The sequence below is a fragment of the Roseiarcus fermentans genome (assembly GCF_003315135.1).
GTDB classification, from domain to species: Bacteria; Pseudomonadota; Alphaproteobacteria; order Rhizobiales; family Beijerinckiaceae; genus Roseiarcus; species Roseiarcus fermentans.
Map to the genome: position 1 here is coordinate 346,323 of NZ_QNRK01000001.1, position 48,544 is coordinate 394,866.

Below are 48,544 nucleotides of genomic sequence, written 5' to 3' on the forward strand. Positions count from 1 at the left end.
CGGCAAAACCGACTGGCGTCAGCGACGCGCTACCGCGACACGATGACCGCGCAGGGCAGGCATCCCTTCGGAACCACGAGGTCCCGAACGGCGAAACCGCCGTCGTTGACAAACAAGTCCTTGTACAAACAATTGTAATATAAGATGGTTCGTTTCCTGTCGCCGTCCAGGTCGGGAAGCGCCTTCACGGCGCCCATGAACCTGAACGTTGCTCTTTCATTGAAAGGATTGAACAGCATAAAGATCGTGGCGTCTTCCGGGAGAAGTTCGCAAGCGTCGCCAGTCAAGATTTGGACGTTCTTGTACCGCTTGAGTCTTTTCGCTGCCGCAGCGGCGATCTCCGGATCAATTTCTATCCCGTAAATCCTGTTGCGACCGTATCGATGTAGCCACCAGTTGATCACCCGTCCCTTGCCACAGCCGACATCGACGAGGACGTCCTTGTCCGTGACGACGACGCCGGCAAATAAAATCGGCAAGACATCGTAGGAACTGGAAACCGACGGATAGGCGTCGGGAAACCGGGGCGCGGTCATTCCATGGAGAAGCCCGCCGTATCGCAGGTCCATCGTCGCATTGCGAACGTGGGACAACAGTTTCAACAAGGCGCCGCGCACTGCCGTTCGCCTCCTCGCGGGTTCGTGGGGACAATATCGGCATGACGCCGTGCGAATCCATATTATCCTTGTAAACTATGTTTGTCAAGGACGCCTGTTCGGCTGAAGTTCGGTCGGCCTGCGGAACTCGGGCTCGAAACCGACCGGACACACATGCACAGGGTCAAGCGGGGTCGCGTCGTGTTCGCCGCGGCCGGCCCGGCGAAGGCGCGCGTCGGCCCGCTCCGTCGCTTCCCTGAACGCGTTGCCGATGACAAGATCCCGGGCGAACGGATAAGGTGCCCGAGGCGCCTCCGGAGGAAATGGCTCGATGACCACGCGTCTGTCGCTGCACGTGCCGGAGCCGACCGTGCGGCCGGGGGGAAAGCCCGACTTCAGCCACGTCGACGTGCCCGAGGCGGGCGAGGCGCCGCGGCCGCCGATCGACGTGCCCCCAGGCGAAATCCGCGACTTCGCCTATTCGATGATCCGCGTCCTCGACGATTCCGGCGAGGCCGTCGGCGACTGGGCGGGCGAACTGACCTCCGAGCAGTTGCGCACGGGCCTGCGCGACATGATGCTGACGCGCGCCTTCGACGCCCGCATGCTCATGTCGCAACGCCAGGGCAAGACGTCGTTCTACATCGCCTCGCTCGGCGAGGAGGCGGTCGCCTGCGCCCATCGCAAGGCGCTTGCGCCGGGCGACATGTGCTTTCCGACCTACCGCCAGCAGGGTCTCCTGATCGCCTACGGCTGGCCGCTGGTCGACATGATGAACTCGATCTTCTCCAACGCGAAGGACCGCCTGCGCGGCCGCCAGCTTCCCGGCCTCTATTCCGCCAGGGAGGCCGGGTTCTTCACCGTGTCCGGCAATCTCGGCACGCAATATCCGCAGGCCGTCGGCTGGGCCATGGCCTCCGCCATCCGCGGCGACGACAAGATCGCCTCGGCGTGGATCGGCGACGGCTCGACCGCCGAGACCGATTTCCACTCGGCGCTGGTGTTCGCCTCGGTCTACCGCCCGCCGGTCATTCTCAACATCGTCAACAACCAGTGGGCGATTTCCTCCTACCAGGGGATCGCCGGCGGCGAGAGCGCCAAATTCGCCGCCCGCGCCCATGGGTTCGGCATCGCTTCGCTGCGGGTCGACGGCAACGACTACCTCGCCGTCTACGCCGCTTCGAAATGGGCCGCGGACCGGGCGCGCGCCGATCTCGGGCCGACGCTGATCGAATGGGTGACCTACCGCGCCGGCGCCCACTCGACCTCCGACGACCCGTCGAAATACCGGCCCAAGGACGAGCAGGCCGCCTGGCCGCTCGGCGATCCGATCGCGCGCCTGAAGGCCCACCTGATCCGCATCGGCGCCTGGAGCGAGGAGCGCATGCGGCAGATGCAGGCGGAAGTCGACGCCGAGGTGCTGGAGGCGGCCAAGCAGGCGGAGGCGCACGGCACGCTGCACGACGGGCCCAAGCCCAGCACCGCCTCGATGTTCGAGGACGTGTACAAGGAGATGCCGCGCCACCTGCGCGAACAGCGCCAGCAACTGGGGTATTAGACGATGGCGCGCCTGTCGATGGTCGAGGCGATCCGCGACGCCATGGACTGCAAGATGGCCGAGGACGAGCGCGTCGTGGTGTTCGGCGAGGACGTCGGCTATTTCGGCGGCGTGTTCCGCTGCACCGAGGGGCTGCAGCGCAAATACGGCAAGCAGCGGTGCTTCGACGCGCCGATCAACGAATCCGGCATCGTCGCGGTCGCGATCGGCATGGGCGCCTACGGCCTGAGGCCGGTGGCGGAGATCCAGTTCGCCGACTACGTCTATCCCGGCTACGACCAGATCGTGTCGGAGGCGGCGCGCCTGCGCTTCCGTTCGGGGGGCGAGTTCTTCGCGCCGATCGTCATCCGCATGCCGTGCGGCGGCGGCATCTACGGCGGCCAGACCCACAGCCAGAGTCCCGAGGCCCTGTTCACCCACGTGAGCGGCCTCAAGACGGTCATTCCGTCCAACCCCTACGACGCCAAGGGCCTGCTGATCGCCGCGATCGAGGATGACGATCCGGTGATCTTCCTCGAGCCGAAACGGCTCTACAACGGCCCCTTTTCCGGCCATCCCGAGCAGCCCGCGGTCCCCTGGGCGAAGCACCCGCTGAGCGAGGTTCCGGAGGGCCGCTACGCCGTGCCGCTCGGCAAGGCGGCGGTGCGGCGCGAGGGCAAGGGCGTCACCGTGCTCTGCTACGGCACGATGGTGCACGTCGCGGAGGCGGCCGCCGAGGAGACGGGCGTGGACGCGGAGATCGTCGACCTGCGCAGCCTCGTGCCGCTCGACGTCGACGCGATCGTCGCCTCGGTGGAGAAGACCGGGCGCTGCGTCATCGTGCACGAGGCGACGCTGAGCAGTGGGTTCGGCGCCGAACTCGCCGCGCAGGTGATGGAGCGCTGCTTCTATGCGCTCGAGGCGCCGGTCGAGCGCGTCGCCGGCTGGGACACGCCCTATCCGCATGCCGAGGAGTGGGACTATTTCCCCGGTCCCGCGCGCGTCGGCCGCGCCCTTCTCAAGGCGATGGAGGCCTGAGACATGGGCCTGCGCACGATCAAGATGCCCGACATCGGCGAAGGCGTGGCCGAGGCCGAGATCGTCGAGTGGCATGTCGGGGTCGGCGACCTGGTCCAGGAGGATCAGCCGGTCGCTGCGGTCATGACGGACAAGGCGACCGTCGAGATCCCGACACCGGTCGCGGGCCAGGTGGTCGCGCTCGGCGGCGCGGTCGGCGACGTGCTGCCGGTCGGCTCGGAGCTGATCCGCATCGATGCGCCGGGCCTGCCCGACTCGAGCCCCGCCCCGCCGCCGAAAGGCGTCGCCAAAGCCGCGGCCGGCGCCCGCGACGCCCGCCCGGCGGAGGCGGTGGCAGCGGCGGCCTCCCGCCCGGCCGCCGACGAGGAGCCGGCCGCGCGGTCGGACAGGACCGCGCCGTCGCCTCCCGCGGCGGCGCGCGCTGCGCCTCGCGGCGCGCCGCGCCCGCCGGGCGAGAAGCCGCTCGCCTCGCCCGCCGTGCGCCTAAAGGCGCGCGAGGCCGGCGTCGACCTGCGCTTCGTGCCCGGAACCGGACCGGCCGGCCGCGTCACCCACGACGACCTCGACGCCTTCATCGCCCATCCGCCTGACGCGCCGGGGAAAGGCGGCGGGCGCGCGCGCAACATGGCCGTCGAGACCGTGAAGATCGTCGGCATGCGCCGCCGCATCGCCCAGGCCATGGCCGAGTCGTCGCGCAGGGTCGCCCACTTCTCCTACGTCGAGGAGGTCGACGTCACCGCGCTCGAGGAGCTGCGCGCCGCGCTGAACGCCCGCGCCACGGCAGAGCGGCCGCGGCTGACGGTGCTGCCGTTCCTGATGCTGGCGATCGTCAAGGCGGTCGCGGACTTCCCCGAGGTCAATGCGCATTTCGACGACGACAACGACCTGCTCACCACCTACGGCGCCGTGCATCTCGGGATCGCGACCCAGACGCCGGCCGGGCTGATGGTCCCGGTGGTGCGCCACGTCGAGACGCTCGGCCTCAACGAGGCATCGCGGGAAATGCGCCGGGTGAGCGAGGCGGCGCGCCATGGAACCGCGCTGCGCGAGGAGCTGACCGGCTCGACCATCACGCTGACCTCGCTCGGAGCGCTCGGCGGGATCGTCTCGACGCCGATCGTCAACCGGCCCGAGGTGGCGATCGTCGGCGTCAACCGGATCGTGGTGAAGCCGATCTGGCGCGACGGCGCCTTCACGCCCCGCAAGACCATGAATTTGTCGTCGTCCTTCGATCACCGGGTGATCGACGGCCACGGCGCGGCCAGTTTCATCCAGCGTGTCCGCGCGCTCGTCGAAGCGCCGGCGTCGCTGTTCATCGAGGATTAGAGCGAGGTTCGTCGAGGTGATTCGCACGTCCGACCCTCATCCGGCGCTTCGCGTCGCATTCCCCCGAGGGGGAAGGGCAACGGCGAGAGGCGCGAAAGGCGAGGCATGCCATGAGCGAGCTTAGCTGCAAGGTCCTGATCATCGGTGGCGGGCCCGGCGGCTATGTCGCGGCGATCCGCGCGGGCGAACTCGGGCTCGACACGGTGCTGGTCGAGGACGGCCGCTTCGGCGGAACCTGCCTGCACGTCGGCTGCATTCCCTCGAAGGCGATCATCCACGCAGCCGACGCCGTCCATGCGCTGGCCGAGCCCGCGGCGCTCGCCGCCATCGGCGTCGCGCTCGCGCCGCCGGTTCTCGATTACGCCAAGACGGTCGCCTGGAAGGACGCGATCGTGGCGCGGCTCTCGACCGGGGTCGGCCGGCTGCTCGACAAGGCGAAAGTGCGCACGATCCGCGGCCGCGCCGCCCTCGTCGACGGCAAGACGGCGATCGCCCATTCCGACACCGGCGACCAGCGCATTTCTTGCGAGCATCTCGTCATCGCCACCGGTTCCGAACCGTTCAAGCTCGCCGCGCTGCCGTTCGGCGGCGACATTCTGTCCTCGACCGAAGCGCTGGCGCTGACACGCGTGCCGGGCCGGCTCGCCGTGGTCGGCGCCGGCTACATCGGCATGGAGCTCGGCACGGCCTTCGCCAAGCTCGGCGCGAAGGTCACGATCGTCGAAGCGCTGCCGAGAATCCTGCCGCTCTACGACGAGGAGCTCTCGCTGCCCGTCGCCCGCCGCGCCGCCGACCTCGGCGTCGACGTCCGCTGCGGCGCGCGGGCGCTCCGCTTCGGCGAGGGCGCGCTTCATCTCGCCGACGCGGACGGAGAGGAGAGCGCCGTCGCCGCCGACAAGGTGCTGGTCGCGGTCGGACGGCGTCCGCGCACCGCAGGCTTCGGGCTCGAACGGCTCGACCTGACCATGGCGGGACCGTTCGTCCGCATCGACGAAAGGTGCGCGACCTCGATGCGCAACGTGTGGGCGGTCGGCGACGTGACCGGCGAGCCGATGCTCGCCCATCGCGCCATGGCGCAGGGCGAGATGGTCGCCGAGATCATTGCGGGCAGGAAGTGCGCCTTCGACCATCGCGCCATTCCATCCGTCTGCTTCACCGATCCGGAGATCGTCGCTGTCGGTCTCTCGCCGGAGGCGGCGCGCGCGGCCCACGGCGAGATCGTCACCGGGCTTTTTCCCTTCCGCGCCAACGGCCGCGCGATGACCAAACAGGACGACGAGGGATTCGTGCGCATCGTGGCGCGCAACGACAACCACGTCGTGCTCGGCGTCCAGGCCGTCGGCGCCGGCGTCTCGGAACTGTCGTCGGGATTCGCGCTCGCGATCGAGATGGGCGCGCGGCTCGAGGATGTGGCCGGCACGATCCACGCCCACCCGACTCAGGGTGAGGCGTTTCACGAAGCCGCGCTGAAGGCGCTGGGCCACCCGCTGCATATCTGAGCGGCGCCTGGCCCGCCCGACGCCTCGACGCGCTCCAGCTCCAGCCGGAGGGGGAGTGTCGCTGGAAGCGGCCGTCGTATGTCGTATATTGACGCCTGTCGCGACGATGGAGCGCGTTCCCTTGGCGATCGCCCGGCAGTAATCAACGTGCGCGGGGATTTCCATGCCGCAGGGCGCGGCGGCGGCGCGGATGCCTGCGTCGCTGCGCTCCTCGCAATGGCGGCGTCGGAGGAAGCGTCCGTCTCGGGCGACGGTCCCTTTTATTCCTGTTTGCGAAAGCGGAAGACGTGACGGCGTATCGCCTCCTCGATCCCGACGAAATCGCTCTTCGTCTCGAAGCCCGGCTCGGGCCGCTGCACGCAAAACTCCGTCTCGGCATGGAGCGCGAGCACGAGGCGCAGGCGTTCGGGCAGGGCCTGAGTTTCCTGCACATCGAGAACATGCCGGTGATGCAGGCGATCATCGAGGTCGCGCTGCGCGTCACCGGAACCTACCGACTCGGCCTGGCGAATGCCGGCAAGGTGGAGCTGCGGCGCAACGTCGTGCGCCTCGCCCGCCTGCCGGACGCGTTCGACGGCTTCACGATTCTGCATCTGAGCGACCTGCATGCGGACCTGAGCGCTCCGGCCATGCGCCGCGCCGCCGAACTGGCGCGCGACCTCGATTACGATCTCTGCGTGCTGACGGGCGACTATCGCGGCGCCGCCCACGGCGATTGCCGCCCCAGCCTCGAAGCGGTCGCCGTCCTCCGCCAGGCGCTGCGCGGCGACCTTTACGCGGTCCTCGGCAATCACGATTCGATCGCCATGGTTCCCGACCTCGAGGCGCTCGGCATCCGGGTTCTTCTCAACGAATGCGCGGTCGTCGAGCGCGGGAACGCCTCGATCTGGCTCGCCGGGGTCGATGACGCGCATTTCTACCGCGCCGACAACCTCGAGAAGGCCGCGGCGGACATTCCCCAGGAGTGCGTCTCGGTGCTGCTCTCGCACACGCCGGAAATCTACCGGCAGGCCGCGCACGCGGGTTTCGACCTGATGCTGAGCGGCCACACCCACGGCGGGCAGATCTGCCTGCCCGGCGGCGTTCCCATCCTGCTCGAAGCCAAGCTGCCGCGCGCTTTCGCCGCCGGCGCCTGGCGGCACGCGAGCATGGCGGGCTACACCTCAGTGGGGGCGGGGTCCTGCGTCGTTCCGGTGCGCTTCAACAATCGGCCGGAGATCACCTTGCATCGGCTGGCGTGCGGCGGGCCCGCGTAGGCCGGCCGGCGCTTCGCACACCATTGCCTGCGCGGGCGGCCCCGCCTCGGCGCCTTCGGGTTTCGACGGACGATGCCGAAGCGCGACGAGCGTCCCGAACGGCGCCGATCCCGCGCGCGCTATTGCGCAACGAAGGTTCCGCTCCATGCGCCGCCCGCCAGCCTGATCTGGTTATTGACGATCTGGGCCGACTGAGTGGAAGGCAACGCCATCCTCGCGATCATCGGGACGTGGCTCGTGGCCCGAGTGTTTTTCAAGGTAATCCTGGTCGCGCCCCCGGAACGACAGACGGATACGTTGCCCGTCAGCCAAGGCGCGCCGGCCTTGCTGGCGGTGTAGACGAGCCCGTGGGCGCCATCGGCGATTGAAATCGTCAACGGCTTGCCATCGTTCTCGGTCGTCTCCTTCCAGTGGGTTTTCACTTTGCTTGCCTTCATCTCGCTGACACTCTTGAGGCATTCGGCCTGAGCGAGCGTCGATGCCCCGAGACTGAACAAGCACATGAGAATTTTGACAGGAGTCAGAGTCACGTTCGCCTCCGGGGGATGGGACTGCGCAGGCCTCTTGGTTGGGAGCGCCGATCGCGGCACAGGCGCAAAAGGACACCGCTCTGTCAACCGCCGGTTGCGGACTTTGTTCCTTCCCGGCCTCGCATGCTGAGGAGCGCGGGTCCGAGCCGCGACGGGCCGCCTCCTGGACGCGCCGGGCGCAGGGCCTCTTTCCACGCCGCGCTCCATTCGCTAGGTCTGCGCGAATCTTCCCCGGAGGCGCGCCCAATGACCTACGAAAACATCCTCGTCGAAACGCATGGGAAAGTCGGGGTCATCCGGCTCAACCGGCCCCACGCGCTGAACGCGCTCTCGGCCGGGCTGATCGAGGACCTCAACAAGGCGCTCGAGGCCTTCGAGGCCGACAAGGGCGTCGGCGCGATCGTGCTGACCGGTTCGGAAAAAGCCTTCGCCGCCGGCGCCGACATCAAGGAAATGCAGGACAAGACCTTCGCCGACGTGTTCATCGAGGATTTCATCTCGAAATGGGAGAACGTCGCCAAGACCCGCAAGCCGGTGATCGCGGCGGTGGCGGGCTTCGCGCTCGGCGGCGGCTGCGAGCTCGCCATGATGTGCGACTTCATTCTCGCCGCCGACACGGCGAAATTCGGTCAGCCGGAGATCAAGCTCGGCGTCATTCCGGGCGCCGGCGGCACCCAGCGTCTCACCCGCTTCGTCGGCAAGTCGAAGGCGATGGAGATGGTGCTGACCGGCCGGATGATGGACGCGGCCGAGGCCGAGCGCGCGGGCCTCGTCTCGCGCGTCGTGCCGGCGGCGCAGCTTTTCGAGGAGGCGCTCAAGGTCGCCGCGACCATCGCCGCGCTGTCCGCCGCCGCGGTCTACGCCGCCAAGGAGAGCGTCAACCGCTCCTACGAGACGACGCTCACCGAGGGCATCCGCTTCGAGCGCCGCATCTTCCACTCGCTGTTCGCCACCGAGGACCAGAAGGAAGGCATGAAGGCGTTCGTCGAGAAGCGCGCCGCGGCGTTCAGGAACCGGTAGCGCGAGCGAAACCGGTCGGCGGGACCGCGGTCGGTTTTCCCGTCCCGGCGCCGGGATTCCGGAAGTCGGCGAAAGGAACGCCGGCCGGCGCGGCGACGGGCGCCCAGACCGCGGGCGGCGCCTGCGGCGTTCGGCGGCGCTGATGTCGGGCCGCCTTGCGATCGAGGCGAAGGCCCTGTGGACAAGGTCGCGCGCATGATTGTCGCGAGCGGGGGCGAAGCGGGGAGGGCGGGCCATTTCGCACCGCGTCGGAACGTCCCTCGCGCGATGTCAGGTCCCGAGGCGCCGAAACAGGCGGCGGTCCGTCCCGATTTACGGCTCACCACAAGAATGCGATGCTCACGCGCGCACGCTTTCCCGAGGCGCATCCGGAAACACGACCGTGTCCCCGTCGCGGGCCAATCGAGGGCAGCGTTGACCAAATCGACAAGATGGACAGGCGCGGGTCGAGACCTGGAATGGAGCAATCCTTCGAACTGGTCGAACGGCGTGCCCACAGCTGGCGAGTATGCGGTCGTCCAGGATGGCCGTTCCTGGCTCGTATCGCTGCGATCGAATGGCGTCGCCGACCAGGTCGGCGACCTGCGCATGACCGGCGGCCGTCTCATTCTCACGAACGGCGAGCTCGATTTCTCGCCGGCGGCGCGATCCAATGCGCCGAGCTACGACCTCGAACTGAGCGCAGGCGCCGCTCTGACGGTGGCTTCGGGCGCGAAACTCGCCGGGCGTCAGACGATGCTCATCGGCGGCGACGGCTCGGCGGTCCGGCTCGACGTCGAGGGCGTCGTGAGCGAGGAATACGCTCTCGTTCATGGCGGCGAACTGGTCGTTTCAGGTAAGGGACGCTGGACCTCCGGAACCAGCGGAATCGAGGTCGGGGGAACCGGCGACGGCGCGCTGGTCGTCGAAAGCGGGGGTCAGGTCTCCGGCGGCCCGAACGGCTTCAGCAATCCCGCCGCGGCGCTGCAGCTCGGAGACGGTTTCGGCAAGGGCTCTGCGGACATCCTCGGATCCGGCTCCCGCGTCGCCCTGACCGACGTCTATGTCGGCGCGATCGCCGAGGGCTACAGCGGCGCCTTGACGATAGCCGGCGGCGGGGTTGTCAACGACGAAGTCGGAGTCGTCGCCCCGGGCGGCGACGGCTATGTCGTGATCGACGGCAAGGGCTCGCGCTGGACGAATCTCAGCTCGTTGTCGTTCGGCCAGACCGCTCCGACGGTTTCCTCGCTGACCGTGACTCACGGAGGCGAACTGGACTGGGGCGGAGCCGGCTTCGGCCTCTACGACACGCTGGCGATCGACGGTTCCGCCATTCTGCATGGAAAGACGATTTTCGACGGCGGCGAAATCGATGCGCTTTCCGGCGGGGGCGCCGTTGAGGTAACCCAGCAGATCGACATCGCCTCGAACTGGCTGTTCGCGGGACAGGAGCTGGCCTCGGTCTCGGGCGCGCAAGGCGCCAAGCTCACGCTCGCCGGGCCGATCGAGGGCGACGCCGCCTCGACGCTGCGGATCGGCGCCGGCGACGTCGCCGTCGCGCACCGGTCGAACCATTACGGCTCGACAGAGATTTACGCGGCAGTCCTCGAGGTCGGCGCGCAAGGCGCGCTGGGCGCCGGAGCCGTGGAATTCGTCGGCGGCAAACATGCCGCGACCTTGCAGATCGACCCGGGTGTCAACCTCCTCAACGCTATCCAATCCTTCGGCGCCGCCGATACGATCGACCTTCTGGGCTTCAAATTCGCGCCCGGCGTCGAGGAGACATGGACGCCGAACGCCCATGGCGCGGGCGGAACGCTGACCCTGCAGGAGGGGCGCTCGTCGGCGACGTTGCATTTCGCTGACACGTTCGCCCGCAGTTCGTTCGTCCTGTCCGCCGACGCGTCCGGGGGGACCTCCGTCAAACTGGGTTGAAGCCGCAAGCGCCCGCCTCGAGACTGACCGCGCCATCCACAGGCGCTTCGATGCGATATACGCGTCCACGCGCAGTTCGCCACCGAGGGCCGGAAGGAACCGTGAAGGCGTTCGTCGAGAAGGGCGCCGCAGCGTTTCCGGAACCGGTGGCGTGAGAGCGCCCGGTCGGAAGGACCGCAGTCGGTTTTCCAGCCCTCAGAAGATCCAGCGCCCCCTTTGCAGAACCCATTCGGCGTTCTATATAGGTCGTGCGGGCCGCAAGGTCCGCTATGGCGATAAATGGACGTCGAAATAAGTCTTTCGGACCCGGGGGCGGTACCCGGCGCCTCCACCAAAGCCCGCATTGTCGGCGGGTTTCGGCGGGGGCGAAATAGGTTCGACGGGGGACCCAAAGGACGATCTTTTGCCCGGCATGATACCGCCGTTATCGGGTCAACCTTATAGTTGCCAACGACAACTATGCTCCGGTGGCCCTCGCCGCGTAATGCGGTGATGGTACTGGGAATCAAGTCCTGAGGGTTTGCACCTGAAGGCGGGGTCCGGAGGCGCCTGGCAACAGAAGCCTCCACTTCTTTTTGCGATTGGCTGCGGCCCACGGAGCGGCGGCGCTTGTCGGGAAGTTTGCAAGTTCCCGGCGCCCGGCCAAACGGAAGCGGACCTGAAAGCGAATGTCGACCGATCTCATCCGCTACGACCTCCTCGTTCAGGACGCGTTGCGCTCGGTTGTCCGCAGGGTGCTGGCCGACGCCGCGCGCTCGGGCCTTCCCGGCGATCATCATTTCAACATCGCGTTCAAGACCCAGGCGCCGGGCGTCGTCGTGCCCGCCCAGGTCAAGGCGCGTTTCCCGGACGAGATGTCGATCGTCCTTCAGCACGAGTTCTGGGACCTGACGGTCGGCCAGGATGGGTTCGAGGTGAGCCTCAATTTCTCCCGCAGGCCCGAGCGGCTGACCGTGCCGTTCGATGCAATCACCGGTTTCACCGACCCGTCGGTGCCGTTCGGCTTCAAGCTCGAGCCGCGCGTGGCCGAGGACCAGCCCGCGACCCGGCCGACGCCGACGGCGGCGCCGGCCCCCGAATCGCGGCTGCACGCGAAGCCCGCGCCCGGTCCGGCGCCCGAGTCGAAACGCGAGCCGGCGAAACCTGCGCCCGCCGCCGACAAGACGGACGCGGCGGCCGCGGCCGCACGGCCGCCGCCGCCGGGAGCGGCCAAGGTCGTCTCGATCGACGCCTTCCGCAAGAAATAGCTTTCAACCGATAGACCCGGAGCGGCCGCACGATGGGGGATATCGTCAACTTGCGCCGGGCGCGCAAGCGTCGCGACCGCGAACGGGAATCGGCCGCCGCGGCGGAGAACCGTGTCGTTTTCGGAACGCCCAAGGCCGAACGACGTCGGATCGAGGCGGAGCGCGAGGCCGGCGATCGACGCCTCGACGGCCACAAGCTCGAGCCGGACGGCCGCGACTGACATGAGCGGCGCCCGCGTCGTCAAGCGCTCCGTCGTGATCGCGGGCCATCGAACCAGCATCTCGCTCGAAGACGCGTTCTGGCTGCGGCTGCAGACGATCGCGGCCGGCAAGGGCGTCTCGATCAACGCGCTCGCCGCCGAGATCGACGCGGCGCGCGGCGAAGCCAATCTGTCCTCCGCAATGCGCGTCTTCGTTCTCGAAACCGTGAGCGCCCGCGCCGGCGGATGAGTCGGGCAGCCCCGCCGGCTCGGCGACCGATCGGCGCGCGCGCTCAGTACAGGCCGCTGGCGGCGGGGTCCGGCGCCGAAGGGGCGGCTTTCGGCTTCGGCCGCGCGGGCGGGAGCGGCGTCTCGGACCCGTCCGCCTTCGACCCTGCCGCGCCCCCGGGCTCCGGCGGCGATCCGGCGGATCCTTCCGGCGCCGCCCCGAGGAGACGCCCGGCCGCCTCGAGCGCCGCCTTGTCCGCCGCCGCCTTCTCCGCTGCGGCCTTTTCGTCCGCCGCCGCTTTTCCCGCCGCGGCCTTCTCCGCCGCGGCCTTGTCCGCCGCCGCCTTCTCCGCTGCGGCCTTTTCGGCCGCCGCCTTGTCCGCCGCCGCCCTGTCCGCTGCGGCCTTTTCGGCCGCCGCTTTTTCCGCCGCCGCTTTTTCCGCCGCGGCCTTTTCCGCCGCGAGCCGTTCCTCTTCCGCCCGCTGCGCCGCCAGACGCTGGGCGAGACCGTTCAGCCGCTCCTGCTCGGCGCGCCAGTCCTCGATCTCCGCCGCCCGGCGATCGAGGAACCGCTCGCCCTTCAGCCGGCGGTTGAAGAACGCGCGCTCGCGGATGTCGGCCTCGAGATTGGCGATCCGGTCCGACTCGCGCCCGATCGCCTGGGTGGCGAGGCCGGCGGCGAGCGCGGCCACGTCGAGCCGCCGCTTCGGCGCGCCGGTCGCGTCGGAGACCGTGACGCTCGCCGCGGGCGGCGGCCCGGTCCAGAACTTGAGCCCGGTCGCCGGTTCGCTCAACCCGAGCCGGGTCTCGAGCGCGAGATCGGAGAGCGCGAAGGTCGCGGTCAGCGCCGCCTGGACGCGGCCGGCGGCGAACGCCAGCGGGCCGAGCCGGATCGTCCCGGCGCTCAGCGCGATCGGCGTCGCGCCGGAAGGAATCGCGAGCGCGCCTTTGTCGAGCGCCGCGCCGAACTGGTAGGCGACGTTGGTCTCGTCGATCTCCGCGCCGTCGACCTCGGCCGCGGCGATGACGCGGTCGAGCGCGGCGGGGTCGCTACGCGGCAGGGCGGCGCCGGAAAGCATGACCTCGCCCCCGCCGGCGAGGCCGGCGACGAGGGCGGCCGGGCTCCTTCCGGTCGAGGCGAAGTCGAGGCGACCGCCGACCCGACCGGACAGGCCCGGGCGCGTCAGCGCCAGCGGCTCGGCCGACAAGGCGCCTTCCAGCGTCGCGTTGTCGCCGCTGCGCCGCAAGGTCGCGCGCCCGGAGACGACGCCCCCGCCGACGGTCATGGCGACGTCGTCGAGGTCGAGCCGCCCGCCGTCGAGGCGGAGGCTGGTCGAGAAGCCGCGCGCGGCCAGGCCTTCGGACAGCCCGAGGGTCGCGGCGCTCAGGCGCACGGCGGCGGAGGGCAGGGTCAGCGGCGGGGCCGGGAACCCGGCCGTCGACCAGATCGCGGGCGCTCGGGCGGGTTGCGCGGGCCCGAGCGCCAGCGCGGCGAGGTCGGCGAGGCGAAGCCGGTCGAACGACAGCGCGCCGGTGACGGCGGCCGGCTCAGCCTGCGTCGGGGAGGCCGGCCCCGCGACCGCGTCCTCGGCGCGCGCGAGGTCGGGGCCGGCCAGCGTCCGCGCGCCCTCCCCGGGCCGCTCGTAGACGAGCGATCCCGCCGCCCTGACGCCGGCGACGGCGGCGGATATGCGGGAGACCGTCCAGCGGTCGGCGCGCCGGGTGACGTCGGCGGCGGCTTCGACCGGGCCGAGGGTCGGACCGGGCGGGGCAAGGCCGAGGAGGGCGGCGAGCGGCGCGATGTTTGCCGCCTCGACCTTCAGCGCCCCGAACAGGCTCGCGGCGTCGCCCTCGGCGGCGGGCGCGTATCGGCCGCGCCAGGCGACCGCCGCGCCCGCGACCCGCGCGGAGCCGTCGACGTCGTAGCCCGCCTCCCAGGCGCCGGACGCGTGCAGGTCGACATGCGCGGCGTCGACATGCGCGGCGTCGACGTGGGCGGCGTCGACATGGGCGGCGCCGACATGGGCGCCGCCGCCCGCCGCCGCCGCGCCGAAACCGATCTGGCGCAGCAGCGCGGCCGAATCGCGCGCCTCGAGACCGAGGGTGATGGCGCGCCGGTCTGCGTCCCCCTGCGGCTCGACCTCGAGCGCGAGCCGCGTCCCGGCGACCGCGCCGCTCGCCTTCAACGTCCGCAGGACCGGCGCTTCGGCGGCGGCGGACGGCCCGCCGACCGCCTCGAAATCGATCGAGGCGGGGGAGAGCGACGACGCCCGATCGACCAGAGCCCGAGTGAACGGGCCCGGCGCGAGGCGGGCGATGAGCGCGGCGAAATCCCCGAGCCTGTCCGCGTTGAGCCGCCCCCTTGCGGAGATTCCTTCCGGACCGAAAACGCCCGTCGCCTCGAGCGCGGCGCCGCCCAGCCCGCCGATCGTCAGCCGGTCCAGCGTGGTCGTCGGACCGGCCTTGCCGATCTTCAGGCTGAGCGAAGCGCCTGCGATCCCGGCCCCGCCGAGATGGGCGACGCTGAGCGCCCGGGCTTCGAGCGCGAGCGACAGGTCGTAGCCGCCGATCAGCGCCCGGGCGGCCTCGAGGCTCGGCAGCGCGTCGATGTCGAGCGAATCGGTCGCGAGGTCGGCCTGGATTCGTCCGGGCGCGCCGCCGGCCGGCCGCGTGACCGCGAGCGCCCCGGTCAAGGTCGAGCGGCCCAATTCGATTCGCAGTCCCTGCCCGGAGACGCCGGCGGCCGTCGCCTCGATCGTCCCCGACGCGGCGAACCGCGACCCCGACATCGCGTCGCCGAGCGCTTGGGCCCAGGGCGCGAAATCCGGAGCGCCCTGGCCGGCCCAGGTTCCGACGACGCCGGCGTCCTCCGTGGCGAAGTCGATCGCGCCGGCGAAGGTGGGCGCGACGCCGATGTCCGCCCTCCCCTCGGCCTTCAGGCGGGTCGTTCCCGGCAGGCCGGCCTCGAACCGGACCGTCATCGGATCGCCCGGCCTCGCCTCGACAGCCGCCGTCAATCCGGTGACGGCGTCGCCGCCGAGAATGGCGGTCGCGACCGCGAAGCGCCCGTCGAGCGTCGCCGGCCCGGCGGCGGCGAGCGCCGGCGCGAGCGCGGCCGACAGCCGCTCGATCGCCCGCGCGGGCGCGACGCCGTCCTCGCCCTTGCGGCGCAGGAGCGCATCCAGATTGGCCTGTTTGGCCTCGGCGCGGATCGTGAGCCGCGCGGGGGCGCCGAAGGCGAGCCCCGCCGACCCCTCGGCGCGCAGCGCCCGTTCCTCCTGACCGAAGCGGAACTCGGCGCCGGTCAGCGACGCGCCGTCGAGGTCGGCCGCGAGCGCGCCGGCGGCGCGCCACGGGATCGGCCCGTCGACGTCGGGCGCGGCTCCCGACAGCACCGCGGCGCCGAGCGCGCTCGGGCCATGAGCGCGGAAGGCGAGCGTCCCGTCGAATTCGAGAGCCGGCCAGCCTGGACCGCGCTCGATCCCGAGCCGGATCGGAGCGCCGTCGGCGCCGGCTTTCTCCGTGGCGAGCCGGAATGCGAGGGGGGCGCCGCCCGGTCCGGCGACGCTGCCGGAAACATGATAGGGCCCGGCGAGCGACGCCGCGTCGCCGTCGACATCGACGTCGCGAATCGTAAACTCGGGCGCGCCGCGCCCGGCCGCGATGCGGATCGTTCCGTCGCGCACCGCGACCCGGTCGAAACCGACCGCTTCCGCCGGGGCCGAGCCCGCGCCGGGAAGGACGAGCGCGCCGTCGGCCGCGCGGGCGAGGGTCAGGACCGGCTTGTCCAGCCGCACCTCGGTGAAGCGAAAGGCGCCGCTCGCGAGCTTGACCAGCGCGAGTTCGAGCCGCGCGCCCGCGAAGGTCAGCCGGGGCGCGCCCTCGCCCGGTCCGGCGGCGGACCCCGCGCCGACCTCCAGATAGGGGGTCGGAAGGAGCCTCAGCGTCACCGGCCCGTCGAGCGCCACCCGGCCGCCGGTCAGCGCTGCGAGACGCGCGGCGACGTCCGCGCGATGGGCCGACCAGTCGACGAGATAAGGCGCGACCAGCGCCGCCGTCAGAAACGTGACGAGCGCGACCGCGATGAGGGTCAGGATGACGCGCACGGACCAACGATCATGAATTCTCCCCGCACACCCACGGGGTCGGCGCCGCGACCGCGGCGCCGCAAACTGGCGCGAAAATGCGGCGAGGGCAATGCGACGACCGTCCCGGGTCGCAAGGTCCCGGCGAGACGCGACATCCAAACGTCATCAAGCTCGACTACCCACACCGGCAATGCGATAACCCCTGACAAGGATCGCGACGGGGCGACGGGAGAGCTCGACATGGCTATCAGAAAAGCGGCTTTGCTCGGGGGCGCCGGGCTGGCGTTCCTCGCGTTCGGTCTCCCCGCATGCGCCGCGCCCCCCGACGACCTGGTGGCGGCCGCCAAGAAGGAAGGCCAGCTGACCGTCATCGCCCTGCCGCGGGACTGGTGCGGCTACGGGTCGCTGATCGACAGTTTCAAGACGAAATACGGGATCGCGGTCAACGAGCTGAACCCCGACGGCGGGTCGGGCGACGAGGTCGAGGCGATCAAGGCCAACAAGGCCAACAAGGGCCCGCAGGCCCCCGACGTGATCGACGTCGGCCTGTCGTTCGGCCCGGCCGCGAAGGCCGAGGGGCTGCTCGCGCCCTACAAGGTGTCGACCTGGGACACGATTCCCGATTCCGCGAAGGACGCCGAGGGCTACTGGACCGGCGACTATTACGGCGTGCTGTCGTTCGCGGTGAACGCCGACCTCGTGAAGACGGAGCCCACCGACTGGCCGGACCTGCTCAAGCCGGAGTTCAAGGGGTCGGTCGCGCTGGCCGGCGACCCGAGGGCGTCGAACCAGGCGACGATGGGCGTCTACGCCGCGGGTCTCTCGGGCGGCGCGACGGACGCCGCCAAGGCCGCGGAGGATGGGCTGAAGTTCTTCGCCGAGCTCAACAAGGCCGGCAACTTCGTCCCCGCGATCGGCAAGGCCGCGTCGATCGCCCAGGGCGAGACGCCGGTGCTGGTGTTCTGGGACTACAACGCCCTCTCGGCGCGCGACAACCTGAAGGGCAACCCCAAGGTGGACGTGATCGTGCCGAAGACCGGGGTCGTGGCGGGCGTGTACGTCCAGGCGATCAGCGCCTTCGCGCCGCATCCGAACGCCGCCAAACTCTGGCTCGAACACCTCTATTCGGACGAGGGCCAGGTCGGCTGGCTCAAGGGCTATTGCCACCCGATTCGGTTCAACGCCCTAGTCGAGGCGGGCAAGGTCCCGGCCGACGTGCTCGCGGCCCTGCCTCCCCCGGCCGGCTACGCCAAGGCCAAGTTCCCGACGCTCGACGAACAGAAGGCCGCCAAGCAGGTGATCTCGAAGGACTGGGACACGGTGGTCGGCGCGACGGTCGCGAAGTAGCCGCGCGTTCGCCGGGACGGGCGGCGTCTCGCCGCCCCCGATCGCTCGAGGAAGGACGCCCGTTTCGACGGGCGTCAAGGTCCGGAAGGACCCCGTCTTCTCGACAGGCCGCAGGGCGTCCGCAAGGACGCCCGTCTTTTGACAGGCTGGGGCCCGCGCGAAACGCGAGCCCTCCGGACGCCAACGGGAAGCCGCCCCCTCGTCATGCCCACCGCCTCCGCCTCCCTCCGCTTCGCGCGGCGCCTCGACTGGCCGGCGTGGCTCGGCGTGACGCCGTTCTTCGTATTCGCCGCGATGTTCCTGATCCTGCCGACGGCGGGGCTGCTCGCCGGCGCATTCCAGGATCGCGACGGCGCCTTCACCTTCGCCAACTTCCTGCGTCTGGGCCAGCCGTCGATCCGGCTGTCGTTCGCGCTCAGCCTCGAGATCAGCGCCGCCTCCGCCGCGATCGGCGCGCTCGCCGGGCTCGCGCTGGCGCTCGCCGCGCTGCGCGGCGGAGTGGCCGATTGGGTGCGGCCGGCGCTCATGACCTTCAGCGGCGTCGCCTCCAATTTCGCCGGCGTTCCGCTCGCCTTCGCCTTCATGGCCACGCTCGGCCGGCTCGGGCTCGTCACCGTGCTGCTCAGGCAGCTCGGCCTCGACCTCTATGCGCACGGCTTCAACATCCTGACGTTCTGGGGGCTCACCGTCACCTATCTCTACTTCCAGATCCCGCTCATGGTCCTGGTGGTGGCGCCGGCGGTCGACGGGCTGAAGCGGGAATGGGCGGAGGCCGCCGAAACCCTCGGCGCGAGCGCCTGGCAATACTGGCGGATGATCGCGCTGCCGATCCTCCTGCCGAGCGCCCTCGGCGGGTCGCTGCTGTTGTTCGCCAACGCCTTCGGCGCGATCGCGACCGCCTACGCGCTCACCGGCTCGTCGTTCAACATCGCGCCGATCCTGCTCTATGCGCAGATCCGCGGCGACGTTCTGCACGACCCGAATCTCGGCTACGCCATGGCGGTCGGGATGCTCGCCATCACCGGCGTCTCGAATCTCGTCTACCTCGCCTTGCGCGGCCGGGCGGAGCGCCGGTTCCGATGACCCGCGGACGGCTCGGCGCCTGGGCGGCGGTGGCGCTGGGGGCGGTGTATTTCCTCGCCCCGCTGGTCGCGACGTTCGAATTCTCGCTGCGCATGCGCCGCGGCCAATACAGCTTCGACGCCTACGAGACCGTGTTCGCCAGCGGCGCCTTCCGGGAATCGTTCCTCTATTCGACGGTCCTCGCGCTCGCCACCATCGTCGTCGTGGCCGCGCTCGTGGTGCCGACCGCCTATTTCGTCCGCCTGCGCCTGCCCCGCCTCGCCGGGATCGTCGAGTTCATCACGCTCCTGCCGCTGGTCATTCCGGCGATCGTGCTGGTGTTCGGCTACATCCGGCTCTACGGCTCGTCGTCCGCGCTGCCGCTGACGGGATCGTCGCTCGGCGCCGACGCGCTGCTGATGTTCGGCTACGTCGGCCTCGGCCTTCCCTACATGTACCGCGCGGTCGACACGGCCCTGCAGGCGATCGACGCGCGGACGCTGACCGAGGCGGCGGAGAGCCAGGGGGCGGGCTCGCTGCGCATCCTCGTCGAGGTCATCCTTCCCAACATCCGCTCGGGCGTGCTGTCGGGCGCGTTCCTCACCTTCGCGATCGTGATCGGCGAATTCACCTTCGCGAGCCTGCTCGACCGGCCGGCCTTCGGCCCCTATCTCCAGCGCATCGGCGCCTCGCGCGCCTACGAGCCGGCGGCGCTGGCGATCGTGGCCTTCGCGTTGACCTGGGCGTCGCTCGGCCTCATCCATCTCGTCGGCGGCGCGTCGCCGGGCGCCAAGCGATAGGCGCGCCGGCGGTCGCCGCCCGGGCCGGCCCGGGAGGGAAGGGCGCCGAGGCGGCGCCGGCGAAGACATGAGGAGTTGCGCCATGAAAGCCGCGATCGTTCAGGGAGCCGGGCTCGCGCCCGCCTACGCTGATTTTCCGGAGCCCGTTCCCGGCGAGGGCGAGCGCCTCGTCAAGGTGAGGGCGGCCGCGCTGACGCAACTCGCCCGCGGCCGCGCTTCGGGCGCGCACTACAGCGCGTCCGGCGCCTACCCGTTCATCGCCGGCGTCGACGGGGTCGGCCGTCTCGAGGACGGCGCCCGCGTCTATTTCTTGCTGCCGCGCGCCCCGTACGGCGCATTTGCCGAAGAAACCGTCGTCGCGGCGCAGAACTGCCTGCGCGTGCCGGAGGATCTCGATGACGTGACGGCGGCGGCGATCGCCAATCCCGGCATGTCGTCCTGGGCGGCGCTGACCGAGCGCGCCCGGCTCGTCGCTGGCGAGACGGTGCTGGTCAACGGGGCGACCGGCGCTTCCGGCCGGCTGGCCGTGCAGATCGCCCGGCGCCTGGGCGCGAAACGGGTGATCGCGACCGGCCGCAATCCGGCGGCGCTGGCCGCGCTCGAAACCCTCGGCGCCGACGCGACCATCGCGCTCGGCGCCGACGAGCGCGCGCTCGAGGCGCGCTTTCGCGACGCCTTCGCCGCAGGCGTCGACGTCGTGCTCGACTACCTCTGGGGCCGCAGCGCCGAGCTCCTGCTGTCCGCCGCGGCCGCGGCGGCGGCGAAATCGAGCGAGATCCGCTTCGTCCAGATCGGCGCCCTGACGGGAGGACAGATTCCGTTTCTCGCCGACGTGCTGCGCTCCACCCCCATCTCGATCATGGGCAGCGGCCTCGGCAGCGTGCCGGCTCCCCGCCTGCTGGCGGCGATCGCCGCCGTGCTCGCGGCGGCGACGCCCGCCGGCCTCGCGATCGCCGCCCGCGCCGTGCCGCTCGCCGACGTCGGCGCGGTGTGGGGGGAGGCGGAGGGCGCGCGCGCGGTGTTCGTTCCGTGAGGCGCGGCGCTCGTTTCGCTCCGGGCGAGAAGCGCGCCGGGCGGGGCCGGGGGCGCTCGCCGGGATCGCCGGCCGGGACATCAAGCAACGCCATGCGCAAGGGGTCCACCGATGTCCTTTCTCGAACTCGCTGACATCCGCAAGACGTTCGGCGCCGCGGCGGTCGTCAAGGACTTCAGCCTTCCGGTCGAGCGCGGCGAGTTCGTCACCTTCCTCGGGCCGAGCGGCTGCGGCAAGACCACGGTCCTGCGCATGATCGCCGGTTTCGAGACCCCTTCGGCGGGGGCGATCCGCATCGCGGGCGCCGACGTCACCCACCTGCGCGCCAACCGCCGCGCCGTCGGCATGGTGTTTCAGGCCTATGCGCTGTTTCCCAACATGACGGTCGAGCGCAACATCGGCTTCGGCCTCAAGGTCGCGGGCAGGCCCGCGGCGGAGATTTCCAGGCGCGTGACCGAGATGCTGGAGCTGATCAAGCTGCCCCAACTCGGGCGCCGCTATCCGCACCAGCTCTCGGGCGGACAGCAGCAGCGCGTGTCGCTGGCGCGCGCGCTCGCGCCGAACCCGCAGATCCTGCTGCTCGACGAGCCGCTGTCGGCGCTCGACGCGCGCATCCGCGTCGCCTTGCGCGAGGAGATTCGGTCGCTGCAGCGGCGGCTCGGCGTCACCACCATCTTCGTCACCCACGACCAGGAGGAGGCGCTGTCGGTCTCGGACCGAATCGTGGTGATGAACGAGGGCGCGATCGAGCAGGTCGGCACGCCTTCCGACATCTACAGCCGGCCGAAGACGCGCTTCGTCGCCTCCTTCGTCGGCACGCTGAACATGTTCGAGGGTCGGGTCGTCGATCCGGCCCGGGGCGCGATCCGGCTCGGCGAGACGACGATCTTCGCCGCCGCGCCGATCGAGAATGCGAAAGCGGGGGATGCCAGGACGATCGCGCTGCGCCCCGAGGCGCTGCGCTGCGGCCCGGGCGGCGGCGGCAATGTCCTCAGCGCCGTGGTCGAGGACATGAGCTTCCTCGGCTCGGTCGTGCGGATCAAGGCGCTCTTCGGCGAGCAGCCGTTTCACATCGACACGTTCAACGCCGGCGGCGTCGCGCCGCCCCGCCCGGGCGCGACGGTCGAGATCGGCTTCGCCCGCGAGGACGTCATCGTTCTCGACCGCCCGTGAGGGGGGCGGCGCCGGTCGACAGGCGGGCCGTCGCTTGACTCGCGCCCGAATATGTATGTGCATATTCATAAAGGACCGCCGGGCCGACGCCCCGCGCGGCGTTCGAAGAGGAGCGATCAGCGATGCAGGATATCGAAGGCTTCCGCGTCTCCCGGCGCACGGCGCTAAAGTGGAGCCTGGCCGGACTCGCGGCGACGGGCCTCGCGGGCGGCTTGCGGAGCGCTGCCGCCGACACCCTCGCCGACATCAAGAAGCGCGGCGAGCTCGTGGTCGCGACGGAAATGCAGTTTCCGCCCTTCGACATCTCCGACAACGGCGTCTACAAGGGCGTCGACCGCGAGCTGATCGACGCCGTGGCCAAGGAACTCGGCGTCAAGGTCTCCTACCTCGACCTGCCCTGGACCAGCGTGCTGCCCGGGCTCGAGGCGAAGAAATTCGATCTCGTCATTGCGCCGGTGACGATCACCAAGGAGCGCATGAAGCGCTACGCCTTCTCGGTGCCGATCGCCGACGCGACCGCCTCCCTGATGAAGCGCGCCGACGACAAGACCATCACCAAGCCCGAGGACCTCGCCGGCAAGACGGTCGGCGGCCAGAAGGGGACCGCGCAAGTCGCGCAATTCAAGGAATTCGCCGCGAAACTGCCGAAGCCGGTCGAGGTCAAGGAATACGTCGACAACAACCAGTCCTACGCCGATCTCGCGGCGGGGCGGATCGACGCGGCCATCAATTCGCTGCCGAACCTCGCCTACGCGGCGTCGCAGCGGCCCGAGGCCTTCGCTTTGGTGCTGCCGCCGTTCGGCCAGCCGACCTATTTTTCCTGGGTGGCGCGTCCCGACGACCAGTCGCTGATCGAGGCGGTCAATGCGGCGATCGTCAAGCTCGACGGCGACGGCACGATGGCGAAGATCCAGACAACCTGGTTCGGCCAGCCGACGGCTCTGCCCACGACCGTGCCCGAGCCGAAGATCTGAGGCGACTGCGGCGGCGAACCCTCACCCTGCGGCCTGGGGCCGCTGTCCCTCTCCCTGTCGGAGAGGGGTCGCTTCCCCCTCAGGGGGAAGGTGGCGCGAAGCGCCGGATGAGGGCCCGCCGCCGCAACCGTTTCCGGCCCCGTTTCCGGCATGCGCTTTTCCGTCTTCTCCCACTCGTTCGGCTACCTGGCGCACGCGGCGGGCGTGACGCTGGCGCTGTCGCTCGCCGGCATCGCGCTCGGGTTCGTGATCGGGATGGCGGTATGCGTCGCCCGCCTGTCCGGCAAGCCGTGGCCGGAACGGCTCGGCGCGGCTTACGTCAGCGTGTTCCGCGGCGTGCCGCTGCTGGTGCTGCTCTTGTTCATCTACTATTTCCTCGCCACCGTCGGGCTCGACGTTCCGGCGCTGGTCGCGGCGATCGGCGGCCTCAGCCTCTCCTCGGGCGCCTATCAGGCCGAGATTCTGCGCGGCGCCCTGAACGCCGTGCCGCGCGGTCAGGGCGAGGCGGCAGTGGCGCTCGGCTACGGCGCCGTCGACCGCTGGCGGCGCATCCTGCTGCCGCAGGCGGTGCGCATTTCGGTGCCGCCGCTGATCAACGAGTTCATCCTCCTCATCAAGGCGTCGTCGCTGGTGTCGGTGGTCGGCATCGCCGAACTCACCCGCGTCAGCATGAACATCGCCTCGATGACCTACCGGCCGCTGGAAGCCTATCTCGCGGGCGGCTTCTTCTATCTCGTCATCAATCTGACGCTCGCCGGGCTCGGCTCGCTCGCCGAACGGCGTCTCGCGAGAGGCGCGTGATGGACTGGGACGTTCTCATCCGCTACGCGCCTTCGCTCGGCCGCGGCTTTCTCGTCACCATCGCCTGCTGGGCCTCCGGCTGCGCGCTCGGGCTGGCGCTCGGCTTCGCCGTCGCGCTGGCGGCCGGCGCCCGGAGCCTTGCGCTCAGAGCCGTCCTGCGCGTCTATGTCGAGATCCTCCGCGGGACGCCGTTCCTGATGCAACTCTTCATCCTGTACGCCGGCGGCCCGGCCGTCGGCCTGCGGCTGAGCGCGACGGAAGCCGGCATCCTCGGCCTCGGCCTCTATTCCTCGGCCTATTTCTCCGAGATTTTTCGCGCCGGCTTCGCGGCGGTGCCGCGCGGGCAGGTCGAGGCGGCGATGAGCGTCGGCATGGCGCCCTGGGACATCCTCGCCCGCGTCCGCCTGCCCAACGCGCTCGTCGCCGCGACGCCGCCGATCGTCAACACCCTGATCGTGATGTCCAAGGAGACGGTCGTACTGTCGATCATCACCGTGCCCGAGCTCATGTACCAGATGCAGACGATGGCCGCCGAGACCTTCACCGCCTTCGACGCGATCTTCGCGATGGCCGTCTTCTACTGGTGCCTGGTCGAGGTCGTGTCGCGCCTCGGGCGTCGGGTCGAGCAGCGGGCGACCGCCTTCCTCGCGAGCCGCGCATGACCGTCCCCATGATCGCCATGCGCGCCGTCGGCAAGAGTTTTGGGGCGCACCAGGTGCTGCGCGGGGTCGATCTCGACGTCGCGCCCTCCGAGGTGGTCTGCCTGATCGGCCCGAGCGGATCGGGCAAGAGCACGCTGTTGCGCTGCGTGAATTTCCTCGAACCCTACGACGAGGGCGAGGTGCGCATCGCGGGCGAACTGATCGGCTACGACCTCGACAGCGAGGGCGAGCGGCGCCCGATGGCGCCCAGCCGCCTGCGCGCGATGCGGCGCGAGATCGGCATGGTGTTCCAGCACTTCAATCTCTGGCCGCACATGACCGCGCTCGAGAACGTCAGCGAGCCGCTCAGGCGGGTGCGCGGCCTCCCCAAGGGCGAGGCGACGGACCGGGCGGCGGCGATGCTGAGGCGGGTGGGGCTCGCCGACAAGGCCGGCGCGCATCCGCTGCGGCTGTCGGGCGGCCAGCAGCAGCGCGTCGCCATCGCGCGCGCCCTCGCCATGCAGCCGCGCCTCATGCTGTTCGACGAGCCGACCTCGGCGCTCGATCCCGAACTCGTGGGCGAAGTGCTCGAAGTGATGCGGGCGCTGGCGGCCGAGGGCATGACAATGCTGATCGTCACCCACGAGATGGGCTTCGCCGCCCATGTCGCCAGCCGCATCGCCTTCATCGACGGCGGCCGCATCCTCGAATCCGGGCCGCCGCGGCGGGTCTTTCACGAGAGCGCCGAGCCGCGCGTGCGGCAATTCCTGCAGACCTACCACGACCGCAACGCCTTCTGAGCGGACGGCGCCGTTCGCCATCGAATCCGGCAAGCGGATCGGCCGCGCCCGAGCACAGCGGACAGTGTCCACCAAAGGAAAAGTGGAGGGCGCAAGTTTCTGACGACGGCGGTGGCAAAGTCGTAAGACCAAAATCCCGCACGCCACGAGTATGTGCGGTCTCGGCGATAAACAATAAGTTTGTTATTGAACACCGTAAACAGAACGGATTTTAAAACACATTATAATTATAGAGTCGTGATCAATCCAGACGAAGCAAACGCCAGACCGAAGGCATACCTCTTTTGGTTACGGCGCAAGAATTCTCTTAACAACTTGGCGGATATTTCACTACAATGCGGCGACAACGGGAGCGCGGGTCACGGGTCGACGCCTCGGAGCGAGGCCCGAGGGAGAACATGGGGAGGTCATGCAGGCGTAACCGAGCGTCGGGCCATCGGTGGGTGGCGGGCAGTCATTTCCTTTTCCATTTTCAGTGTCTTGAAGGGGCTAAAGGCTATGTCGACCGTTTATACTTCAAAGTCTTGTAGTAATTCTTGCGAGTCGGGGCTGACGATGGAGGGGGCGAGCGATCGGCCCGCCTCGTTTTATGGTCGGTCTCCCTTTTACGAGCGGATGTCGGGAGCGAACCCCGTGTTTCGCGATCTCGACGGGCCCGATGCGCCCGGAATCATTCGCGCCTGGCCCAGCGACAGGATTCTCGTCGTCTACGACAAGCTGTTCCTGGCGGAATGCCTGAAGAGCGTCTTGCAGACCTCGCTGAACGCACCGGTGCAGATCTGTTCGTCGCTCGACGAGATCTGCGACGAGGGACGGGAGGGCGACGCGCGTCTGATCCTGTTCCTGATCGACACGGTGAAGACTCCGGACACCTACGACCTCCTGCGCCAGGCGACGGCCGTGGCGAAGGCGCCGGTCGTCGTGCTGTCGCACTCGCGCGAGCAGCGCGTGGTGCGCGAGGTCATGCAGTGCGGGGCGAAGGCTTACATCCCGATGATGACGGGCATTTCCGTCGCCATCGAGGCGGTGCGGTTCGTCCTGGCCGGCGGGACCTACGTCCCTCCGGAAAGCCTGATGGAGACGGGGCGTGAACCGGTCGCCGGCCTGGCGCTGGAGACGGTCAACCCCGTCACCCTGCGGGAATTGTCGATCATCCAGGCGATTCAGCAGGGCAAATCGAACAAGATCATCGCGTATGAACTGAAGCTGTGCGAGAGCACGGTCAAGGTCCACATCCGCAACATCATGCGCAAGCTCAACGCGAAGAACCGCACGGCGGTGGCCGTGCGGTCGGCGGAACTCCTCGTCGCGCCGGAACTGGGCAAGATCGCATAGCCGCGGCAACCCGGCAACGCGCTCCGGCGGTCTCCAGCCGGGGCGCGTGGAGATCGCCTGCGCCGAATACCGGCCGAGGCCGGCCGGCGTCATGTCAAGTCAAGGCGCGGACATATATCCCGCCCTACACCTTTGCGCATCGCTCTATTTGCGCCGTTCTGCCTTCAATTAGCGATATAGAGGGCTATATGACCAATAGTATTATTGGCGTAACTGAAACGACCGAATGCGGTAAACAGTTGCCGGTCTTATCGACCCAATTGGATTGCCGCATCGCCTCATTAGACATCTATTCTGCAATGAGAACATAGTCTTAAGTGCTGGTCGCGCCGAACGTGCGCGCTTTCGAACCCAACAGTCAGCAATTTCCTTTTTCAATTCAGGAGGACACCATGAAGACGCTTCTCGCCGCGACCGCCGCCCTCGCTCTCCTCGCCGCTTCGCCCGCGTTCGCCGTCTCGGTCGGCAGCGGCAACGGCAACGGCAATGGCAACGTCGGCGCCCTCAACGGCAACGGCAACGGCAACGGCAACGTCGGCGCCGACAACGGCAACGGCAACGGCAATCTCAACAAGGGCATCGGCAACGGCAACCTGAACGGCAACCTGAACTTCGGCATCGGCAACGGCAATCTCAACGGCAACGCCAACAAGGGCATCCTCAACGGCAACCTCAACGGCAATCTGAACTTCGGCATCGGCAACGGCGTGGGCAACGGCAACGGCAACCACGGCATCCTCAACGGCAATGTCAACGGCAATCTCAACGCCGGCGTCGGCAACGGCAACGGCAACGGCAACGCCAACCACTAGCCCGCTTTTCGGGCCGTCCCGCGCCGCTCGCGGCGCGGGACGGGGAATGACGATTTTCCTCGCGAAGGCGGCGTCTGCCCCGGCCGCGGCTCGACGCCGACGGCGAGGCTGGCGGAACGAAGGCGTGGCCTCGGAGGCAGACTCGGACTTCTCGCCTTCCTCGAACAAAAGGAAACGACGATGTCTTCGACTTCGACCCTGGCGAACGCCATCGTGACGACATCCGTCTGGCTGTCGATGACCGCCGTTGCGCTCGCCGCCGTCCCGCCGTCTTCGTCGCCGGCCGTTCACAAGGCCGGTCCCGGCATACAGGTCGCCACCAGCGTTGCGAGCGGCAACGGCAACGGCAACGGCAACATCGGAACCGCCAACGGCAACGGCAACGGCAACGGCAACGTCGGCCTCACCAACGGCAACGGCAACGGCAACGGCAACGTCGGCACGAGCAACGGCAACGCCAACGGCAATGGCAACGCCGACGCCAACGGCAACATCGGCTACGACAACGGCGGCACCGGCAATATCGGCGCCTTCAATGGCCTCAACAATACGAGTGTGACCAGCGGCAACAACAACATCGGCGCTGGCAACGGCAACAACAACGGTGGGACTAACAACGGCAACAGCAATATCGGTTCGTACAACGGCAACAACAACGGCAACGGCAACTCGAGTCCGACGAGCGGCAACAACAACGGAAATCACAACAAAGGCTCGCTCAACGGCAACGGCAACGGCAACAACAACAAATAAAGTGGGAAATTCGACGTTTCGCCGAAGCCGTTCACGACCGAGGCGAGCGCAGACTTCATTCCCCCGCCGGCGGGCCTCCGCCGGCGGGTCGAAATGTGGACGGGAGAGAAGAAAGGCAATCAGGAGTTGGCTATGAATCGCAAGCACATTCTGTTTGGCGCGCTCCTCGCGCTCCTCGTTCCGCTCGCCGCCTACGCAGACGACGGCGCCGGCAACTTCAATGGCAACTTCAACGTCGGCAACGGCAACGGCAACGGCAACAGCGGAAACAACAACGGCAACTTCAACGTCGGAAACAACAACGGCAACCTGAACGTCGACAGCAGCAACGGCAACGGGGTGATCGGCAGCAACGTCGGCAACGGCGTCGGCGGCGCGATCGACACGACGACGCCGACGGCGACGCCGCTGTCGACGCCGGTCACGCCGCCGCTGTCGACGCCGCTCGCGACGCCCGTCGCGACGCCGCTCGCGGCGCCGTTGTCGCTGCCGAACCTGAACCTGTTCTGAGGGGTTTGATCGGGCGCGGGAGGCGAACCATGACCTTCGATCGCGGCGCCGCGGCGCGTGCACGGCGCGGGCGGGAAGGCTTACGGGAGTTGACCATGAATCGCGTCTATCTTCTGTTGGTCGCCGGCCTGGCGATCCTCGTCCCCGTCGTTGCGCCGGCGGCGACCGGGACCGGCAACGGCAATGGCAACGGCAACGTCGGCGACAACAACGGCAACGGAAACAGCGGCAACTTCAACGGCAACGGCAATATCGGAGACAACAACGGCAATCGAAACAGCGGCGACTTCAACGGCAACGGCAACATCGGCAGCAATCTGGGCAATGGGTACGGCAGCAACGGCAACGACAATCACGTCGGCCGCTGGCGCTCCGGTCCCGGCCGCGCCTGGACGGCGCCGAGCTGGACGTCTCCGGGGCCGCACCACACCGGGTGGCGCTGGCGGCGCTGACGTCGCGAGCCAGTCTTTCGAGGCGGGAGGCGAGACATGACCATCGGCCGAGCGATCCTGGTGGCGGCGGCGGGCGGCCTCGCGTGGTCGGGCGGCGCCGACCTTCACTTTCCCAGCATGGGCGGGCTCATGGCGCCGGGCGCCGCCACGCTTGCCTCGCGTTACGATCTCGGCGCCGTCGAAGGCGCCGAAATCGTGCGGACTGTCACGGCGACGGGTTCGGTCGCCTCCACGATCAACGTCGAGGTCGGGGCGCAGCTCTCCGGGCAGATCGTCAAGCTTGCCGCCGACTTCAACGATCCCGTGCGCAAGGGCCAGGTTCTCGCGGAGATCGAGGACAGCTCCTTCCGAGCGCAGGTCGAGCAGGCCCGCGCCGCGTTCGAGGGCGCCGGGGCCGACGTTCGCGTCGCCGAAGCCAAGCTCGCGCGCGCGATGGCCGACGAAGCCCAGATCGTCACGCAGCGCAGCGTCCTCTCCGCCCGTCTCGACGCGGCGCGCGGCGCCGCGACGATCGCGCGGCGGGAGGCCGAGCGGAAGTCCGCCCTCCTCGCCAAGAGCGTGATCGCCGCCTCCGACGCCGACGACGCGGCTTCGCGCGCCGGCATGGCGGCGGCGAACGAGCGCGAGGCCGAAGCCAATCTCGCCGCGCTCGCCGCGCAGAGCCAGGGCGCAAAGGCCGACATCGCGCGTGCGAGCGCCGAAGCCGACAGCGCGCGCGCCGCGGTCCGCCGCGCCGCCGCGCAGCTCGAAAACGCCTCCATCGACCTCCAGCACACGCGCATCCGCTCGCCGATCGACGGCGTCGTCATCGGGCGGGGAGTCGAGGAAGGGCAGACGCTGGCGTCGACCCTCGAGACGCGCACGCTGTTCGTGATCGCCGGAGACTTGCGCCGGATGGAGATCCGCGCCCGGGTCGACGAAAGCGACATCGCGCAGGTCCGGATCGGCGAGCCCGTCACGTTCACCGTGGACGCCTATCCGGAGCGGCGTTTCGCGGCGACGGTGAGCCAGATCCGCAAGGACCCGATGGTGATCCAGAACGTGGTCACCTACATCGTCGTGCTCGCGGCGGCCAACGACGACTACGCCCTTCTGCCCGGGATGACGGTGGTGGCGAAGATCGAGACGGAACGCGCCGTCGCCTCGCGCACGGTTCCGCTCGCCGCGCTGCGGTTCCATCCGCGCGGCCCGACGTCGGCGGCGGAGCCGAAGGGTTCGGTGGTCTGGACGCTGAAGGACGGCGCGCCGACCCCGGTTGCGGTGACGATCGGAAACGACGACGGCGAGCGCGCCGCCGTCACCTCCGGCGATCTCGCCCCGGGCGAGCAGGTCTTGACCGGCGAAGCGCCGCCGGGCCCCGCGCCAGTCCGGCCGCGGGGCGACGGCTGATGCTGATCTCGGCCCAGGACATCAGCCGCCGCTACGGCGCCGCCGACCTGCCGTTCTTCGCCCTCAGGCCGACGTCGCTCGAGATCGAGGCCGGCGCCTTCGTGGCCGTGGTCGGCGCGTCCGGATCCGGAAAGTCGACGCTGATGGCGCTGCTCGGGCTGCTCGACCGCCCCTCGTCCGGCCGCCTCCTGTTCGAGGGCCGGGAGACGACCGCGCTTCGGCCCGATGCGACCGCGCGGATCCGCAATCGCCGGATCGGTTTCATTTTCCAGCAATACCACCTCCTCGCCCGCATGACGGTGCTGCGCAACGTCGAGCTGCCGCTCGTCTACGCGGGGGAATCGCCCCGCAACCGGCGCCGGCGCGCCGAGGCGGCGCTCGAGTCGGTGGGCCTGACGGCCAAATTCCACGCCATGCCGGCGAACCTCAGCGGCGGCGAGCAGCAGCGGGTGGCGATCGCGCGCGCGATCGCCGCCGACCCGGTCCTGCTGCTCGCCGACGAGCCGACCGGGGCGCTCGACTCGACGTCGGGCGAGGGCGTCCTGGGGCTGATCGAGGCGCTGAACGCGCAAGGGCGCACGGTGGTCATGGTGACCCACGATTCCGGCGTCGCCGCGCGCGCGCGGCGCGTCATCCGGATGCGGGACGGCGAGATCGTTTCCGACGGGCCGGCGGACCCGGAGACCCGTCACCCGGAGCGAGCCGCGTCATGAGGCCTTGGGACGCGCTGCACGCCGCCGCGCTGGCGCTGGTGGAAAACCCGGTGCGCACGCTCTTGACGCTGCTCGGCGTCATCATCGGCGTCGCCTGCGTCGTCAGCATGGCCGCGATCGGCGCCGGGGCGCAGCAACGCATCAGCGAGGAGATCGGCGCGTTCGGCGCCAATGTGCTGGTCGTCAATCCCGGGGCGACGCGCAAGGACGGCGTCAGTTCGGCGACCGGCGACCAGAAATCCCTCACCCTCGCCGACGCCGAGGCGATCGCCGGGCTTGCGACCATCGCGGCCGCCGCGGCGTCGGACTTCGGCAAGGTCCAGGTCGTGGCCAAGAATCGCAACTGGTCGACCACGGTCAACGGCACCAACGTCCGGCACTTCGCCATCCGGCAGTGGACCATCGGCTCGGGGCGCGCGTTCTCGCCCGAGGAAGAGGTGTCCGCGGCGAAAGTCGCGGTGATCGGCGCGACCGCCGCCGAGCATCTGTTCGGCGCGGACGATCCGATCGGTCAGGTCGTGCGCATTCTCAACACGCCCTTCACCGTGATCGGAGTGATGAAGCCCAAGGGGATGGCGTTTGGCGGACAGGATCAGGACGACGTCGTGTTCGTCCCGATCGCGGCGGCGGCGGTGCGGCTGATCGGCGGCGCCAACACCGTCAACCACGACGCCGTGGCCTATATCCTGGCGAGCGCCCGTTCGAGCGACTGGATGGGCTATGCGGTCGACGACGTCACGCGGCTCCTGCGCCAGCGCCACGATCGCGGAACCCGCGACGACGACTTCACGGTGACGACCGCCTCCTCCGCCCTGGCGGCCCAGGAATCCTCGACCCGCACCGTCGCGCTGCTGCTCGGTTCGGTCGCGCTGTTCTCGCTCCTCGTCGGCGGCATCAGCATCATGAACATCATGCTCGTGTGCGTGACCGAGCGCACGCCCGAGATCGGGCTCAGGCTCGCCATCGGCGCCCGGCCGCGCGACGTCGCGTTTCAGTTTCTGCTCGAAGCGACGGCGCTGAGCGCGCTGGGCGGGCTCGTCGGCGTCATCCTCGGTTCCGTCGCGGCGGTGATCGTCACGCGGGTGCTCGGTTGGCCGGTCCTCGTCCGGCCCGAGATGGTCGCCGCCGCCCTCGGCCTCGCCGCCGCCTTCGGCGTCGGATTCGGCTGGTACCCGGCGTGGCGGGCGTCGCTGCTGCAGCCGGTGGACGCCCTGCGCGCCCGGTAGCCGCCGCGAGGACGGCGCCGCCGACGACCGCCGCCGGCGCCGGAACCACCCTCCGCCGCATCGGCGAAACGCCCTCCGCTTGTATCGGGGCCCAGCTCATCTATCGTCGGGCGCGTCAACTTTGGGAGCCGACATGCCTCGCGTCCGCGCCAACGGGATCGACATCGCCTACGAGAGCCTCGGACGGGAGGGCGACCCCGCCATTCTGCTGATCCACGGCCTCGCCACGCCGCTCACCGGCTGGCCCGACTCGCTCTGCGACGGCCTCGTCGGGCGCGGGTTCCGGATCGTCCGGTTCGACAACCGCGACATCGGCCGCTCGACCTTCTTTCCCGAACTCGGGGTCCCGGACATCGGCGCGCTGATGACGACCGCGCGGGCCGGCGGGCAGGCGGCTCCGCCCTATCCGCTCGACGCCATGGCGGCCGACGCCGCGGGTCTCCTCGACGCGCTCGGGATTGCGCGCGCCCACATCGCCGGCCTCTCGATGGGCGGCATGATCGCCCAGCTCGTCGCCCTGAACCACCCGGAGCGGGCCGCGAGCCTCGTCTCGATCATGTCCACCACCGGGCGGCGCGGTCTCGAGCCGGCGAAGCCGGAAGCCATGCGCGCGCTCATGGCCGTGCCCGCGAGCGCGAGTCGCGCCGACCGGCTGGCGACCGCGGTCGCGGCCGTCAGGGCGATCAGCGGCTCCGGCTTCCCGCAGACCGAGGCGGAGCTCGCCGCCTATGTCGGGCGAAGCATCGACTATACCCCGTTCGATCCGCCCGCGGCGGCGCGCCACATGGCGGCGATCGTCGCCGCGCCGCCGCGCCACGAGCGGCTGAACGGACTCCGCCTGCCGGCGCTCGTCCTGCACGGCTCGGAGGACCCGGTCATTCCGCCCGCGCACGGCGAGGACACGGCGCTGAGCATTCCCGGCGCGCGGCTCGTGATCGTCCCCGGCATGGGCCACGACCTCAAGGAGGCGATGATGCCGACGTGGATCGACGCGATCGGCGATTTTGCGAACGAGGTCGAGGCGACCCGGGCGTGACGAGCGAACCGGCGGCGGTCGCGCCGGTCTCGTTGCCTGCCGCGCCCGCGGCTCGTAGAACGAGAGAGCCGGGACGGAGCGTTCTCGGCCGCGGGAAGCGGGAGATCCGCATTGCGCAATCGACCGAAGTCCATCCGCCCGTCCCGGCGTGAGTCCGCCATCGCGTCGAAGGCCGCTTGCGCTGGGGCCCCGCATCGGCCCGCGGCCGGAACGACCGGCGGCCTCGCCGCTTTCGTCGCCCAGGCGCCGAACGCGATGGCGATGTTCGATCGCGACATGCGCTACGTCGCGGCGAGCCCGAAATGGCTAGCCAGGCACGGGCTTCAGGCGTGCCCGGCCGGCCGCAGCCACTACGAGGACCTTCCCAATTTCCCCGAAGCCTGGAAGGCCGCGCATCGGCGCTCTCTCGCCGGCGCGATCGAAGCCGCGGAAGAGCAGCGGTTGGTCGACGCGGACGGTCGCGCCTGCTGGGTCAGATGGCTGACCCGCCCGTGGCGCGACGGAGCGGGAGAGATCAGCGGCATCGTCATCGCCGGCGAAGAGGTCACCGACCGGGTCGAGGCCCAGAAGAGAGCCAGCGATCTCGCGCGCCGCGCGCAGGAGGCGGAACGCCATCTCACGGAGGCTCTCGACGCGATCCCGGAAGGTTTCGCCATCTACGACGCCGACGACCGCCTGCTGGTGGTCAACCGGGCGATGCGCGCGATGTACGGCTTGGGCGACGGCGACCTCACGGGCGCGCGATTCGAGGACCTGCTTCGCGCCGCCGTCGCCAGGGGAATCGTCGGCCACGCGGTGACGGACACGGAGGCGTGGGTCCGCGAGCGGCTGGAGCGGCATCGCAAACCCTGCGGCGCCGTCGAGCTTCGGCTCCTCGACGGGCGCTGGCTGCTCGGCGAAGAGCGCCGCACGCCCGACGGCGGCGTGGTCGCGATCCGGACCGACATCACCGAACTCAAGACGCGCCAGGGGGAACTGGCGCAGAAGAACGCGCTTCTCGAGACCACGCTCCTGAACATCGGCGAGGGGATCGCGGTTTTCGACGCAAACCGCAAGCTTCTGGTCGGAAACAACGATCTCGTCGCCCGGCTGCTCGACGCGCCGCCGGAGCTCGTCCGGCCCGGCGCCGCGCTCGACGACCTCGTGCGCCTGCGCGCCGAGCGCGGCGGCGACGGCGAGATCGGCTTCCCGTCGCTGGTCGACGCTCCGGCGGGGGCGTCCGGCAAGGGCGGGCCTTTGACCACGAGGGGCCGTGTCCCCGACGGCCGAACGATCGAGACCCGCGCCAACGCCATGCCGGACGGCGGAATCGTTCTCGTGTTCCGCGACGTGACCGATCTCGCCGACCGCGAGGCCAGGCTCGCCGAGGTTCAGCGCGAAATCGTGGTTCGCCAGGAAGCCGAGCGCCAGCGCATCGCGCGCGAACTGCACGACAGCCTCGGGCAGTATCTGGCGGCGATCACCATCAGGATCGGGCTCCTGACCCGGATCGCGGCCGACGAACCGCCGCTCCTGTCCGGCCTCGCCGACCTCAAGGACCTGACGGCGACGGTCGCGGCGGAGGTGACCCGTCTCGCGTGGGAATTGCGGCCGATCGCGCTCGACGACATCGGGCTCGAAGCGGCGTTGCGGCGCCTGGCGGACGAATGGGAGCGGACCTCCGGGCTGCATTTCGATCTTCATCTGGACCTCGACCGGCGGCTGTCGAACGAGGTCGAGACCACCCTCTACCGGGCCCTGCAGGAGGGGATCACCAATGTCGTCAAGCACGCCGGGGCCAGGACCGTCGGCGTGATCCTGAAGGCGTCGGCGCACGACGTGTTCATGGTCGTCGAGGACGACGGGATCGGCTTCGACCCCGAGCGCGTCGGGCAGGCGACGGCGCCGCGCCTCGGTCTGCTCGGCATTCGGGAACGGCTCGCGGCGATCGGGGGAAGCGTGGAAATCGAATCCCGGCCGGGCAAGGGGACGACCCTGATCATGCGCGCCCCTGTCGACCGTCCGGCCGCCTCGTAGCGGGGTTCCCGGACGAGCGGCGTCCGGCGCTCGAAACTCCCGCCTTTACGGCTGTCATATCCCTCGCTTAAGCTCGGCTGAAGCCGCCGCGAGGGCGGCCATGAAGCGCGAGGATTGCCCATGACCATCGCCGTCGGTGAAAGCCTGCCCAACGTGACGCTCACCCTCGTGACCGCGGACGGGCCGAAGCCCGTGCAGACCAAGGATTATTTCGCCGGCAAGACCATCGTCCTGTTCGGCCTGCCGGGCGCCTTCACCCCGACCTGCCACAAGAACCACCTGCCGGGCTTCCTCGCCAACGAGGCCGCGCTCAAGGCCAAGGGCGTCGACATCATCGCCATGACCTCCGTCAACGATCCGTTCGTGCTCGCCGCCTGGGCCGACGCCAGCGGCGCCAAGGGGCACATCGAGTTCCTCGCCGACGGCAGCGCGGCGTTCGCCAAGGCCGCCGGCCTCGACCTCGACCTGACCGAGCGCGGCATGGGCGTGCGCTCGACCCGCTATTCGATGTACGTCGTCGACGGCGTGGTCAAGGAGCTGAACATCGAGCCGAACCCGGGCGCGGCCGACGTCTCGGGCGCCGAGCATATACTTGAACAGATCAAGTAGGCGCGGGAGGGGAAGGGCGAGAGCCGCCGTGGCTCGCCCTCCCCTCTATCTCAGGATCTCGATCATCAGCACCCACGCGCTCACGACCACGGCGCCGAGGCCGATGATGTCGCCGGCGGCGATCCAGAACAGTCCGGCGTGCGCGTTTCCGATCAGGAGCGCGCCGCCGACGAGAAAGGCGAGGCAGTAGCCGGCGCTCGTCGCGAACCGGACGAGCCGCTCGGCCGCGGTCGCGTCCGTCCGCGCCGACCAGGTCCGGATCTGGATCCAGACCGGCGTGACGACCATGACGACGCCGAGCGCCAGGATCTGCGCGCCGAGCAGCGCCGCGGGCTGCTCGGGGACGAGCATCAGCCCTGTCGCGGCGATCGCGCCGACCGGCCCGACCAACGCCTCCGCCGCCCGGCCGGGCAGGCTGGCGATCGAGAGAATGCGGCTCAGGTTGATCGAGATGGCGACGACGACGAAGCCGGTCAGGGCGGCGAGGGCGCCAAGCTCGGCAGTGAAGAAATTGGCCCATTCCGGAGCGAGCGGCATGGGCTATCGCATGACGCCCGTGTGCCCGAGCGAATAGCGCCCGGGTTGCGGCCACACCGTCAGCCCGTGCGGCATGCCGCCGACGGGAATCGTCTTCACCGAGCCGTCGTCGGTGTCGAAGGCGTAGATGACGCCGTCGTAGCGGCCCGACAGCCACAGCCATTTGCCGTCGGCGGAAATATTGCCCATGTCCGGGCTGCCGCCGCCGGGAATGGTCCAGGTCGCGAGCACCCGCGGGCTCGTCATGTCGACCACGCTGACGCTGCCTTGCCCGTTGCGGACCCCGGCGATGTTGTGCGTGCCGCGGTTCGACACGTAGAGCTTCGTCCCGTCGCGCGACGGGTAGAGCCCGTGCGCGCCGACGCCGGTCTTGATGAAGCCGATCTCACGGAAAGAATCGCCCGCGACCAGCACCAGCCCGTCCTTGAGCAGGTCGGCGACGAAGAACACCGAGCCGTCGGGCGAGACTCGGATGTCCTGCGGCATGCCGCCCGGGGTCAGCGCCAGCATGCCGGCGAGCGTGTGATGGACGAGGTCGATCTTGGCGAGCGCGTCGCCGAATTCGCAGGTGAAGATCGCGTAGGAGCCGTCGGGCGCGAAGTCGGCGTGGTTGATCCCCGGGCAGCGCGGCGTCGCGATGTACCCCTGTAAAGCCATGGTGTGCGGATCGCGGAACTCGAGCCGGCGCATCGCTTCGGCGACCATGATCGCCGACCGGCCGTCGGGGGTGAAGTAGAGGTTGTAGGAATCCGGCACGTCGATGGGCTTGCCGACCTTGCCGGTCTTCGGGTCGATCGGCGCCACGTCGGCGTGGCCGCCGCGATAGGAGAGGTCGCCCGACACCCAGAGCGTCTGCAGGTCCCACGACGGTACGATGTGCTGCGGGCTCGGGATGGCGTCGAGGCTGTCGATCACCTTGAACGTGTCGGGGTCGATCACGTCGACCTTGCCGGTGATGAGATTGGGCGAATAGACCCGCGACAATTGTCCGGCGACGGCGGGGCTGAACATGCCCGCGCCGGCGCCGGCGTAGACGTTCTTCGGGTCGACCGGCGCCGGCGTCGACAGGGTGGCGGCGGGAAGATCCATCGGCTGCGGCGCGCCGAGCTGATACGAAGCGAGCCGAACGAAGTCGCCCTCCGTCCGCCCCTGCTCGACGAATCCGCCGCAGAGCGACGCGCACAGCGCCGGGTTGGCGCAGGCGGTCGGAATCGTGAACGATTGCGCGGTGTCGACGGCCGAATCCGACCCCAGGACCGCAATCGCCAAGGCCAGGATCGACCCCCCGATCCACGCGCGCTGCCGTTTCATGACGCCCCGTTTCTCGCCTCGACGCCGGCGCCGCCGAATCGCCCGGCCTTTCTTGCCCCGCCGCAGATGACTGGCCGATGAACGGGCTCGCTACGCGATTGGTTTCGCTTGCACAAGCCCGCCGGCCGCGCCCGGGCCGGCCGCTCGCGAGCGATGGGAAACGAGAGGGTTCGCGAACAACGGAGGAGTCGCGGAAGGACCCCTGGGAATTCGTTCTGATGAAAAGAATTTATTAAGCCATTAATTTTATAAAACCGTATGTTCCTGATATGTTCCCGATGCTGGACATATCGGGAATTTCCGCATGGCCCTCTCCACCGACTCTGCTTTCTGCATCAGGCTGATAAAGAACGAGATTGTGCTGGGCTCAGCCGGACCGCTGGCCCGTCGCTATGCGAAGGACGGATGCTGGGAAGTCGATCGACTCGACCGGCGGTCGATGGCCGCGCTGTTGGCCTACGCTTGCGATACGCGAGGGCTGGACCCAGACGGTTGCGCCGAAGTGATCCACGAGGCCGCCGGGCTGATCGGACGCGACGACGACGGGGTAAGAGCGCGCTTGCAAAGCTTGCCATTGCGCGCGGCCGTGAGCAAAGACGAAGCGCAACTCGCTTTCGGCTTGGTTCGGAAGGGTGTCTCCGGCCCCCAACTCGCGACGGCTGTCCGGCGCGCGAAGCTTGGACTCGGCGAGACGCCGCCGTTCTGCGATCGGCTGACTCTGTGCGACCAAGGCGTGGTCCTGGGCCGCGGAACGGTCATCGCTCCGCTCTTCGAAGTGCAAAGCGGTTGGTTCGGCCTGAAGGTTGAAGGCCGAGCGGGAGAAATACGCACGCTCCTGTCAATCGCGGGCGGCGCGCTGGCGCCCACCGACGTCGTCGATCGTCTGAACAGCGTTTCTGCGGCCCTGCAGCGCGGGGACAAAGCTCTTGCAGAAGTCGGGTTGGCTCTCGTCGGTCAGCCCGCTTTGGCCGGCCGTGCGGCGGCCGAGGCGCTCGACAAGGCGGCCGCCGCGCTGCACGCCGGCGTTGATCCGCGCGTCTTGATGAAGGCGCGCGGGATCGCGGCGCCGGCGGAAAAGGCCAGTCCGGACGATCCGAAGCATCCGGGATGGCCGAAGGGTGAACCGAACGGGCGGGGCGGCCAGTTCCGCCCCAAGACAGCAGACGATAATTCCAGCGGCCCGTCGGATAGGGAGAAGCCGCGCTCTAGCCGTCAAATGACGGTGGCTTCGGCTCAGGTTATCAAATCTTCCATTCGCGGCCTGCTGGCGGTCGCGGAATCTGAGCCTGATCCTCGCGTCAAAATAGCCGCCCTGCTTGTGGAAGTCGCCATCGATGTCTACCCTTACGTAAGCGCCTACTTTGATCCGCCGAAGTCGCTGGAAGAGTTGCAGGCGGCGGCGCAATCGCCCCGCCAGGACGGCTACGACGATCACCATATCGTGGAGCAGGCGACGGCGAATCCCGACGGCAGCGAAGAAGAGCGAATGGATTCGCCAGACAATTTGGTGCGAATTCCGACTGTCAAACATTGGGAATTGAACAGATGGTATCAGAGGCGGAATGATGATGATTTCGGTGGGGTGACGCCTCGGCAATATGTGGCGGGGACCAACTGGGAAGAGCGGCGACGTGTTGGACTCATTGGATTGCGAACGATCGGAGTATTGAAATGAGCGACACAGACTATACGACGCATTCCATAGACGAACTTCTCAGACAGTATGAGAAATCGTGTCTGGTTCAGTACGAAACAGATATAACGGACGATATCGACGCGTACAATCGAGAGTTCCAGGTGCTAACCAACATTAAAGATGAACTGCAGTCGCGCGGGCCTGAAGCGCGCCGGTCCTTGCTGCGTCTGCTTTCTCATGATAACAAGCAAGTGCGCCTTATGGCCGCCAAACAGGTCTTTCCAGTGGCGAGACAGGAGGCCATGGCGTGTTTGCAGGCCTTGGCGGGGGGGCCTTTCCCCGACGACCAGGTTTTTGCCGCCCGGATGACTCTGCATCGCCTGGAAGAGGTCCCCGACTGCCTCGACCATTGACCTTTGTCGCGCCGGCGCCAAAGGCGAGAATGTGTCTGCAGCGCCTCGCAGAGGCTCCGGATTGCCTTGACCATTGATCGTGCGTTGACCATCGCCCCGACCTCGAAGCCGTACGAAGGCCGCGCCGATCGGGACCATGATGTGGCCGGCGGCGACACCGGGTCGCGGATTATGCTGGAATTTGATATATGGCAAAATAAGTCTTGTGATATAACGAAAACGCGCGTACTGTCGTCCTCATGCCGCTCTGCGCCGCCGCGCTCCCGCCGAATCTCGTCGCCGCCGCTCGTTGGCGATCCGCGCGCGTCCTTGGCCGGGCGCGCGAGACTCCGCGCCGCGGCGGCGGGACCCGCAGGGACAAAACGGGGATTCAAGCCGGGCGCCGAAGAGCGCCGTCATCGCGAGCGAAGCGACGCGATCCAGGGGCCGCTGGGCCGCTGTTGCGGCCCCTGGATCGCCACGTCGCTTCGCGCCTCGCGATGACGACATGGGAGCCGATGCCGGCCTGGAAGGTGCATTCGCCCGGACATTCCGGCGGAAAGGCTTGAAAAGGTTCAAAACGCGCCCGGGTTTCAGCCTGTCCCCATGCGCCGCGCCTCTGCCTCGGCGCGGGCGGCCGTCCGCTGCGCTCCGATGGCGCCCGCCCGCAGCTTCGCCTATTGTTCCGGCCCATGACCCAGCCCCATCGTCCGCTCGGCCCCGGCGACCACGTCTTTCTCGTCGACGGCTCGTCCTTCGTCTTCCGCGCCTATTACCAGTCGATCCGGCAGGATCAGAAATACAATTACCGCACCGACCGGCTGCCGATCGGCGCGGTGCGGCTGTTCGCCACCAAGATGCTGCAATTCGTCAAGGACGGCGCGGCGGGCATCAAGCCGACCCACCTCGCCATCATCTTCGACAAGTCCGAGAACTCGTTCCGCAAGGACATCTACCCGGAGTACAAGGGCAACCGAAAGGAGCCGCCCGAGGACCTCGTGCCGCAGTTCCCGCTGATGCGCGCGACCGTGCGCGCCTTCGGCATGGTCCCGGTCGAGCAGGACGTCTACGAGGCCGACGATCTCATCGCCACCTACGCCAGACAGGCGCGCGAGCAGGGCGCCGACGTGCTGATCGTCTCGGCCGACAAGGACCTGATGCAGCTGATCGGCCCGGGCGTCGCGATGTACGATCCGGCCTCCGGCGACCGCGACGAGCGGCGCATCGGCGAAGCCGAGGTCGTCGACTATTTCGGGGTCGGGCCGGACAAGGTGGTCGACGTCCAGGCGCTCGCCGGCGATTCGACCGACAACGTGCCGGGCGCGCCGGGCATCGGCGTCAAGACCGCGGCGCAGCTGATCGTCGAGTACGGCGACCTCGAGACGCTGCTCGCCTGCGCCAGCCAGATCAAGCAGCCGAAGCGGCGCGAAGCCCTGACCGCGGCGGAAAACGTCGAGCGGATCCGCATCTCGAAGCAGCTGGTCGCGCTCGTTCGCGACGTTCCGGTCGAGACGCCGCTCGAGGCGCTCGCGACCCCGACGCTCGACGGCCGCGAGCTCGTCGCCTTCTTCAAGGCGATGGAGCTCTCCACCATCACCCGCCGGGTGGCCGAGATGTGCGGCGTCGATGCGGCCGCGATCGAGCCCGACCCGCGCTTCGTCGGGCCCGCCGGATGGCAGGGGCGGGAGGGCGAAGCGCTGCTCGCGCGCGAGCAGGAGGCGGCGGCCGCCCGCGGCCCGGCGCCCGCCGCGCCTTCCGGCGCCGCGACGCCGGCGGCGACGCCGGCCGACCTCGCCCGCGCCCGCGCGGCGGAGGCGCGCGCGCCGGTCGACCGCAGCGGCTACGCGAGGCTCGAGACCCTCGACCAGATCGCAGCCGTCGTGGCGCTCGCCCACGAGACGGGGGTGGTCGCCTTCGACGTCCAGGCGTCGTCGCCCGATCCGATGAAGGCGGAGCTGATCGGCCTCGCGCTTTCGGTCGCCCCTGGGCAGGCCTGCTACCTTCCGTTCGGCCATCGCGCCGGCCCGGACGACCTGTTCGGAAGCGGCGCGCCGGCCGCCGGCCAGCTCGCCGAAGCGGGCGCCCTGGCGCTCCTGAAGCCGCTCCTCGAGGCGCGCGGCGTCGTGAAAGTCGGCCATGACGCGAAATTCGCAATTCAGGTCCTCGCCGGACGCGGCGTGACCGTCGCGCCGATCGACGACACGATGCTCGTCTCCTACGCCCTCGACGGCGGATCGACCGGAGATTCCCACGACCTCGCCGATCTCTCGAAGCGGATCCTCGGCCACGCCCCGATCGCGCTCGCCGATGTCGCGGGCGCCGGCCGCAACGCCGTCGGCATCGCGCGCGCCGACCTCGGCAAGGCCGCCGAATACGCCGCCGAGAAGGTCGACGTGATCCTGCGCCTGTGGCGGGCGCAAAAACCCCGCCTCGCGGCCGAGCGCGTGACGACCGTCTACGAGACTCTGGAGCGGCCGCTGGTTGCGGTTCTGGCGCGTATGGAGCGGCGCGGCGTCGCCATCGACCGCGACATGCTCTCGCGGCTCGCCGGCGACTTCTCGCAGACCATGGCCCGGCTCGAGGACGACATCGCCGGCGTCGTCGGCCAGCCGTTCAATCCCGGCTCGCCCAAGCAGCTCGGCGACATATTGTTCGGGCAGATGGGCCTTCCCGGCGGCAAGAAGACCGCGACCGGCGCCTGGTCGACCACGGCGAGCGTGCTCGAGGACCTCGCCGCCGAAGGTCACGCGCTGCCGGCCAAGGTGCTCGAATGGCGGCAGGTGGCGAAGCTCAAGTCGACCTACGCCGACGCGCTGCCGGGCTATGTCGACGCGGCCTGGCGGGTCCACACCTCCTATGCTCTGGCCGCCACCACCACCGGGCGCCTGTCGTCGTCCGAGCCCAACCTGCAGAACATCCCCGTCAGGACCGAGCTCGGCCGAAAAATCCGCCGCGCCTTCGTGGCGCCGAAGGGGCGGAAGCTGATCTCGGCCGACTACAGCCAGATCGAACTGCGCCTGCTCGCCCACATCGCCGACATCCCGGCGCTGAAAAAAGCCTTCGCCGAGGGGCTCGACATCCACGCGATGACCGCCTCCGAGATGTTCGGGGTCCCGGTCGCCGGCATGGCCCCGGAAATCCGCCGGCGCGCCAAGGCGATCAATTTCGGCATCATCTACGGCATCTCGGCCTTCGGCCTCGCCAACCAGCTCGGCATTGCGCGCGAGGAGGCGGGCGCCTACATCCGAAAGTACTTCGAGCGCTTCCCCGGCATCCGCGACTACATGGAGGCGACCAAGAAGGCCGCGCGCGCCGACGGCTACGTGACCACCATCTTCGGGCGCAAGTGCCACTATCCGCGCATCGGTTCGTCCAACGCCTCGGAGCGCGCCTTCAACGAGCGCGCGGCGATCAACGCGCCGATCCAGGGTTCGGCCGCCGACATCATCCGCCGCGCCATGGTGCGGATGGAGGCGGCGCTCACCAAGGCCGATCTCTCGGCCCAGATGCTGCTGCAGGTGCACGACGAACTGGTGTTCGAGGCGCCCGACGACGAGGTCGAGGCGACGCTGCCGGTGGTGACCCGGGTTATGATCGACGCGCCCGAACCGGCGCTGAAGCTGCACGTGCCGCTGCAGGTCGACGCGCGCGCCGCGCAGAACTGGGAGGAGGCGCATTGAGGCCGGGGCGGCGGCCGCGGGCCGCGATCGCGACGGCAGGGCGAAGGCGAACGCCATCTTGACCGTGGAGTTCGTCGCTTGTAGGTCTCGCGACGGTCGACGAGAGGGGGACGAATTGCGCGCGCTCCGCTCCTATCTTCAAGAGGTCGCCTTCAGCACGTTCTCAATCAGCCTGTCGCGGGCGAAACATGCGGGTTTCCAGCACGAGAAGTATGTCCTTCGACGATTTCTACATGAGTTTCAGATCGATTGTGTATTCGACGTCGGCGCGAACGCCGGCCAGTACGGGCGTCTCCTGAGATCGATCGGCTATCGCGGGCCGATCGTTTCGTTCGAGCCGATCCCGGAGCTGGCGAAGGCGCTGGAAATCGAGTCCGGCAAAGACGGGAACTGGTCGGTCGAGCCGGTCGCGCTCGACGAGGTCTCGCGCGAGGTCACGTTCAACGTCATGGCCGGCTCCCAATTCAGCTCGATCAAGACGCCGAAGGAGATCGATGCGGATCTGCTGGACGAGGCCAACAGAACCGTGAAGACGATCACGCTCACGACGGCGCTGCTGTCGGAATATTTCGATGAATACAAGAGTAAATATAAATTCTCGCGACCGTTCCTGAAGATTGACGCGCAGGGCGCCGACCTCGCGGTGGCGCGCGGGGCCGGGAGCCGACTGACCGAATTCGTCGGCGTCCAGACCGAGCTTTCGGTTCGACCGATTTACGAGGACCAGCCGCTTCTGTCCGAGGCGCTGGATTTTTTCGATCGGAACGGCTTCGCGGTCTGCGCCTTCCTTCCCACTCACGACCATTTCCCGATCCTGGTCGAAGTCGATTCCATCCTGGTCAACCGCACGAAGCTCGCCGGCGTGGAGCGGCGCCCGTCTTTGCGCGGCTGACCGGCGGCCCCGATCCGTCGAGGCGCGCAAACGCACGCCTCGCCGACATTGCGCCGTCCGGCCTCGGCGACGCCGGCCGCCGCCTCGGCGCCGTTCACCGCGAGCCTTTGCCCCGACTGTCGAGGTCCCCGGCGCCGTCTGGAGTGGCGCGCGCGGCCGGCGGAAGGACGAATCCGGCCGCAGGCGGGTTTTCCGACCTGGACATGGCGCGCGACGGCCGGGCTCCGCCCGGCGCGCCGTCGACCTGGGCCGCTGCGCGCCTCTGTGGCGGCTAGGAATGTCCGACGATCGTCGTGCCTCCCGAGGCGATGGTGAAACTGCTCTGGCTGAACGCGCCCGCGAATTCGAGGGCGACCTGGCTCGCCCCGTTCGACATCGTCAAGGTTCCGATCGTGCCCGTGGCGTTCTCCTGGAAGCTCGAGACCGTCCACGCTCCGGCGAGATCGACGGTGTCTCCTTTCAAGAATCCGCCGATGCTGGAGCCGGCGTAGCCGGCCGGATCGGCGAGATCGAGCGTTCCGCCGACGCCCGAGAAGGCGATCGACTGGCCCGCGGCCAGGGTCGAGTCGAATTCGAGGGTCGCCGCGCCCTGGATGGTCGCCGCGCCTGTCCCCGTGACCGCGCCCTGGAAGTCGAGCGTTCCGGACGACACGAGCAAGCTGTGCGCGTCGTCGAAGGTCGCCGCGATCGCGCTCGTCCCGGCGCCGGTTTTCTCGAACAGACCATTGTTGACGATCATCGACGAAGGCGAGGCGCCGAGCGCGATGCCGCTGTTGTCGATGATGTTCCACGTCCCCGTCGACGCGTTGACGAGCGAAGCGACGTCGCCGGCCGCGTCCCCGAGCGTCACCGATCCTCCGCTTTCGGTCAGCGTCTTGGCGTTGTCGAACGTGGTCGTCCCGCCGATGGTCAGATTGGACACGGCCGTCGTTCCCGCGGCTGTCAGCGTGTGTGCGCCGCCCGCGATCGTCGCGCCCGAGAGGCTCGCGGCGCCGGACAGGGTGAGATTGCCGCCGGAAAGCGTCAGCGTATCGCCCGATCCCGCCGAGAATGTCCCGGCATAGGCCGCGTTTCCTGCTACCGCCACGTTCGCGCCCGCGCCGGCGATCGTCCACTGCGCGGTCTTGAGCGAGGCGCCGGCGGCGAGCGTCGTCGTCCCGCCGGCGGTCACGAGCGCCCCCGCGCCCGTCAAGGCGCCCGCAAGCGTCGTCGTCCCTGAGAGCGTCAGCGTATCGCCGGTCGAAACCGACAGGGTCGAGCCCGCTCCGATCGAAAACCTGCCCTTGTCGGCGAGCGACTCGGACACAGTGAGCGCGGTTCCTGCCCCGCTGATCGAGAACGCCGGCGCGGCGATCACCCCGGCCGAGAGCGTCGCGACGCCGCTCGTCGCCGCAATCGAGGCGATGTGCGAATCTCCGTCGAGCGCGCCGAGGTTCGAGACGATGGTCGGCAAGCTGTCCGAGACGGCGAAACCGCCCACTGTCTTGTCCAGGACGGTCTGATCTGCGGCCCAGGTCGCTTCCGAAACCGTGACCGGTCCCGGGCTCGCCGCAATCGAGGCGATGTGGCCGACGTCGGCCTCGAGCGTGGCGAGCGCAGCCGTTATGTTCGTCGCCGTGTCGGCGATGGCGAGTTGATACGGCGTTCCGTTCTGGTTCGCGAGCTTCCCGATCGCCGTCGCGTCGCTCGACAATTGAGCGACGGAGACTTTGACCGCGCCATTGTTCGCGATCGTGATCGCGCCGATGTGTGCGCCGTTCAGCGCGTTGAGGCCATTGGCGATGTTCGTCGCCGTGTCGGAAATCGCGAGCTGATACGGCGTTCCGTTCTGGTTCGCGAACTTCCCGATCGCGGTTGCGTCGCCGGACGTTTGAGCGACGGAAACCGTGACCGCGCCATTGTCCGAGATCGTGATCGCGCCGACGTGCGCGCCGTTCAGGGCGTTGAGACCCTTCGAGATGTTGGCCGCCGTGTCGGCGATGGCGAGCTGATACGGCGTTCCATTCAGGTTCGCGAACTTGCCGATCGCCGTCGCATCGCTCGAGAGTTGAGCGACGGAAACCGTGACCGCGCCATTGTCCGCGATCGTGATCGCGCCGATGTGCGCGCCGTTGAGGCCGTTGAGACCCTTCGAGACGTTCGCCGCCGTGTCGGAAACGGCGAGCTGATACGGCTTTCCATTCAGGTTCGCGAGCTTGCCGATCGCCGTCGCGTCACTGGACAATTGCGCGACGGAAACCGTGACCGCGCCATTGTCCGAGATCATGATCGCGCTGATGTGCGCAGCGACGTTCAGCGAGTCGAGGTCGCCCGCTATGTGCGCCGCCGTGTCGGCAATGGCGAGCTGATACGGCTTTCCATTCAGGTTCGCGAGCTTGCCGATCGCTGTCGCATCGCTGGACAATTGAGCGATGGAGACCTGGACCGCGGCGTTGTTCGAGATCTTGATCGCGCTGATGTGCGCGGAGGTCAGCGCGTCGAGGCCATTCGAGACGTTGGCCGCCGTGTCGGAAATCGTGAGCTGATACGGCGTTCCGTTCTGGTTCGCGAGCTTTCCGATCGCCGTCGCGTCGCTCGAGAGTTGAGCGACCGAGACCTGGACCGCGCTGTTGTTCGAGATCGTGATGGCGTTGATGTGCGTATCGTTGAGGACGTTGAGACCCGCCGCAATGTTCGCCGCCGTGTCGGAAACGGCGAACCCGCCCGCGATCTTGTCGTAGAGCGCAGTTTGGGCGAGATAATCGGCGACGGTCGCCGGGACGGGCAGCGCGATCACGTCCGTGCCGCCGGCGTACGACTGTGTCAGGAACGTGAAGCCGGAGTAGCTCGCCGCCAGCTTGAGCGTGTCGACGGTCACGCCGTTCTCGGTGACGAGCAACTGGTTCGAGGCGTTGACCGTCGCTCCGTTCGCCGTCACGCCGGCGAGCGCGATCGCATCGGCCAGCCCGAAGCCGCCGATCGTACCCGAGAGACCGGTGGGATTGGCGAGGGTCAGGGTCGCCCCCGCGCCGTGGAAATTGGCGGCGTTGGTCGTCGTCGCGGTCTTGCTGGCCAGAACCAGATTGGCGCCGGCGTCGATCTGCAATGCGCCCGATCCCGTCACGGCGTTGGTCAATGTCAGCGTGCCGCCGGAGGCCTCGATCGTGCCCGCGTTGGAGAAGCTCGTCGCGGTCACCGTTCCGAAGCCGAGGAGCCTCGATCCCGTCGCGTCCGTCAGCGACGCGCCGGCTCCGCTCGATGTGATCTTGCCCCCGCCGAGTTGAATCAGCCCCTGATTCTTGATCGGCGCCGCCGCCGTCGTCCAGTTGCGCCCGGCGAGCAACTGGAATTGCCCGCCCGCGCCGATCGTCAAAAGGGTCTGATCGATCGCGCTGAAGGAACTCGTCGCCGTGTTGTAATCCTCGATCGCAGACCCGGCGCCGCTCAGGATGACGACCGCGTCGTCGGTGACGATCGGCGCGTTGTTGGGAAGCTGCAAGGTCGAGCCGGCGTCGGCTTCGTAGCTTCCTCCGGTCAGCGTTCCGCCCGCGAGGTTGGCGAGCCCCCCGGTGAGCGTGATGACGCCACCGCTCGCGGCCGTCAGCTTGCCGGTGTTGGAGAAGGTCGTCGCGTTGACGACGAAGGTCCCGCCGTCGACGTCGATCGTCGCGGCCGTGAACGCGGCGTTGACGCCGACTGTGGTTGTCCCGCCTGTTTGCGTAAAGACGCCGCCGGCGCCGACGGTGAAGACGGAATAGGCGCCCAGGGTCAACGTGCCGGCGTTGCCGACCGCGCCGTCGACCGTCACCGTCGCCGCATGGCTCGCCGAGCCGTAGACCGCGAAGCCCGCGCCGCTGGCGCTGGTGAGCCCGCCCAGCGTCAGCGTGGTCGCCGCGCTCAGGTTGTTGTAGCCGCTGCCGACCTGCACCGTTCCGGTGTTGGCGAGCGTCCCGTCGATCGTCAGGTTGCCGCCGCCGTCGCCATAGGCCGTGTCGAGATACAGCGCTCCGCTGTTGGTGAAGTCAGCGGTCTCCGTCAGCGATTCGGTCCCGCCGAGGCCGAAGGTCCCGCTGTTGGCGAAGGCGCCGAACGTCAGCGCGTTGGTGTAAGACAGGTTGAAGGTTCCGGCGTTGGCGGTGAAGCCGGCGCCGGTGAA

General features: G+C 69.0%; 40 protein-coding genes and 1 other RNA gene. 35 read left to right on the forward strand and 6 right to left on the reverse strand.

Annotated elements, in window-relative coordinates:
* Positions 1-29: 29 nt before the first annotated feature.
* On the reverse strand, positions 30-617 hold the full coding sequence (locus DFR50_RS01565; protein ID WP_113887411.1) for a class I SAM-dependent methyltransferase: 588 nt from the start codon (positions 615-617) through the stop codon (positions 30-32).
* Between the two features lie 310 nt (positions 618-927).
* Between DFR50_RS01565 and DFR50_RS01570 the strand changes: the two genes are divergently transcribed.
* The 5 genes from DFR50_RS01570 to DFR50_RS01590 all read left to right on the forward strand — a co-directional run bounded on the left by DFR50_RS01570 (position 928) and on the right by DFR50_RS01590 (position 7,252).
* Complete coding sequence (locus tag DFR50_RS01570) at positions 928-2,154, forward strand: 3-methyl-2-oxobutanoate dehydrogenase (2-methylpropanoyl-transferring) subunit alpha (RefSeq protein ID WP_113887412.1); 1,227 nt, start codon at positions 928-930, stop codon at positions 2,152-2,154.
* A gap of 3 nt (positions 2,155-2,157) precedes the next feature.
* Positions 2,158-3,171: an alpha-ketoacid dehydrogenase subunit beta gene (locus DFR50_RS01575; RefSeq protein ID WP_113887413.1), complete on the forward strand. Its 1,014-nt coding sequence runs from the start codon at positions 2,158-2,160 to the stop codon at positions 3,169-3,171.
* A gap of 3 nt (positions 3,172-3,174) precedes the next feature.
* Complete coding sequence (locus DFR50_RS01580; protein WP_113887414.1) at positions 3,175-4,497, forward strand: dihydrolipoamide acetyltransferase family protein; 1,323 nt, start codon at positions 3,175-3,177, stop codon at positions 4,495-4,497.
* 110 nt (positions 4,498-4,607) lie between these two features.
* Positions 4,608-5,996 carry a dihydrolipoyl dehydrogenase gene (gene lpdA / locus DFR50_RS01585; RefSeq protein ID WP_113887415.1) on the forward strand — a complete coding sequence of 463 codons (1,389 nt, stop codon included), beginning with the start codon at positions 4,608-4,610 and terminating at the stop codon, positions 5,994-5,996.
* A 287-nt stretch (positions 5,997-6,283) separates the two neighbouring features.
* Positions 6,284-7,252, forward strand: a complete 969-nt coding sequence (locus DFR50_RS01590; protein WP_245427240.1) for a metallophosphoesterase — start codon at positions 6,284-6,286, stop codon at positions 7,250-7,252.
* A 119-nt stretch (positions 7,253-7,371) separates the two neighbouring features.
* Here the strand turns inward: DFR50_RS01590 and DFR50_RS01595 are convergent, their stop codons facing one another.
* Positions 7,372-7,782 carry a hypothetical protein gene (locus tag DFR50_RS01595; protein WP_147262629.1) on the reverse strand — a complete coding sequence of 137 codons (411 nt, stop codon included), beginning with the start codon at positions 7,780-7,782 and terminating at the stop codon, positions 7,372-7,374.
* A 246-nt stretch (positions 7,783-8,028) separates the two neighbouring features.
* Between DFR50_RS01595 and DFR50_RS01600 the strand changes: the two genes are divergently transcribed.
* From DFR50_RS01600 to DFR50_RS01625, 6 genes are all read left to right on the forward strand, one after another.
* Entirely contained in the window at positions 8,029-8,802 is a 774-nt protein-coding gene (locus DFR50_RS01600; RefSeq protein ID WP_113887418.1) for an enoyl-CoA hydratase, read from the forward strand.
* 414 nt (positions 8,803-9,216) lie between these two features.
* Positions 9,217-10,716 carry a hypothetical protein gene (locus tag DFR50_RS01605; RefSeq protein ID WP_210208774.1) on the forward strand — a complete coding sequence of 500 codons (1,500 nt, stop codon included), beginning with the start codon at positions 9,217-9,219 and terminating at the stop codon, positions 10,714-10,716.
* A gap of 211 nt (positions 10,717-10,927) precedes the next feature.
* Positions 10,928-11,286, forward strand: a transfer-messenger RNA (tmRNA) gene (ssrA, locus tag DFR50_RS01610).
* Between the two features lie 98 nt (positions 11,287-11,384).
* A complete protein-coding gene (locus DFR50_RS01615) occupies positions 11,385-11,963 on the forward strand; it encodes an SspB family protein (protein WP_113887420.1) in 579 nt (192 codons plus the stop codon).
* A 32-nt stretch (positions 11,964-11,995) separates the two neighbouring features.
* Positions 11,996-12,184 (forward strand): DUF4169 family protein, encoded by a 189-nt coding sequence (locus DFR50_RS01620; RefSeq protein WP_113887421.1) that lies wholly within the window; start codon positions 11,996-11,998, stop codon positions 12,182-12,184.
* Between the two features lies 1 nt (position 12,185).
* A complete protein-coding gene (locus tag DFR50_RS01625) occupies positions 12,186-12,413 on the forward strand; it encodes a ribbon-helix-helix domain-containing protein (protein WP_113887422.1) in 228 nt (75 codons plus the stop codon).
* Between the two features lie 43 nt (positions 12,414-12,456).
* On the opposite strand, the gene DFR50_RS31825 is transcribed toward DFR50_RS01625, so the two are convergent.
* Positions 12,457-16,497, reverse strand: coding sequence for an AsmA family protein (locus tag DFR50_RS31825; RefSeq protein WP_170152996.1), 4,041 nt, complete (start codon positions 16,495-16,497; stop codon positions 12,457-12,459).
* A 222-nt stretch (positions 16,498-16,719) separates the two neighbouring features.
* Here DFR50_RS31825 and DFR50_RS01635 point away from each other — a divergent pair, with 222 nt between their 5' ends.
* From DFR50_RS01635 to DFR50_RS01730, 20 genes are all read left to right on the forward strand, one after another.
* On the forward strand, positions 16,720-17,826 hold the full coding sequence (locus DFR50_RS01635; RefSeq protein ID WP_113887423.1) for an ABC transporter substrate-binding protein: 1,107 nt from the start codon (positions 16,720-16,722) through the stop codon (positions 17,824-17,826).
* Between the two features lie 204 nt (positions 17,827-18,030).
* On the forward strand, positions 18,031-18,909 hold the full coding sequence (locus DFR50_RS01640; RefSeq protein WP_113887424.1) for an ABC transporter permease: 879 nt from the start codon (positions 18,031-18,033) through the stop codon (positions 18,907-18,909).
* Positions 18,906-19,688: an ABC transporter permease gene (locus DFR50_RS01645; RefSeq protein WP_113887425.1), complete on the forward strand. Its 783-nt coding sequence runs from the start codon at positions 18,906-18,908 to the stop codon at positions 19,686-19,688. Before DFR50_RS01640 ends, DFR50_RS01645 begins: the two co-directional genes overlap by 4 nt.
* An 82-nt stretch (positions 19,689-19,770) precedes the next feature.
* Positions 19,771-20,721 (forward strand): quinone oxidoreductase family protein, encoded by a 951-nt coding sequence (locus DFR50_RS01650; protein WP_113887426.1) that lies wholly within the window; start codon positions 19,771-19,773, stop codon positions 20,719-20,721.
* Positions 20,722-20,832: 111 nt separating this feature from the next.
* Entirely contained in the window at positions 20,833-21,894 is a 1,062-nt protein-coding gene (locus DFR50_RS01655; protein ID WP_113887427.1) for an ABC transporter ATP-binding protein, read from the forward strand.
* 122 nt (positions 21,895-22,016) lie between these two features.
* Positions 22,017-22,868: a transporter substrate-binding domain-containing protein gene (locus tag DFR50_RS01660; RefSeq protein ID WP_113887428.1), complete on the forward strand. Its 852-nt coding sequence runs from the start codon at positions 22,017-22,019 to the stop codon at positions 22,866-22,868.
* A gap of 150 nt (positions 22,869-23,018) precedes the next feature.
* On the forward strand, positions 23,019-23,669 hold the full coding sequence (locus DFR50_RS01665) for an amino acid ABC transporter permease (RefSeq protein ID WP_113887429.1): 651 nt from the start codon (positions 23,019-23,021) through the stop codon (positions 23,667-23,669).
* The gene (locus DFR50_RS01670) at positions 23,669-24,331 is read left to right on the forward strand and encodes an amino acid ABC transporter permease (protein ID WP_113887430.1); all 663 of its coding nucleotides are present in this window, start codon (positions 23,669-23,671) and stop codon (positions 24,329-24,331) included. Before DFR50_RS01665 ends, DFR50_RS01670 begins: the two co-directional genes overlap by 1 nt.
* Positions 24,328-25,110, forward strand: coding sequence for an amino acid ABC transporter ATP-binding protein (locus DFR50_RS01675; RefSeq protein WP_113887431.1), 783 nt, complete (start codon positions 24,328-24,330; stop codon positions 25,108-25,110). Before DFR50_RS01670 ends, DFR50_RS01675 begins: the two co-directional genes overlap by 4 nt.
* Before the next feature lie 633 nt (positions 25,111-25,743).
* Positions 25,744-26,445, forward strand: a complete 702-nt coding sequence (locus tag DFR50_RS01680; RefSeq protein WP_170152997.1) for a response regulator transcription factor — start codon at positions 25,744-25,746, stop codon at positions 26,443-26,445.
* 317 nt (positions 26,446-26,762) lie between these two features.
* On the forward strand, positions 26,763-27,257 hold the full coding sequence (locus tag DFR50_RS01685) for a hypothetical protein (protein WP_210208775.1): 495 nt from the start codon (positions 26,763-26,765) through the stop codon (positions 27,255-27,257).
* A 180-nt stretch (positions 27,258-27,437) separates the two neighbouring features.
* The gene (locus tag DFR50_RS32440; protein WP_210208776.1) at positions 27,438-28,010 is read left to right on the forward strand and encodes a hypothetical protein; all 573 of its coding nucleotides are present in this window, start codon (positions 27,438-27,440) and stop codon (positions 28,008-28,010) included.
* 132 nt (positions 28,011-28,142) lie between these two features.
* Positions 28,143-28,520: a hypothetical protein gene (locus DFR50_RS01695; protein ID WP_113887433.1), complete on the forward strand. Its 378-nt coding sequence runs from the start codon at positions 28,143-28,145 to the stop codon at positions 28,518-28,520.
* A 95-nt stretch (positions 28,521-28,615) separates the two neighbouring features.
* Positions 28,616-28,972, forward strand: coding sequence for a hypothetical protein (locus tag DFR50_RS01700; RefSeq protein WP_147262631.1), 357 nt, complete (start codon positions 28,616-28,618; stop codon positions 28,970-28,972).
* Between the two features lie 36 nt (positions 28,973-29,008).
* On the forward strand, positions 29,009-30,361 hold the full coding sequence (locus DFR50_RS01705) for an efflux RND transporter periplasmic adaptor subunit (protein WP_113887435.1): 1,353 nt from the start codon (positions 29,009-29,011) through the stop codon (positions 30,359-30,361).
* Positions 30,361-31,074 (forward strand): ABC transporter ATP-binding protein, encoded by a 714-nt coding sequence (locus DFR50_RS01710; protein WP_113887436.1) that lies wholly within the window; start codon positions 30,361-30,363, stop codon positions 31,072-31,074. Before DFR50_RS01705 ends, DFR50_RS01710 begins: the two co-directional genes overlap by 1 nt.
* Entirely contained in the window at positions 31,071-32,300 is a 1,230-nt protein-coding gene (locus tag DFR50_RS01715; RefSeq protein ID WP_113887437.1) for an ABC transporter permease, read from the forward strand. The genes DFR50_RS01710 and DFR50_RS01715 overlap by 4 nt, the downstream gene beginning before the upstream one ends.
* 133 nt (positions 32,301-32,433) lie before the next feature.
* On the forward strand, positions 32,434-33,336 hold the full coding sequence (locus tag DFR50_RS01720) for an alpha/beta fold hydrolase (RefSeq protein ID WP_113887438.1): 903 nt from the start codon (positions 32,434-32,436) through the stop codon (positions 33,334-33,336).
* Positions 33,337-33,447: 111 nt separating this feature from the next.
* Positions 33,448-35,352 (forward strand): PAS-domain containing protein, encoded by a 1,905-nt coding sequence (locus tag DFR50_RS01725; RefSeq protein WP_113887439.1) that lies wholly within the window; start codon positions 33,448-33,450, stop codon positions 35,350-35,352.
* A 120-nt stretch (positions 35,353-35,472) separates the two neighbouring features.
* Entirely contained in the window at positions 35,473-35,961 is a 489-nt protein-coding gene (locus tag DFR50_RS01730) for a peroxiredoxin (RefSeq protein ID WP_113887440.1), read from the forward strand.
* A gap of 45 nt (positions 35,962-36,006) precedes the next feature.
* On the opposite strand, the gene DFR50_RS01735 is transcribed toward DFR50_RS01730, so the two are convergent.
* Both DFR50_RS01735 and DFR50_RS01740 read right to left on the reverse strand, forming a co-directional pair.
* Positions 36,007-36,498: a hypothetical protein gene (locus DFR50_RS01735; protein ID WP_113887441.1), complete on the reverse strand. Its 492-nt coding sequence runs from the start codon at positions 36,496-36,498 to the stop codon at positions 36,007-36,009.
* A gap of 3 nt (positions 36,499-36,501) precedes the next feature.
* A complete protein-coding gene (locus DFR50_RS01740; protein ID WP_210208777.1) occupies positions 36,502-37,809 on the reverse strand; it encodes a YncE family protein in 1,308 nt (435 codons plus the stop codon).
* Between the two features lie 304 nt (positions 37,810-38,113).
* Between DFR50_RS01740 and DFR50_RS01745 the strand changes: the two genes are divergently transcribed.
* The 4 genes from DFR50_RS01745 (at position 38,114) to DFR50_RS01765 (ending at position 44,409) form a co-directional block, all read left to right on the forward strand.
* Positions 38,114-39,484: a hypothetical protein gene (locus DFR50_RS01745; protein WP_113887442.1), complete on the forward strand. Its 1,371-nt coding sequence runs from the start codon at positions 38,114-38,116 to the stop codon at positions 39,482-39,484.
* The gene (locus tag DFR50_RS01750; protein WP_113887443.1) at positions 39,481-39,858 is read left to right on the forward strand and encodes a DUF2019 domain-containing protein; all 378 of its coding nucleotides are present in this window, start codon (positions 39,481-39,483) and stop codon (positions 39,856-39,858) included. Before DFR50_RS01745 ends, DFR50_RS01750 begins: the two co-directional genes overlap by 4 nt.
* Before the next feature lie 671 nt (positions 39,859-40,529).
* The gene (gene polA / locus DFR50_RS01760) at positions 40,530-43,517 is read left to right on the forward strand and encodes a DNA polymerase I (RefSeq protein ID WP_113887445.1); all 2,988 of its coding nucleotides are present in this window, start codon (positions 40,530-40,532) and stop codon (positions 43,515-43,517) included.
* Between the two features lie 115 nt (positions 43,518-43,632).
* Complete coding sequence (locus DFR50_RS01765) at positions 43,633-44,409, forward strand: FkbM family methyltransferase (RefSeq protein ID WP_170152998.1); 777 nt, start codon at positions 43,633-43,635, stop codon at positions 44,407-44,409.
* Positions 44,410-44,680: 271 nt separating this feature from the next.
* Here DFR50_RS01765 and DFR50_RS31830 read toward each other — a convergent pair.
* Positions 44,681-48,544: beta strand repeat-containing protein (locus DFR50_RS31830; RefSeq protein ID WP_170152999.1), on the reverse strand; the 3,864-nt coding region annotated here is incomplete at its 5' end.

Excerpts from the sequence above, each read along its gene's own strand:
- DFR50_RS01665 (WP_113887429.1), top strand. The coding sequence starts at position 23,019 with ATGCGCTTTTCCGTCTTCTCCCACTCGTTCGGCTACCTGGCGCACGCG.
- DFR50_RS01750 (WP_113887443.1), top strand. The coding sequence starts at position 39,481 with ATGAGCGACACAGACTATACGACGCATTCCATAGACGAACTTCTCAGA.
- DFR50_RS01635 (WP_113887423.1), top strand. The coding sequence starts at position 16,720 with ATGGCTATCAGAAAAGCGGCTTTGCTCGGGGGCGCCGGGCTGGCGTTC.
- DFR50_RS01650 (WP_113887426.1), top strand. The coding sequence starts at position 19,771 with ATGAAAGCCGCGATCGTTCAGGGAGCCGGGCTCGCGCCCGCCTACGCT.
- DFR50_RS01730 (WP_113887440.1), top strand. The coding sequence starts at position 35,473 with ATGACCATCGCCGTCGGTGAAAGCCTGCCCAACGTGACGCTCACCCTC.
- DFR50_RS01640 (WP_113887424.1), top strand. The coding sequence starts at position 18,031 with ATGCCCACCGCCTCCGCCTCCCTCCGCTTCGCGCGGCGCCTCGACTGG.
- DFR50_RS01745 (WP_113887442.1), top strand. The coding sequence starts at position 38,114 with ATGGCCCTCTCCACCGACTCTGCTTTCTGCATCAGGCTGATAAAGAAC.
- DFR50_RS01715 (WP_113887437.1), top strand. The coding sequence starts at position 31,071 with ATGAGGCCTTGGGACGCGCTGCACGCCGCCGCGCTGGCGCTGGTGGAA.
- DFR50_RS01740 (WP_210208777.1), bottom strand. The coding sequence starts at position 37,809 with ATGAAACGGCAGCGCGCGTGGATCGGGGGGTCGATCCTGGCCTTGGCG.
- DFR50_RS01580 (WP_113887414.1), top strand. The coding sequence starts at position 3,175 with ATGGGCCTGCGCACGATCAAGATGCCCGACATCGGCGAAGGCGTGGCC.
- DFR50_RS01695 (WP_113887433.1), top strand. The coding sequence starts at position 28,143 with ATGAATCGCAAGCACATTCTGTTTGGCGCGCTCCTCGCGCTCCTCGTT.
- DFR50_RS01705 (WP_113887435.1), top strand. The coding sequence starts at position 29,009 with ATGACCATCGGCCGAGCGATCCTGGTGGCGGCGGCGGGCGGCCTCGCG.
- DFR50_RS32440 (WP_210208776.1), top strand. The coding sequence starts at position 27,438 with ATGTCTTCGACTTCGACCCTGGCGAACGCCATCGTGACGACATCCGTC.
- lpdA (WP_113887415.1), top strand. The coding sequence starts at position 4,608 with ATGAGCGAGCTTAGCTGCAAGGTCCTGATCATCGGTGGCGGGCCCGGC.
- DFR50_RS01645 (WP_113887425.1), top strand. The coding sequence starts at position 18,906 with ATGACCCGCGGACGGCTCGGCGCCTGGGCGGCGGTGGCGCTGGGGGCG.
- DFR50_RS01710 (WP_113887436.1), top strand. The coding sequence starts at position 30,361 with ATGCTGATCTCGGCCCAGGACATCAGCCGCCGCTACGGCGCCGCCGAC.
- DFR50_RS01620 (WP_113887421.1), top strand. The coding sequence starts at position 11,996 with ATGGGGGATATCGTCAACTTGCGCCGGGCGCGCAAGCGTCGCGACCGC.
- DFR50_RS01670 (WP_113887430.1), top strand. The coding sequence starts at position 23,669 with ATGGACTGGGACGTTCTCATCCGCTACGCGCCTTCGCTCGGCCGCGGC.
- DFR50_RS01600 (WP_113887418.1), top strand. The coding sequence starts at position 8,029 with ATGACCTACGAAAACATCCTCGTCGAAACGCATGGGAAAGTCGGGGTC.
- DFR50_RS01675 (WP_113887431.1), top strand. The coding sequence starts at position 24,328 with ATGACCGTCCCCATGATCGCCATGCGCGCCGTCGGCAAGAGTTTTGGG.
- DFR50_RS01575 (WP_113887413.1), top strand. The coding sequence starts at position 2,158 with ATGGCGCGCCTGTCGATGGTCGAGGCGATCCGCGACGCCATGGACTGC.
- DFR50_RS01655 (WP_113887427.1), top strand. The coding sequence starts at position 20,833 with ATGTCCTTTCTCGAACTCGCTGACATCCGCAAGACGTTCGGCGCCGCG.
- polA (WP_113887445.1), top strand. The coding sequence starts at position 40,530 with ATGACCCAGCCCCATCGTCCGCTCGGCCCCGGCGACCACGTCTTTCTC.
- DFR50_RS01625 (WP_113887422.1), top strand. The coding sequence starts at position 12,186 with ATGAGCGGCGCCCGCGTCGTCAAGCGCTCCGTCGTGATCGCGGGCCAT.
- DFR50_RS01735 (WP_113887441.1), bottom strand. The coding sequence starts at position 36,498 with ATGCCGCTCGCTCCGGAATGGGCCAATTTCTTCACTGCCGAGCTTGGC.
- DFR50_RS01660 (WP_113887428.1), top strand. The coding sequence starts at position 22,017 with ATGCAGGATATCGAAGGCTTCCGCGTCTCCCGGCGCACGGCGCTAAAG.
- DFR50_RS01570 (WP_113887412.1), top strand. The coding sequence starts at position 928 with ATGACCACGCGTCTGTCGCTGCACGTGCCGGAGCCGACCGTGCGGCCG.
- DFR50_RS01720 (WP_113887438.1), top strand. The coding sequence starts at position 32,434 with ATGCCTCGCGTCCGCGCCAACGGGATCGACATCGCCTACGAGAGCCTC.
- DFR50_RS01700 (WP_147262631.1), top strand. The coding sequence starts at position 28,616 with ATGAATCGCGTCTATCTTCTGTTGGTCGCCGGCCTGGCGATCCTCGTC.
- DFR50_RS01615 (WP_113887420.1), top strand. The coding sequence starts at position 11,385 with ATGTCGACCGATCTCATCCGCTACGACCTCCTCGTTCAGGACGCGTTG.